At 40.1% G+C, this 57,671-nt stretch carries 59 protein-coding genes (1 of these 59 running past the window's edge); 5 read left to right on the top strand and 54 right to left on the bottom strand.

Annotated features, from left to right (window positions below):
- The 12 genes from EL097_RS04975 to EL097_RS04920 all read right to left on the bottom strand — a co-directional run.
- Nucleotides 1-822: the 5' portion of a FecCD family ABC transporter permease gene (locus EL097_RS04975; protein ID WP_129544986.1), read on the bottom strand. 201 nt of this gene lie to the left of the window's left edge; 822 of the gene's 1,023 nt are visible here — the first part of the coding sequence; it begins with the start codon at nt 820-822; the stop codon falls past the left edge of the window.
- A 1-nt stretch (nt 823) separates the two neighbouring features.
- Complete coding sequence (gene isdE, locus EL097_RS04970) at nt 824-1,708, bottom strand: heme ABC transporter substrate-binding protein IsdE (protein ID WP_003045133.1); 885 nt, start codon at nt 1,706-1,708, stop codon at nt 824-826.
- Nucleotides 1,692-2,606, bottom strand: a complete 915-nt coding sequence (locus EL097_RS04965; RefSeq protein WP_003045134.1) for a heme-binding Shp domain-containing protein — start codon at nt 2,604-2,606, stop codon at nt 1,692-1,694. The genes isdE and EL097_RS04965 overlap by 17 nt, the downstream gene beginning before the upstream one ends.
- A 211-nt stretch (nt 2,607-2,817) precedes the next feature.
- Nucleotides 2,818-6,645 carry an NEAT domain-containing protein gene (locus tag EL097_RS04960; protein WP_099982912.1) on the bottom strand — a complete coding sequence of 1,276 codons (3,828 nt, stop codon included), beginning with the start codon at nt 6,643-6,645 and terminating at the stop codon, nt 2,818-2,820.
- A gap of 201 nt (nt 6,646-6,846) precedes the next feature.
- Nucleotides 6,847-8,334: a CHAP domain-containing protein gene (locus EL097_RS04955; RefSeq protein WP_003045138.1), complete on the bottom strand. Its 1,488-nt coding sequence runs from the start codon at nt 8,332-8,334 to the stop codon at nt 6,847-6,849.
- Between the two features lie 87 nt (nt 8,335-8,421).
- Nucleotides 8,422-9,522, bottom strand: a complete 1,101-nt coding sequence (gene alr / locus EL097_RS04950; RefSeq protein ID WP_003045140.1) for an alanine racemase — start codon at nt 9,520-9,522, stop codon at nt 8,422-8,424.
- Nucleotides 9,519-9,875 (bottom strand): holo-ACP synthase, encoded by a 357-nt coding sequence (gene acpS / locus EL097_RS04945; RefSeq protein ID WP_003045142.1) that lies wholly within the window; start codon nt 9,873-9,875, stop codon nt 9,519-9,521. The genes alr and acpS overlap by 4 nt, the downstream gene beginning before the upstream one ends.
- Nucleotides 9,876-9,996: 121 nt before the next feature.
- Nucleotides 9,997-12,525: a preprotein translocase subunit SecA gene (secA, locus tag EL097_RS04940; RefSeq protein ID WP_003045144.1), complete on the bottom strand. Its 2,529-nt coding sequence runs from the start codon at nt 12,523-12,525 to the stop codon at nt 9,997-9,999.
- Nucleotides 12,526-12,657: 132 nt separating this feature from the next.
- Nucleotides 12,658-13,611, bottom strand: a complete 954-nt coding sequence (gene manA / locus EL097_RS04935) for a mannose-6-phosphate isomerase, class I (protein ID WP_003045146.1) — start codon at nt 13,609-13,611, stop codon at nt 12,658-12,660.
- Between the two features lie 94 nt (nt 13,612-13,705).
- Entirely contained in the window at nt 13,706-14,590 is an 885-nt protein-coding gene (scrK, locus tag EL097_RS04930) for a fructokinase ScrK (protein WP_003045148.1), read from the bottom strand.
- A gap of 289 nt (nt 14,591-14,879) precedes the next feature.
- Nucleotides 14,880-18,041, bottom strand: coding sequence for an endo-beta-N-acetylglucosaminidase EndoS (gene endoS / locus EL097_RS04925; protein WP_129544985.1), 3,162 nt, complete (start codon nt 18,039-18,041; stop codon nt 14,880-14,882).
- 231 nt (nt 18,042-18,272) lie between these two features.
- Nucleotides 18,273-20,156, bottom strand: a complete 1,884-nt coding sequence (locus EL097_RS04920) for a sucrose-specific PTS transporter subunit IIBC (RefSeq protein ID WP_003045152.1) — start codon at nt 20,154-20,156, stop codon at nt 18,273-18,275.
- A gap of 245 nt (nt 20,157-20,401) precedes the next feature.
- Here EL097_RS04920 and EL097_RS04915 point away from each other — a divergent pair, with 245 nt between their 5' ends.
- The gene (locus EL097_RS04915) at nt 20,402-21,841 is read left to right on the top strand and encodes a sucrose-6-phosphate hydrolase (protein WP_003045153.1); all 1,440 of its coding nucleotides are present in this window, start codon (nt 20,402-20,404) and stop codon (nt 21,839-21,841) included.
- A gap of 4 nt (nt 21,842-21,845) precedes the next feature.
- Nucleotides 21,846-22,811, top strand: a complete 966-nt coding sequence (locus EL097_RS04910) for a LacI family DNA-binding transcriptional regulator (RefSeq protein WP_003045155.1) — start codon at nt 21,846-21,848, stop codon at nt 22,809-22,811.
- A gap of 451 nt (nt 22,812-23,262) precedes the next feature.
- Here EL097_RS04910 and nusB read toward each other — a convergent pair whose 3' ends face one another.
- From nusB to EL097_RS04885, 5 genes are all read right to left on the bottom strand, one after another.
- Complete coding sequence (nusB, locus tag EL097_RS04905; RefSeq protein ID WP_003045159.1) at nt 23,263-23,712, bottom strand: transcription antitermination factor NusB; 450 nt, start codon at nt 23,710-23,712, stop codon at nt 23,263-23,265.
- Complete coding sequence (locus tag EL097_RS04900; protein ID WP_003045161.1) at nt 23,705-24,094, bottom strand: Asp23/Gls24 family envelope stress response protein; 390 nt, start codon at nt 24,092-24,094, stop codon at nt 23,705-23,707. Before EL097_RS04900 ends, nusB begins: the two co-directional genes overlap by 8 nt.
- 45 nt (nt 24,095-24,139) lie before the next feature.
- Nucleotides 24,140-24,697 carry an elongation factor P gene (gene efp / locus EL097_RS04895; RefSeq protein WP_003045163.1) on the bottom strand — a complete coding sequence of 186 codons (558 nt, stop codon included), beginning with the start codon at nt 24,695-24,697 and terminating at the stop codon, nt 24,140-24,142.
- Between the two features lie 94 nt (nt 24,698-24,791).
- Nucleotides 24,792-25,253, bottom strand: coding sequence for a deoxycytidylate deaminase (locus tag EL097_RS04890; RefSeq protein WP_003045165.1), 462 nt, complete (start codon nt 25,251-25,253; stop codon nt 24,792-24,794).
- Between the two features lie 32 nt (nt 25,254-25,285).
- The gene (locus EL097_RS04885; RefSeq protein WP_129544984.1) at nt 25,286-26,359 is read right to left on the bottom strand and encodes a M24 family metallopeptidase; all 1,074 of its coding nucleotides are present in this window, start codon (nt 26,357-26,359) and stop codon (nt 25,286-25,288) included.
- A 177-nt stretch (nt 26,360-26,536) separates the two neighbouring features.
- On the opposite strand from EL097_RS04885, the gene EL097_RS04880 reads away from it, so the two are divergent.
- Together EL097_RS04880 and EL097_RS04875 are read left to right on the top strand one after the other, a co-directional pair.
- Nucleotides 26,537-27,547, top strand: coding sequence for an excalibur calcium-binding domain-containing protein (locus EL097_RS04880; protein WP_003045169.1), 1,011 nt, complete (start codon nt 26,537-26,539; stop codon nt 27,545-27,547).
- Complete coding sequence (locus tag EL097_RS04875; RefSeq protein ID WP_003045170.1) at nt 27,544-28,008, top strand: thioredoxin domain-containing protein; 465 nt, start codon at nt 27,544-27,546, stop codon at nt 28,006-28,008. Before EL097_RS04880 ends, EL097_RS04875 begins: the two co-directional genes overlap by 4 nt.
- Nucleotides 28,009-28,214: 206 nt before the next feature.
- Here EL097_RS04875 and uvrA read toward each other — a convergent pair whose 3' ends face one another.
- Nucleotides 28,215-31,040, bottom strand: a complete 2,826-nt coding sequence (uvrA, locus tag EL097_RS04870; protein WP_003045172.1) for an excinuclease ABC subunit UvrA — start codon at nt 31,038-31,040, stop codon at nt 28,215-28,217.
- A 228-nt stretch (nt 31,041-31,268) separates the two neighbouring features.
- Nucleotides 31,269-31,451: a competence regulator inhibitor paratox gene (locus EL097_RS04865; RefSeq protein ID WP_129544983.1), complete on the bottom strand. Its 183-nt coding sequence runs from the start codon at nt 31,449-31,451 to the stop codon at nt 31,269-31,271.
- A gap of 237 nt (nt 31,452-31,688) precedes the next feature.
- Between EL097_RS04865 and EL097_RS04860 the strand changes: the two genes are divergently transcribed.
- Nucleotides 31,689-32,489, top strand: a complete 801-nt coding sequence (locus EL097_RS04860) for a DNA/RNA non-specific endonuclease (RefSeq protein WP_164993788.1) — start codon at nt 31,689-31,691, stop codon at nt 32,487-32,489.
- 62 nt (nt 32,490-32,551) lie between these two features.
- On the opposite strand, the gene EL097_RS04855 is transcribed toward EL097_RS04860, so the two are convergent.
- The 35 genes from EL097_RS04855 to EL097_RS04685 form a co-directional block, all read right to left on the bottom strand.
- Nucleotides 32,552-33,418, bottom strand: a complete 867-nt coding sequence (locus EL097_RS04855) for a DUF334 domain-containing protein (RefSeq protein WP_129544981.1) — start codon at nt 33,416-33,418, stop codon at nt 32,552-32,554.
- Nucleotides 33,406-33,930: a Panacea domain-containing protein gene (locus EL097_RS04850; RefSeq protein ID WP_129544980.1), complete on the bottom strand. Its 525-nt coding sequence runs from the start codon at nt 33,928-33,930 to the stop codon at nt 33,406-33,408. Before EL097_RS04850 ends, EL097_RS04855 begins: the two co-directional genes overlap by 13 nt.
- A gap of 137 nt (nt 33,931-34,067) precedes the next feature.
- Nucleotides 34,068-35,264, bottom strand: a complete 1,197-nt coding sequence (locus tag EL097_RS04845) for a glucosaminidase domain-containing protein (protein WP_129544979.1) — start codon at nt 35,262-35,264, stop codon at nt 34,068-34,070.
- Between the two features lie 3 nt (nt 35,265-35,267).
- Nucleotides 35,268-35,600 (bottom strand): phage holin, encoded by a 333-nt coding sequence (locus EL097_RS04840; protein ID WP_129544978.1) that lies wholly within the window; start codon nt 35,598-35,600, stop codon nt 35,268-35,270.
- 1 nt (nt 35,601) lies between these two features.
- Nucleotides 35,602-35,922, bottom strand: coding sequence for a hypothetical protein (locus tag EL097_RS04835; RefSeq protein ID WP_021733504.1), 321 nt, complete (start codon nt 35,920-35,922; stop codon nt 35,602-35,604).
- 10 nt (nt 35,923-35,932) lie between these two features.
- Nucleotides 35,933-36,547 (bottom strand): DUF1366 domain-containing protein, encoded by a 615-nt coding sequence (locus EL097_RS04830; protein ID WP_129544977.1) that lies wholly within the window; start codon nt 36,545-36,547, stop codon nt 35,933-35,935.
- Nucleotides 36,548-36,549: 2 nt separating this feature from the next.
- Nucleotides 36,550-36,978, bottom strand: a complete 429-nt coding sequence (locus EL097_RS04825; protein WP_129544976.1) for a DUF1617 family protein — start codon at nt 36,976-36,978, stop codon at nt 36,550-36,552.
- Nucleotides 36,979-36,983: 5 nt separating this feature from the next.
- Nucleotides 36,984-38,909: a gp58-like family protein gene (locus EL097_RS04820; protein WP_129544975.1), complete on the bottom strand. Its 1,926-nt coding sequence runs from the start codon at nt 38,907-38,909 to the stop codon at nt 36,984-36,986.
- 10 nt (nt 38,910-38,919) lie between these two features.
- Entirely contained in the window at nt 38,920-39,513 is a 594-nt protein-coding gene (locus EL097_RS04815) for a hypothetical protein (protein WP_129544974.1), read from the bottom strand.
- A 2-nt stretch (nt 39,514-39,515) separates the two neighbouring features.
- Nucleotides 39,516-40,973, bottom strand: coding sequence for a hyaluronate lyase N-terminal domain-containing protein (locus EL097_RS04810; protein ID WP_129544973.1), 1,458 nt, complete (start codon nt 40,971-40,973; stop codon nt 39,516-39,518).
- Nucleotides 40,970-42,928, bottom strand: a complete 1,959-nt coding sequence (locus EL097_RS04805) for a phage tail spike protein (RefSeq protein ID WP_129544972.1) — start codon at nt 42,926-42,928, stop codon at nt 40,970-40,972. Before EL097_RS04805 ends, EL097_RS04810 begins: the two co-directional genes overlap by 4 nt.
- Complete coding sequence (locus tag EL097_RS04800) at nt 42,925-43,620, bottom strand: hypothetical protein (protein WP_129544971.1); 696 nt, start codon at nt 43,618-43,620, stop codon at nt 42,925-42,927. Before EL097_RS04800 ends, EL097_RS04805 begins: the two co-directional genes overlap by 4 nt.
- Complete coding sequence (locus EL097_RS04795; protein WP_129544970.1) at nt 43,617-45,974, bottom strand: phage tail protein; 2,358 nt, start codon at nt 45,972-45,974, stop codon at nt 43,617-43,619. The genes EL097_RS04800 and EL097_RS04795 overlap by 4 nt, the downstream gene beginning before the upstream one ends.
- Nucleotides 45,974-46,345 carry a DUF5361 domain-containing protein gene (locus EL097_RS04790; RefSeq protein ID WP_129544969.1) on the bottom strand — a complete coding sequence of 124 codons (372 nt, stop codon included), beginning with the start codon at nt 46,343-46,345 and terminating at the stop codon, nt 45,974-45,976. Before EL097_RS04790 ends, EL097_RS04795 begins: the two co-directional genes overlap by 1 nt.
- A 14-nt stretch (nt 46,346-46,359) precedes the next feature.
- Nucleotides 46,360-46,623: a hypothetical protein gene (locus EL097_RS04785; protein ID WP_003051674.1), complete on the bottom strand. Its 264-nt coding sequence runs from the start codon at nt 46,621-46,623 to the stop codon at nt 46,360-46,362.
- Between the two features lie 10 nt (nt 46,624-46,633).
- Nucleotides 46,634-47,218 (bottom strand): phage tail tube protein, encoded by a 585-nt coding sequence (locus EL097_RS04780; protein WP_129544968.1) that lies wholly within the window; start codon nt 47,216-47,218, stop codon nt 46,634-46,636.
- A gap of 11 nt (nt 47,219-47,229) precedes the next feature.
- A complete protein-coding gene (locus EL097_RS04775) occupies nt 47,230-47,565 on the bottom strand; it encodes a hypothetical protein (protein WP_129544967.1) in 336 nt (111 codons plus the stop codon).
- Nucleotides 47,566-47,802: a hypothetical protein gene (locus tag EL097_RS04770; RefSeq protein ID WP_129544966.1), complete on the bottom strand. Its 237-nt coding sequence runs from the start codon at nt 47,800-47,802 to the stop codon at nt 47,566-47,568.
- Nucleotides 47,795-48,133, bottom strand: a complete 339-nt coding sequence (locus EL097_RS04765; RefSeq protein ID WP_129544965.1) for a hypothetical protein — start codon at nt 48,131-48,133, stop codon at nt 47,795-47,797. The genes EL097_RS04770 and EL097_RS04765 overlap by 8 nt, the downstream gene beginning before the upstream one ends.
- The gene (locus EL097_RS04760; protein ID WP_129544964.1) at nt 48,093-48,515 is read right to left on the bottom strand and encodes a phage Gp19/Gp15/Gp42 family protein; all 423 of its coding nucleotides are present in this window, start codon (nt 48,513-48,515) and stop codon (nt 48,093-48,095) included. Before EL097_RS04760 ends, EL097_RS04765 begins: the two co-directional genes overlap by 41 nt.
- Before the next feature lie 20 nt (nt 48,516-48,535).
- On the bottom strand, nt 48,536-48,664 hold the full coding sequence (locus EL097_RS11045) for a hypothetical protein (protein ID WP_269471206.1): 129 nt from the start codon (nt 48,662-48,664) through the stop codon (nt 48,536-48,538).
- 1 nt (nt 48,665) lies between these two features.
- A complete protein-coding gene (locus EL097_RS04755) occupies nt 48,666-49,559 on the bottom strand; it encodes a phage major capsid protein (protein ID WP_129544963.1) in 894 nt (297 codons plus the stop codon).
- 3 nt (nt 49,560-49,562) lie between these two features.
- Nucleotides 49,563-50,027, bottom strand: coding sequence for a capsid assembly scaffolding protein Gp46 family protein (locus EL097_RS04750; protein ID WP_129544962.1), 465 nt, complete (start codon nt 50,025-50,027; stop codon nt 49,563-49,565).
- 78 nt (nt 50,028-50,105) lie between these two features.
- Nucleotides 50,106-51,521 (bottom strand): terminase, encoded by a 1,416-nt coding sequence (locus tag EL097_RS04745; RefSeq protein ID WP_129544961.1) that lies wholly within the window; start codon nt 51,519-51,521, stop codon nt 50,106-50,108.
- 118 nt (nt 51,522-51,639) lie between these two features.
- The gene (locus EL097_RS04740) at nt 51,640-51,906 is read right to left on the bottom strand and encodes a hypothetical protein (protein ID WP_129544960.1); all 267 of its coding nucleotides are present in this window, start codon (nt 51,904-51,906) and stop codon (nt 51,640-51,642) included.
- Between the two features lie 58 nt (nt 51,907-51,964).
- Nucleotides 51,965-52,150 (bottom strand): hypothetical protein, encoded by a 186-nt coding sequence (locus EL097_RS04735; protein WP_000364419.1) that lies wholly within the window; start codon nt 52,148-52,150, stop codon nt 51,965-51,967.
- Complete coding sequence (locus EL097_RS04730; RefSeq protein WP_129544959.1) at nt 52,150-53,370, bottom strand: polymorphic toxin type 50 domain-containing protein; 1,221 nt, start codon at nt 53,368-53,370, stop codon at nt 52,150-52,152. The genes EL097_RS04735 and EL097_RS04730 overlap by 1 nt, the downstream gene beginning before the upstream one ends.
- The gene (locus EL097_RS04725) at nt 53,363-54,631 is read right to left on the bottom strand and encodes a phage portal protein (protein WP_129544958.1); all 1,269 of its coding nucleotides are present in this window, start codon (nt 54,629-54,631) and stop codon (nt 53,363-53,365) included. The genes EL097_RS04730 and EL097_RS04725 overlap by 8 nt, the downstream gene beginning before the upstream one ends.
- Complete coding sequence (locus tag EL097_RS04720; protein WP_129544957.1) at nt 54,628-54,984, bottom strand: hypothetical protein; 357 nt, start codon at nt 54,982-54,984, stop codon at nt 54,628-54,630. Before EL097_RS04720 ends, EL097_RS04725 begins: the two co-directional genes overlap by 4 nt.
- A gap of 147 nt (nt 54,985-55,131) precedes the next feature.
- On the bottom strand, nt 55,132-55,476 hold the full coding sequence (locus EL097_RS04715) for an HNH endonuclease (RefSeq protein WP_129544956.1): 345 nt from the start codon (nt 55,474-55,476) through the stop codon (nt 55,132-55,134).
- A 107-nt stretch (nt 55,477-55,583) separates the two neighbouring features.
- Nucleotides 55,584-56,003, bottom strand: coding sequence for a DUF1492 domain-containing protein (locus tag EL097_RS04710; RefSeq protein WP_129544955.1), 420 nt, complete (start codon nt 56,001-56,003; stop codon nt 55,584-55,586).
- 564 nt (nt 56,004-56,567) lie between these two features.
- Entirely contained in the window at nt 56,568-56,765 is a 198-nt protein-coding gene (locus tag EL097_RS04700) for a hypothetical protein (RefSeq protein WP_232013356.1), read from the bottom strand.
- Nucleotides 56,766-56,806: 41 nt separating this feature from the next.
- Nucleotides 56,807-57,154, bottom strand: coding sequence for a DUF1642 domain-containing protein (locus EL097_RS10875; protein WP_232013350.1), 348 nt, complete (start codon nt 57,152-57,154; stop codon nt 56,807-56,809).
- A 92-nt stretch (nt 57,155-57,246) separates the two neighbouring features.
- Nucleotides 57,247-57,474, bottom strand: a complete 228-nt coding sequence (locus EL097_RS04690) for a hypothetical protein (protein WP_129544953.1) — start codon at nt 57,472-57,474, stop codon at nt 57,247-57,249.
- The gene (locus EL097_RS04685) at nt 57,467-57,667 is read right to left on the bottom strand and encodes a hypothetical protein (protein ID WP_129544952.1); all 201 of its coding nucleotides are present in this window, start codon (nt 57,665-57,667) and stop codon (nt 57,467-57,469) included. The genes EL097_RS04690 and EL097_RS04685 overlap by 8 nt, the downstream gene beginning before the upstream one ends.
- Nucleotides 57,668-57,671: the final 4 nt, after the last annotated feature.

Genomic DNA, 57,671 nt, shown 5'->3' with positions numbered 1-57,671 from the left:
AGGGACAATCAAGCCTAGGAAAGAAACCACTCCAACGACCGAAGTGGCTACCGAAGCCAGTAAAACAGCAACCAAGGAAATTCCCAACCGTAACACCGTAGCATCAATTCCTAGATTACGAATCACCCGGTCATCTAAGAGAAGAAGGTCACAGGTTTTTGACAATAGCAGAGCTAGCAACAAGCCAATGAATGTACAAGGGAGCAATCCCCCTACATCAGACCATGTTTTCTGACTAATATGACCTGCTAAAAGAGCATTGACCACAGGACTAGCTGAGGCAGAAAAACTGGTTAAAGCAGTTGACAACCCCATAAATAAAGCATTAATGGCAATCCCTGTTAGCATAATCCGAATAGGATGAAGCCTCTTTTTCCACGCTAGACCATAAATCAGCAGGAAAGACACCCCGCCTCCTAAAAAAGATACGATTGACCCATAAAGAAGCAATTGCGGTAAAAGTAAACTAGAGACTAAAACCATAAAACTCGCTCCACTGGAAATACCGATAATAGCAGGATCCGAAATGGGATTTTTCAAAACCGCTTGAAAAAGAACTCCCGAAACAGCTATCCCTGCTCCTGCCAATAAAGCAATGACAATTCTTGGAAAGCGTAAGTCATAAATCAAGGCCACTTGGGGGTCATAAGCCACAAACAATCCCTTGACAATCGCTCCGTAAGAAACCGCCAAACCACCAAGGGATAAGGCAATAGTCGCCAAAAACACGAGGGCGAGAATCAAAAGAATCAGATAAAGACCACTTCTGAAACGTTTTTTAGCCAGTAGAGATTGATCCCTTTGTAAATCTGATGCTGTCATGTTACTGATGACCTCCCATCTGGTCAAAAAGCTGTGCTAAGGTGTCTAAGGCTTCTGGGTAGTTAAATTTAGCACTCATTCCAAAGAGAGTATTATCCAAGTCATAGACTTTCCCTTTCTTGACTGCCGTAAAATGTTTCCAAATATCATTCTCAGTAAATTCTTTGTCAAACATCACTTTTACCTTGTCTGGAATGGCATGAGCTGTCCGTAAAATCAAATCGGGCCTCTTAGCCAGCATGTCTTCAGGGTTAGCTGATAGAAATTCCTTATCAGCTGACTGATAAACATTCTCACCACCTGCCAAGTCCAAAAGATTCCCTACATAAGACTGGTTAGTCGCCACCAAATAACTGCCTGGCAAGCCCATAAGGATAAGCACTTTAGGTTTTTTCTTCCCTTTACGTTTCGCTTGGAAAGCATGATAATCATTCTGATATTGCTGGCGCAATTCTTTTGCTTCTTGTTGACGTTGGAAAAGGTTTCCTAAATCATCAATGGACTGGTACATCCCCTCAACACTTCGTAAGTTCAAAAAACCATACTCAGTATCCAATTTTTGATACTTGGGTTCCAAGTCTTCCTGTAAAGAATTAGGGCTTAAAATCCAAGTTGGTTTCAAAGAAGCCACCAATTCCATATCAGGATTCATGGGTAAACCCACACGCTTAACAGCGTCATAGCGTTTGGGTAGGGTATATAATTGACTATCACAAACCCCAACGAGGTCAAGATTTAAACGATTACAAATATCAACCACAGCCACCGAAGTGGCTACAATTCTCTGCTCTTTAGTCTCTTTAGCAGTTTTAGGATGCTGATTCACACAAGCTACCAAAAAGAAGGTCATTAAGGCCAGACCAATTCCTTTAACTTGTTTTATCATCTTTTCTTCTCTTTCTCCAAACCCATGCTGCAGCCCCTCCTAGTATTAGGAAAAGAGTTGGAAGATAGTAAATAATCACTGGTAAGGCCTTCTTACCCTTGGACTTTTCTTCTGTTTTCTGGTCTAAAGAAGTAGTCAAGCCCAACTTAGATGACTTTTTCTGATGAAGTTTCTTAGCCGTTAACGTTGAGGAACTTGCTGATTTAGGCACTACTTGTTCCTGTGACTTCTTAGTCTCTTGGTCAAGGGATTGGGATTTATCTACCACTTTTGGTGCAACGGCTTCCTTAACCACCTTATCTTGTCTGTCTTGATACTCATCTGTTTCGGTGACCAGCTGTGCTACCATATCGCCTGAATAACCAGCTTCAAGCCCAGCAGGAGAGAGGTAAAAGACCACTTCTCGTCCCATAGGCTCCACAAACATGCTTCCTCGAATAACACTATTAATATCAGGCAAGGTTATGGCAATGTCTTTGGTTGTTCCGTTTGAATCTGTCCCTTGGTGCGTTACCCTGTAATCAACTACCTGAAAGTCACCCCGTCCTCCAGACTGCACCCAAAAATGGTAATGACCTGAAAAATCAGCCAAACTCATGCGAAAGGTTAAAACGAGCTCCCCTGACTCCGAAGCTTCCAGCAGCCCATTGTTATATACAGTGCCCTCCACCATGCCTTGACCAATATCAAAGGCATTCTCACCACCACTGTCTTCGATCACTCCAGACACAGGATGGCGGTAATCTCTCTGAATCAGACAACTGTAAAGCTGGCCCTTATCCGCATAAACAGGACCTGTCATTGCAGACAAGCCTAGCATAAATACAATTATTCCTTGCAAAATACGGTTTGTTGCTGCCTTTGTCATATCTTCCTCTTTTTCTGTCTTTTTCGTCATTAGCTCGCTTTGTTCTTAGAACAATTATCAAAGCAGTTCTTTTGCCCTGCCCCACGCTGATTCTGCCTAAACCAAATAGGATTATCAAACGCTAAAAACACACCTATTCCCCGACTGCTCTCAATCAAACTCATACAGCTTATCGGAAATAGGCATGTTTTTAGCTCTTATTAGCTAGACTGCATTATTGTTTAGCCTGCTATTGAGCTTCTTATTTGAATAATTTTTTTCGACCGAGAACTAATCCTAGAGCTGCTATCACAAAAGTGGACAGGCCAGCAATCAAATGATAGTCATTGTTACTGCCCTTGAATTTTGATAGTTGTCCTAAATGTTCTCCTTTGTCAGCTGCTTTTGATGTCAAACCTTTTGAATCCTGACTAGCTGATGATTGATGATCAGAAATCAAACGCTTTAATTTATCTATTTTACTGGAATCAGCCTTTTGAGAAGTTGTTTCTTGCTTAGCTTGAGTTGCTGGTTTCTTAGCCAATAAATCAGTTAAGTTGGCAATTCCTGAACCAGATGACGATTGCTTAGGACTTGCTCCTCCTTGCTGGGTAGCTGGTACTCCTGTCGGCTGGCTTACTGTGGTAACTCCCCCATCTCCAGTTCGAGAAAGGGGCTCATCTCCTACTTTATTCTTATCTTTGGTGAGGCTCTGCCAATCCAGACGCATAAAGACCGTTTGGAAACCTGAACCCTTTGAAATAGAGTCCATGATAGGAACAAAGACCTGTAATGGCACAAGTCCATCTTTTTTAGCTTGTTCAATCAATTTAATGCGAAGTACCTTAGGATAGTTTTTGCCATAGGTGTCTTCAAGAGATATGCCAGTAGCATCGGTAAAGTAAGAAATCACCTCTGCTTTTTCTTTTTGACCAATCGGTTTACCAGCCAAATCTCTTTGGTAACCATCCACAAAATAGCTCAATTCCCCAAGATAACCCTGCATTTTACCAACTGTCATGCCTTTAAATTCAATTTCCAAATAAGGAAGACCTTTTTCCACAATCAAGGTCACTCGGTGATTAATAGCCTTATTGGACATAGATTCTGATGCCAAGTCTGTCTTCAACATATCGGCAGTCAGGTAATAAATACCGTCTACCAGTTGATCTTTAGTCAGTCCTATTTCTTCCTTGTTAGCAGTTGCTTCTTGTTTCAGTGCTTGCTCTTTCGTCACCGTAATATCATTTGAGACAAGGTAAACATACTCGCGTCTTTTGGCAAATTCCTTGATTAGCATAGCTTTACGAATGCGGTAAGTGCCCGCACCTTTTAAATCAAAACTGCCTTCCAGTTCATCTTTTGGGTCATTGACCATTTCTTTTTTGTCAACGGTCACATATTGTCCATTGGACGTTTTCTTTTGCAACTGAATCATAATATTCCAGTCGATTTGCAGATCATTAAGTAAAGAAGTGGTATCTGAACCTTTTTCTTGTAAAAATTGTTGATAGTCATCAATAGAAACTAGTTCTCTATTGATGACAGAATTTGTCTTTTGCTCCCAATAATACAAATCTAAAAGACTGAGCGCTTGATGATACTTAATTGTTGCTCCATCTAAAGAAGCTTCAAGTTTTGCAAGATGTTTTTGTGGAGTCAGTTTATGTTGCCCAATAAGAGCTCTTACTTTTGGACTGACACTTTTTAACTGGTTGAATGTCACATCTAAATTAAGCGTTTCAATATCTGGAAATACCGATTCTTCAACTTGAGTAAGTATGTTATTAAAAAAATCAAGTTTCGTTAATTGGCTATTATGTTTAAATATCTTATCTGGAAGGCTTGAGATTTCATTTGTTGATAAATTGAGTACAGATAATTTTGGAAGATCTTTAAATGAAATATTTTCAATGCTAGTAATATGATTCCTACTTGCCACGATAGTATTTAAGTGGTGTAATTTTCCAATCGCTTTTGGCAGTAGCGATAAATGGTTTTGAGAAAAATCAATAAAGCTGAGTGATACTAGAGGCTCTAGTGCCTTTTCAGATATATCTTCAAGATTATTTTCTGCAAATCCTAATGACGTGAGATGAGACAAGCCTTCAAATAGGTCGTCGTGAAGACTTTTAATACGATTTTTTGAGAGATCAAGTTGTTCTAGGTGATTAAGTGGTTTAAATAATCCCCCTTCAAGAGTGTGAATAAAGTTACTTGATAAGTAGAGTTCTTTTAATTGAGTATTATTCTTAAATATATTTTTGTCTAGGTAGGTTAAATAATTACTTCTTAAATTAAGAAACCGAAGTTGTTTCATTTGGCTAAACATCTCTTTTGGAATTTCCGTAATTTGGTTTCCTTCTAAGTGTAATTCGGTAACCTTTTTAAGGTGTTTTAAAAGGGAAATATCTGTCAAATCGTAGTGGTCTAAGCGTAATTCCCCTTGAATTTGACCTAACTCAGCCTCTGACAGCTTGCCATCACCATCTAAATCTTTGCCAAGTTTAATCAAAACTTTTTCAAGCCGTTCCGAACCAGCTCCCTTTTCTTTGTCATCAGTTTCTGCCTGATAACCCGTCCAACCTTTACTAATAGCTGTATCAAAGGTCATATCAAGCTTGGTGTATTTGTCATAGTGGTGTAAATCACTCTCTTGCCCACCCATAGCCGACACCAATACAGCACCCTTGTGCAATGCATTCAGATCTTCGATTGGCATGGTAAATTCACTGCGAATGTAGTTGTTGTTAATGTCTCGCTTACCAACTTGAGTCCGCACAGAGGTTGGATAAGTGCCTTTGCTTTCAATGGAAAAATCAATCAAAAATGCTCCCAAGGCAGTGTTAAGCAAGGAAATTTCCATTTTCCCATCTTCCTTCACCACCAATTTAGCCTTTTTATCAAAAGCTCCTTGAAGCATAGAAGACTCTTCTGTATTTTCCTTGTTGGCTCTAAAATTTAACGTATAAGTACCGGCAGTCAGGTTATTAATAGAAATATCAGCTGATTGATAAACTTTAATGGTATCTTTTAACAGTCGATAAGTATCAGCAAGTAGCTTACTATCTTTGATTTCCTTGTAAGAATCCTTGATGACTTGAAGTTTCTCAGCCAGATCTTTAACTGCGTCTTTGTTACTTTCTTTAGCAATAATAGCATCCGCCTCTTTCATTGCTTTTTCTAAAGAGGTGACATCCAACTCTGTTGACTGACTGTCTTTGGCAGACACACTCCGCTTTTGTTTGGCAGATACAAAATGGAAATGACCATCTTTCTTGGCAACAGTAATAGTGACATCTTCAAATCCTTTGGAAGATATCACAATAGTATTTTCCCCATCTTTAAAAGCTTTTGTTCCAAGATGAAGTCCTTTCATATTGGAGACCCAACCAAGAGTATCTTTCACAGAATCAGAAATCAAATCCTTATAAAGAGAACCATTCACTTTGATGTCTGTAATTTGTTGCGTTAACGATTTGACTTGTTTGTTAGTAGAATAACGGTCAATCTCTGGGAATACAATAGCGCCATCTTCTTCGACCAGTTTTGTAATCAGCGATAATTCGTCACTAGTTGTTTCTGGCTGCTTGCTAGCTTTAGCAACTTCTTTTTCAGTAATGTCTTTATTAGAACCAGTGTATTCATCGACTTGTTCAAGGCTAGCAGTAGCATCCAAAGTTTTAGCTGTTATAAAAGTGACCTTATTGCCCTCTTTTTCAAAGGTCACAAGAATACCGCCATCCTTTTTATTGACAATAACCAAGTCATGTTTGCCATCTTTAATAAGCTTAGCGTTTATTTTAACCCCTTGGTAATTGATGTCAAAACTGCGATCACCTGCCATGCTTTTTTCATAGGTTTCCTTATCAAGGATAATCTTTTCAATGTTTTTATAATATTGTTTTCCAGCTGACTTATCAGCATAAGGGCCAATCTCTTCAAACAAGAGAATATTGTCCTGTGTTAGTTTAACCGTTGTAACCAACTGTGACTGAACCAAATAGCCTTCTGATTTGACCGTTTGCGCAGCCTGAGCCAGAACAAATGCTGACATTGCCACAAGGGCGTACTTGCTGATTTTTTTCATTTCAATCAACTTTCTAAAAATTTTTATAAAATTATTAACTTTTTTATTAACTGCCCCTAATTTATCACTTTGTGATTACTTTGTCAAGCGGATTTTAAGAGCGCTTTCTAAGGCTCTATAGGTTTTTATAGGCCATAAAAAGAACAAAAAAGACCCAACTCTCGACAAGGAGAGCTGAGTCTGGAGAAAAGTGATTAACCTTTATTTTTTCCCGATAACATAGGTTAATTGTTCTGCTTGCTGGGCAGTGAAGGTACGGTAAGATACCTTACCTAAACCAAGACAGTTAGATTCGGAAATGAGGATAGACCCATCTTTTCTGACATCTTCAACAATGGAGACATGACCATACATGCCATCGGCACCTGCTTGTCCTGGCGCAAAAGAAACGGCATAACCAACTTTTGGTGTCTTAGACAGAGCATAACCGGCTTTGTATTTCCAGTCACCACCATTTCCCATGAAAGGATCAAACTGGTAACCCAATTCTTTAGCACGGTTATACACATACCAAGTACATTGTCCCCAAGCATAGCTTGACGCTTGATAGCTCAAGACATCATAACTCTTAGAGAGCTTGTAACCTGTTGGAACGGTCGCAAAACTAGAAGAGGATTGAATCTTCAATTCTGCTGGGATAGCCGGTGTGCCACCGTGGGTGTCAATCCATTTATCCATGTCTTCCATGATTTGAGCACGGCGTTTACCACTGCCTGTGGTATCTGTAAAGTAAACCCCACCATCAGTGGCAAAATTTAATCGCCCTTTTGAAAGCTTAGCAGCTTTGGCATCCTGCAAAGCAAAATTAATATTTTTATTCTTGATGATGGTTTCTTGGGTCAGTCTAACAATAGCCACATCATCATTAAATTTACTGGCATGCGTTGGGTCCAGATCAAAAGCGGCATAGCCAAACATATTGGCACCAAGCAAGGTAGCAACGCCTTTAGTTCCCAAAGAACTTTCAGACATCGCAATGGCAACAATAGCACGGACATCTAAACCACTTTTCTTTTCCCATTGTAAGAGTTTTTCACCGTTGATACGCGTGCTATCGTAAGCAATACCTGTTGACTTCAAATAACCATCAATTTGCTCTGCCTTGATGCCATAGCGACGTGATAAAAGGTTGTGCGTGTAGGCATCCTTGCCACTCCAATGCTCTACATAAGCTGCATACGTATTGACAGATGGTACCACTGGCATGTCTACTCTTACATCTAAATCCAAAGGAGAGCCAGGAAGATGACTAGCTGGTGCTTGCGGCACTTGGGGTGCGGGGGCAACAGGTGCCGTATCTGATTTTGGTGGCTGGGGTTTTGATTGGTCAGCAGGCTGCTTCTCTGACGGCTCTTCTTTGGATTTTTCAGAAGAATCTTTAGAATCTTGGCTAGCGTCAGACTTGGTCTGCTCATCTGGCTGTTCAGGTACAACTGGACTAGCAGGGTCAGGCTTAGCAGAAGTCTCGTTTCCAGTTTGGTCTGCTTTATCTACTTGACCAGTTTCTATTTTGGTATCACTTCCTGTTTCCTCTTGAGAGGAAGAGGCATTGCTTGTGACATCAGTAGTAGTTGCTGTCAATTGATTAGCATCAAGCAAAGCATCCTGAGCCAGAACGGTCATGTTTCCAGCGGTCGGTGCTAAGAGAGCTAATAGCATGACAACCCTTAATAATTTATTTTTATTCATGAATTCATTAGTACTTCTTTCTAATATTATCCACTTCATTATAACACTAAGTAGAAATAAAATGCAATCCTTTTCTGTACTATTATTCTAATACACCCTTGGAATGCGATCACTTAGTAGGCATAAGACCTCATAATTAATAGTGTTGCGGTAGGTCGCCACATCTGTCACAGAAATGACTGCCCCTTGATTTTGACCAATTAAGGTCACTTTGGTTCCCAGAGGATAAGCTTTAGGGAGGCGTATCGTCACTTGGTCCATGGATACTCGACCAATGATGTCACAAAATTGCCCTTCAACAAGAACTGAAAATCCCTGCATCTCTCTCGTCCAGCCATCAGCATACCCAATTGGAATGGTCCCCACATATTCTGACTGTGTCGCCACATACGTCGCCCCATAGCCAACGGTATCACCAGCTGTAATTTCCTTCACATGAACCAAAACAGTTTCGAGGGACAAGGCTTCTGTAAGAGGGAATGGCAATGCTAGCTCAGTCCCGCTTGGGTTTAAGCCATAGATAACAATCCCCAAACGAACCGCATTAAAAATGGTTTCACTATGCCAGAGACTTGTCGCTGAATTGCTGGCATGCACCAAACTAGGCTTGTAAGTAAGCTGACCAAGCAAGTCTTTAAAGAAGTTTAGTTGCTGATTAAATTGACGCGTATCAGCCTCATCTGCCGTGGCAAAATGTGTGAAAACACCTTCGACATTAGCTCCCATAGCCAGCAAGCCAGCAATCAGAGCATCTGTTTCTTCGACTGAGCGAAGTCCAATACGCCCCATACCTGAGTCAATTTTGATATGAACTGTCAAACCTTGCAGGTCTTCTCTTTGTATCTTTGCAACTTCCAGCCATTCTAAGCTGGCCACCGTAACTGTAATTCGGTGAGCAATCGCCAAATCCAATTCATTGGGAACAAGCACCCCTAGGATTAAAATGTCTTTGTCAATACCAGCCTGACGCAGTTCCAAAGCTTCGTCAAGATTCGACACACAGTAGGCATCTACTTGATCTAACAGAGCCTTTGATACCTCAACAGCACCGTGACCATACGCATCAGCCTTAACCACTGCATAAGTCTTGGTTCCCACAGGAATATATTTTTTGACACTCGCGAGATTGGCCTTTATCGCTGATAAATCTATCCTAGCAATGGTTGGGCGGTGTAAACTTGAAATCATTTGCCATCCTCCAAAATAACACTGGCTTGGACGTAGTCTCCACTATGTGAAATGCTGATAAAACTCTTTCCTTCAAAAGGGGACTTGGTTAGAACAGGGCGACCTTTCGTATCATTTAATATTTCAATGTCCTGAAAAGTTAACTGGCCAATGCCTGTTCCCATAGCTTTAGCAAAGGCTTCCTTACCTGACCAGCGACCTGCCAAATAACTAATCTGACGCTTATAGGGATAAGTCTCAAAAACAGCTAATTCCTGCTTCGTCAGTACTTTCTGCGCTAAACGGGGATTCCTTTGGTAAGCTTTATCAATGGCTGAAACCTCTTGTAAATCTATTCCATGTCCAACAATCATTTTCTTTTACCAGCCCTTATCTCATTTTGAAATTAGAAAGACTTAAATAGTGAGAAGCCAAGAACAATTCCCAGCTTCTTACTTTATGTCATCATCTTATCATGATGCCTGTTGATTACCACTAGAAGGCTTGACGTCCATGACAGTTTTTGAATTTTTTCCCTGAACCACATGGGCAAACATCGTTACGGCCAACCGTTGAAAAATCAATACTACCAGTCATATCATCGTTAAATCCTTGGGATTGGATATTTTGAGGCGCAGTTGTTGTCGCATGTTGACTTGCTCGTTCACGTTCTTGCTCGTGAATTTGCGCTTTCATCATGGTACGTGTCACATCAAACTCGATAGCACCAATCATGTCTTGGAACATTTTGAAGCCTTCTGCTTGGTATTCCACCACAGGGTTATTTTGAGCATAGCCACGAAGGCCAACTGCGTTACGTAACTGATCCAAGGCATCAATGTGCTCAGTCCATTTATTGTCCACAATCATCAAAATCAATACTTTTTGGAATTCAATAATCGCTTCTTGATCACGAAGTTTGGATAACTGTTGGTCATAAATAGCCAGTGCTCTTTGATAAAGATTCTCTTTGATTTGATCCTCTTTCAAGCCACGCAATTCTTTAGCGCTGATAGATTCTTCGGGAACAAGTGATGTACGCGCAAAGGTCACGATAGCATCAACAGCATCTTTGCGATTGCTGCGTGAGTGAGCATCCACGGCACGGTCAATAGTTCGTTTCATCATGCCTTTAATTTCTGGGCCAAGATCACGATTAGCAGTAATGACATCACGACGGTTAGCATAGATAATTTCACGTTGCTCACGCATCACATCATCATACTGCAAGACTTGTTTACGGGTATCGTAGTTATTTCCTTCAACCCGTTTTTGAGCCGATTCCACTTGACGTGCCAACATGCCTGACTTAATCACAGTATCTTCTTCGTTCAATTTCATACGGTCCAAGAAAGCCTTAATCCGGTCTGAACCGAAACGTCTCATCAAATCGTCTTCCAATGATAGGTAGAATTGAGATTCACCAGGGTCTCCTTGACGTCCTGAACGACCACGAAGCTGATTATCAATACGACGGCTTTCATGACGCTCTGTACCAATGACACAGAGGCCACCAAGTTCACGAACGCCTTCACCGAGTTTAATATCAGTACCACGACCTGCCATGTTGGTCGCAATGGTAACAGCACCGCGCTGGCCGGCATTCATAATAATTTGGGCTTCTTTGAAGTGGTTCTTAGCATTTAAGACTTCATGAGGAATACCTGCTTCCACCAACTTACGAGAAATCAAATCACTGGTCTCAACAGCAACAGTACCAACAAGAATCGGTTGTCCTTTGTCGTGACGCGCTTTAACGTCTGCTACCACCGCTCTAAATTTAGAATCCAGAGTTGGGTAGAGTAGGTCTGTATGGTCAATACGGGCAATAGGACGGTTGGTTGGAATCGGAATAATACGCATGTTGTAAACTTCGCGGAATTCTTCTTCCTCAGTTTTCGCAGTACCAGTCATCCCTGCCAATTTTTTATACATACGGAACATGTTTTGGTAGGTGATTGAGGCACTGGTTTTTGATTCTTCTTGGATACGAACGCCTTCTTTGGCTTCAATAGCTTGGTGCAAACCGTCAGAAAAACGGCGACCTTCCATCGTACGACCAGTAAATTGATCGACAATCAGAATCTCACCATCTTCACTGACCACATAGTCAATATCTAATAACATGATGTAGTTAGCACGAAGAGCATTGTCAATGAAGTGGGTTAAGGCAACATTTTCAATATCGTACAGGTTAGCTAAGTTGAAATAACTTTCCGCCTTGTCAATTCCTGAATCACTCAGACCAATGGTCTTAGTTGGGACATCAATAATGTAATCAACGGAGGTCAAGGTCTTAACGAACATGTCTGCACGAATATATAATTGATTGGTTTCTGAGCTGACAGCACCTGACACAATCAGAGGGGTTCTTGCTTCATCAATCAAGACTGAGTCAACTTCGTCGACTAGGGCAAAATTGAGTGGGCGTTGAACCATGTCCTCTTGGCGGACAACCATGTTATCACGAAGGTAGTCAAAACCGACCTCAGAGTTGGTTGAATAAGTAATATCGCAATTGTAGGCTTCGCGTTTTTCAGCAGGAGATTTTGCAGCTAGGTTAATCCCAACTGAAAGTCCTAACCAGCTGTAAACCTCACCCATTTCTGTCGCATCACGTGTTGACAAGTACTCATTGACGGTGATAACGTGAACCCCTTCGCCAGCAAGGGCATTGAGGTAAACAGGCATCGTAGCTGTTAGGGTTTTCCCTTCACCGGTTCGCATTTCAGGAACATCCCCATTATGAAGGACAATTCCCCCCATGATTTGGACGCGGTAAGGATACAAACCAAGCACACGTTTTGAAGCTTCACGGACAACCGCAAAAGCCTCTGGTAATAATTGTTCAAGGGTTTCCCCTTTTTGGTATCGTTCTTTAAATTCTGGTGTTTTTGCTTGTAGCTCTCTATCTGACAAGGACGCCATGTGGTCTGCGTAGGATTCTACTTTTTTTGCAATTTTTTCTAATTTTCTTAGTTCGCCTTTGTCATTTTCGATGACTTTGCGTAGAATATTGGCCATTCTCTTTCCTTTCGATCGTCTAATCAGTTCATTCTAACATAAATAGGCAGGCAGTTCAAGAAATGATGGCAAAGATGTCGGAGAAAAAGGAAGCTACAAGTGCCTCCTTCTTCTCATTTTAATGCCATGATATTACATATGATGGTTAGGATGACTCACAATCATTTCCAATTGACCATCAAAAGACCATGATTTAACATCGTTAGGCAAGATAAAATGCATGCCTTTTTCTAGCTCATAAGCCTTCTGGTCAACATAGAGTTTCCCTTGACCATTTAAGACACTGACTAGCAAGTAAGGAGCAGCTTGTTTCATATCAACCATTTGGCTAGTTACCCATTTGTAAACGGTGAAAAATGGCGTTGAGACTAAAGTTGTTGCTGTAATATTATCCAAAACCATAATGGCTGGCACACTATTTTCAGGCTTACCGATAGTTAAGACATCAATGGATTTTTCAATATGAAGGTCACGAAGATTACCATTAGCATCTTTACGATTAAAATCATAAACCCGATAAGTGGTATCAGATGACTGCTGAGTTTCTAAAATAAGGATTCCCTTACCAATCGCATGCATGGTGCCACTTGGAACATAGAAAAAATCTCCTGCCTTGACTGGTATGCGAGTCAGTAAATCATCCCAATCGCCTGCTTCAATCATCGCACGAAGGTCTTCTTTAGACTTGGCTTGGTGACCATAAACGATTTCGGAACCTTCTTCGGCAGAAATAATATACCAGCATTCTGTCTTGCCCAGTTCTCCTTCATGCTCAAGTCCATAAGCATCATCTGGGTGAACTTGAACACTTAGCCAGTCATTGGCGTCTAAAATCTTGGTTAACAACGGAAAGACTTCTTCTTTGGGATTTCCAAACAAAGCCGGCTCTTCCACATATAATTTGTTTAAAGGTTGCCCTTGATAACGCCCATTGGTAACTGTCGAAACACCATTAGGATGAGCAGAAATAGCCCAATACTCACCTGTGGTTTCGCTTGGAATGTCGTAAGCAAAGACATCTCTCAACTTGGTGCCACCCCAAATTCTGTCGTGCATGGTTGATTTTAGAAATAATGGTTCTGACATAATATTCCTCACTTCTGATGTTAATCTCTGTTTATTATAGCATGTTCTGGCTGACTGCGCTTTCTTTTACTAGACAAACAGGCAAAACCAGACCTTATTTTGCTTCCGCAGCCAACTTGGCCAAGGCAAAATTTCCCAGAGTAGCAGAGCCATTGTCCGCAACAGCAGGAGTAACAATGTAGTTTGGTAAAGCGGGAACTGGCAAGTAATCCGTTAAAAGGCTTTCAAAGTGCTTGTGAACACGCACAAGCATGTGTTCTTGCGCCATCACCCCTCCTCCCAAAACAATCACTTGGGGACGGTAAAGCATGGTTGCTTGCAGTGCTGCTTGGGCAATATAGAAAGCTTGAATGTCCCAAACATCAGCTTCCTGATCAAGCCGTTCACCTCGCACTCCTGTCCTTGCTTCAAGACTTGGACCTGCCGCCATTCCTTCCAAGCACCCCTTATGGAAAGGACATACCCCTAAAAAACCATTTGCCACATCTTCTGGATGAGGCATCACATAGGTATGGCCAGCTTCTGTATGACCTAATCCCCCAATAAAGTGGCCATGTTGAACAGCTCCCGCCCCGATGCCTGTACCGATCGTATAATAAACCAAATGCTCCACACCAGGACGAGCAAGGGCTTCGCCATAAGCAGAACTATTAACATCTGTGGTCACATCAAAAGGAATCTCAAAAGCAGCAGATAGTTGGCCCAATAAGTCTACATTGCCCCAACCTGGTTTTGGAGTGGTTGTGATATAGCCGTAAGTTTCTGACGACGGATCAATATCAATCGGTCCAAAAGAACCAATAGCAATACCAGCTAAATCGGCCTCAAAGATTTTAAAATATGCGATGGTTTGCGCAATCGTTTCCTCTGGTGTCGTTGTCGGAAACTGTGTCTTGTCTAGAACCGTAAAACTCTCATCACCAACCGCACAGACAAACTTTGTTCCACCAGCTTCAATACTTCCGTATAATTTTCCCATTTTTTCTCTCCTTTTTCCTATTCCTTTTTATTTTTATGATAACACAAGCTCTTATCAAGACAGCCATTTTCCCACGAACAAGCGCCGCTTTCTGGTCATCTGACGCTTATTCCGTTTTATCTTTTCAAAACCTATAAAAGACTAAAAATCTGGGACTATTCATCTCAGATTTTTAGTCGTCCGTTAAAAACTGACGTGAGCAAAAAGCAGTTTTAGGACCTTCTCATTATGGCTAAAGAGTCTTAAAAATGCTACCGTTCTTTGTTTTTGGAAAGGACAGCATCTCTCACTACTTAGCAAAGAGCTTTAATGCTTCCGTGATATGGGTCAGTTTGTCAACTAATCCCATTAAGTCTTCATCATATCCACGATCAGACAATTTTGCTTCAATCTTACTATTAAGCGAAGTCGCTTTTTCTGTTAAATCTTTGAATTGTGCCATTTCTTCAACAGTCACACGTTCTGCTTTTATCCTATTTACAGCTGCCTGATAATCTTCAGTGACTTTAAAGGCAGTTTCTTTATTTTTGTCATAAGCTAAGCATTCATCAACAACGTTTTTCAGGGCTTCCACATTCGTATTGATAACTGCTGTATCAAACAACTTGCTATTTAAAGAAGCTTCTACAACTGCTTCTTTTGCTGTTAATTCATCGAGAACCTGTTGGGGAAACTTCTCCTTCTGTTGAGACAACTCTTTAGCAGCAGTTACTGTTTTCATGATAGCATCAGCGTTAGGTAACGGATAACCTAGAATTTGCAGTTCAGGGAGGGATGGCCAACTATAATTCCCGCCCTTAGTATCTACGGTTACTCTCCAGTACTTGGCACTAATATTATCCAGCGAATGGCTAAATACCTTTTCTTCTCCTGAATAGGTTGAAACGGTTACCCAATCACCTGACTTTTCCAAGCTCGTTTTCACATCTGCCTCAGCATTCAGCTGGCCTGTAAAGACTTCCAGTTTTGCTTCCTTGATGTAGTCGTCTTTACCTTTACTACTATCATTGAAAAGGCGCCAGTATTTCGCTAGACTAGGGTCTTTAATTTCAAAGATAATCGAAGATTTATTGTTAAACGATAAAGGATTATATTCCATGATGCCATTAAAAACTTTTTTGGCATTTTCATCATTTTCACTCTTAATAACTGTTGCGCCTTCTGCCAAATTAACCATCATGGTTTTTTCGTCACCAACAATCACTTTAGCAGTATGAACAGCTTTTGTTTTATCTGCTGGGCTAAAGAAGTCAACGTTATAGGTCTCTTCTTTATCAGTTGCTAGCCTTTTGTCAGTAGTGGTTCCCAAGGTGGAATCTGTTACTTTAACGGTATAATTATCATAAGATACTTTAAAGTTATTGTAATGATAGTCTGGATCAACAAAGTTATGTCCAGCAATTTTCTGATTTTGGTAAGCCTTATAGTCTGCTTCGCTATTAATTAGAGTTCCTTGATTCGTAACAGTTCCAAACAACAACCGACTTTGCAAATCAATGTTTCCCTCTGCTACTGGTAAGCGCAAACTAGTTGTGCTATAGGTAGTTGGGTAATGCCCAGTTGGTTTTTGCTTGTCAAACCTCACGGTTTGTTCATTGCTTCCAACATGATTGCTGACAGTTGATCGCATCACATCAAAAATTTGTCGATTTTCTGTTCCTGGAGCCAAATCAAGTTTGTTGCCAGAAATATCAACTTTTTCTAAAGACATTAAAGTAGCGGCATCAAGACCAGCCAAGGTTTCACGGTCAAAACCTGACAAATCTAATTCTTTCAGACCAGTTAAACCAGAAATAGTGAGAGATACTGGTGGAATAGTAGCAGGTTCTTCTTTGCTATTCTTTTTATAGGTTTCAAGAACTGTTTCCAAAGTGTCTTTGCCTGATTTCATATTAGCTGGTAAAACAGAACGGTCGAGTTTTGTAATGCGAGATAACCCAATCAAGTCTAATTGAGATAATTTTTTAAACTTATTTAGACCTTCTAAGCTTTGAATAGCTGGATTATCCAATCGTAAAGTGCCATTGAAACGTTCCAAATCACCTTTTCTGGTTCCAACTTGCGCGATCACCGCTTCTCGCAAAGCCTTATCTGGGAAATCCTTCTCATCAATCAGATTATACGATTTATCTTTCAGCATAACCTGCTTTAATGCCTTGGAGACACTATAATCTGATGTTACTATACTGTCCAATTTTGAATTTTTATGACCATTCTTTTTAGGATGTGCTACACCATCACGATCCACAGCATAGGAGAAGATTCCTCCCTTAACCCCACCTGTTTTAGGTTGCCACCTTGCATACCGTTCCGCACGAGTTCCTTTAATTTCTTTACCAATAGTTGGATTAGACTCATCTTCTACATTAATATCATACCAAAGGTTGCCACTGCCTGCTCTTTCTTCATAGAAAGAAAAACCAATCATGTATTGTTCAGGACGTATGTATTTACTATAACCTTGCCACCGTTCTTCCATTGCTTTTTCAGGTCGATTAGAAACAGGATCCCAACTACCTTTCTCTCCTTGTGAACCATAGACTTGTACCAATAACAAATCAATATAAGGAGCTCCTCGCTCAATCAATGGGTTTTTATCAGCCATGTAGGTGCTGTCCATGATAAACAGCCGCGATTTATCAGCACCTTTTGGTCCAATTAATTTTCCAATTTCTTCAAAGACGTGAATAGAACGTTTGAGATTTTCGTCACTAACTTCTCCATTAACCTTTGGAATACTATCCCGCTCAATATCCACATCTAAGCCATCAAGATTGTATTTATAAACATATTCATCAACAATAGCTTTGGCTAAAGCTTTATTTCCCTCGGGTGTATTTGGGTATTTACTAGCATCTTCTGCAATGCCGCTGTTATCACCCCCAGCTAGGAAACGCCATGGAATGGTACGAATGACACGTGTGCCTTGCTTGTTTAACTTTGGCACATGTTTGGTGGCTAATTCTTTCCAAAAAAGGCTATAATCTTTTGTCCAGTCATGGAAAACAAAGGCTAGATCTACTTCTTTAGGAAGTTCTCCCATTGAATTGACCTTATCTTTTTCTGATGGATCTGATGTTTTATCATGCCAACTTCTAAAATAACCACCATAGAGAGGTCCATGTAACGGTTTCATCGGTATTTTCTCAGGAATTTTCATTTCAGCAAGAGCTTGGGCTTGTTTATCTGCCTGCTGAGCTTTTGCTAAAATCTCCTTAACTTTTTGAGATGCTTGCCCCGCTTTTGAGAGCTCTTCTTTAAATTCCTTTTTGCTATTCTCTGATAGATAATGCAAGCTGTCGATAGAAGGTAATTCTTTCTGAACCTGAATAGTTTTCTCCTCCGCTGTTACAGTATTGAGTGAAGCATGGTGGGTCGCTAAAATAGCTCCCATCACTGTTGCAGCACAAACACATCCCAGTGTTCTTTTAACCAACAAACGTTTATCCATTTGGACACTCCTTATTTTTGATACCAAGTTAGGGCTTATTAGTTGCTACACCAACTTTTGTAAGCGCACTCTCTTGGCTCGCCTTTAGTATAACAACACCTCTTCAAAAAAAACAAGGAACAAAGTATAGGTAAAATAACACAAATTTAAGGTTTTTAGGTTACTATCATTTTTTTGACATCTTTTCATCATTAACATGAAAAAAGAGCTGACTATTCAACTCTTCTCCTGTTATTCCACAAGTACCACCTGTTGACCGACACGAACTTGTCCTTGAACAAGAATGTCCACGTTCCGATAATCAGCACTATTGGTTACAATCATCATCGTGGTGTCATCCAATCCTGCTTGCGCAATCTTGGCAGAATCAAAATGTCCAAGAAGGTCACCTTTTTTAACCACCTGTCCTGCTGTCACAAGAGCGTTAAAACCATCTCCTGCCATTGAAACAGTGTCAATGCCGATATGGAGTAATATTTCTGCTCCTTTTGTTGACGTCATGGCGTAAGCATGTCCCGTTTCAAAAACAATTTCGACTTTCCCATCAACTGGTGAGTAGAGGGCGTTGCCTTCTGGCTTAATTGCAAGACCTTGTCCCATAGCGCCTGATGAAAAAACAGGGTCGGAAACCGCGGATAACTCTACAACTGTTCCCTCTAAAGGACTATATAAGGTTTCTTCTATTAAATCTGGTTGATCAGTCCTTTGATCAGCTTCGACAGCTGGAAAGGGAAGAGTATCCTTGTCTTGATACCCCCAAGCATAAGCAATCGCAAAAGCAACTCCTAGACCGACAAGCATGGTCACAAGGTATTGTAATAATTGGCCGTTCAAGTAAAGGAGAGTCCCTGGCAAAACAGTAATCCCAAAACCAGTTCCTGCAATGCCAAAGAGTCCAGCAACCCAACCACCTAAGGCACCACCAATAAGACCTGAAACAAAGACTTTCGGATAACGGAGATTGACCCCGAAGATAGCTGGTTCAGTAATCCCTAAAAGAGCAGATAAAGTTGATGGAAAGGCTAACCCTTTTAATTTCGTTGACTTGGTTTTAACAGCAACAGCTAAGGTAGCTCCAGCCTGGGCAGCTGTTGCCGCTGTTAAGTAAGCATTGAAAGGATCTTTCCCAGTATTGGCAATCAGCTGCGCTTCCAAAAAGTTAAAGATATGGTGAATACCAGTCACTACGATTAACTGTTGGATTCCCCCAACAATCAAGCCTGCGATACCAAGTGGCAAACGCAAGACGGCCTGTGTTCCAGCAAGAACAAGATTTTCAAGAGAGTGGAAAATTGGTCCAATCACAAATAAACCCAAGGTGCTCATGATAGCAAAGGTTAGAAAAGGTGTCACCAATAAATCCAAAGCTTCTGGAACTTTTTTATGCAACCATTTTTCTAATTTAGCCCCTACCAGACCTACAAAGAAGGCTGGCAAAACAGTTCCCTGATAACCAACAACGGGAACAAAGCCAAAGAAAGTAAGTGGTTTAACATCCCCACCAGAAGCAACTACCCAGGCGTTTGGCAATTCATTGGACACCAACATCAGCCCCAAAACAATACCGATAATAGGGTTACCCCCAAATACCCTAAAGGCTGACCAAGCAACCAAGGCTGGCAAATAGACAAAGGCAGTATCCGTTAGGATACGGGTGTACATCAGAAAATTTTCTCCATAGGCCTGAATTCCAAATAAATCCATGATAGCTGGCTGCGTAAGCAAGCCACGTACCCCCATAAAGAGACCTGTTGCCACAATAGCTGGAATAATAGGAACAAAGACATCGCCAAACGTACGAATCGCCCGTTGAAAGACATTGCCTTGCTTGGCTGCCTCGGCCTTTTGCTCACTGCTAGATGACGTTGGCAAACCAAGAGCAACCACTTCATCATAAATTTTATTGACAGTACCTGTCCCAAAAATCATCTGATATTGACCAGAGTTAAAGAACGCTCCTTTAACCTTATCAATAGCTTCTGCTTTTTCCTTGTCAATCTTTCCTTCATCATGAACCATCACGCGAAGGCGGGTTGCACAGTGGGCAACACTTCTTACATTTTCTTGGCCACCTAAAGCCTTAATCACTTCAGTAGCAATCTGACGATTATCCATGCCTACAACATCTCCTTTTTTATTCGGTGTCAGTCTTTCAGTAATTCTGCCAGCTCCGCTAATGAGAAGCAGGCTTGACTAACAGTTGTGAATCCGCTTCACTTCTTGACTATCATTTTATCACTAATATTTTTTATGTCAAGCGTTTGACACATTTTTATTTTATTTGGTTTAAAATGTTGATTTTTAGAAAGAAAACGTTTAGTATATTCTTAAAGATGAATGTAGATACAAGGAGCTTTCTGATGGATTTACCACAAGCGGTTCGTTATCGTCCTTACAAGGAATGGAACCAAACAGATTACCAAGCTATCATTGACAAGATGGCTAAATCTCCCTGGCGGAGTCAATATCATGTTGAAGCCAAGACTGGTCTACTCAATGACCCTAATGGTTTTTCTTATTTCAATGGGGGCTACCACCTCTTTTATCAAAATTGGCCTTATGGCGCTGCTCATGGTTTGAAGCAATGGGTACACATGACCTCCACAGATCTGGTCCATTTCACGGAAACAGGGAGCCGTCTCTTGCCAGATCATCCTCATGATAGCCATGGAGCTTACTCGGGCTCTGCCTATGCTATTGATGATAAACTTTTTCTGTTTTACACTGGTAATGTCCGCGATGACAACTGGGTCAGAACACCATTACAGGTGGGAGCTTGGATGGATAAACAAGGAAATATCTCCAAAATCCCACATGTTTTGATTGAACAGCCCGATGATGTTACGGAGCATTTTCGAGACCCCCAGCTTTTTTCTTATCAAGGTCAGTTTTATACTATTATTGGCGCCCAAGGTTTAGACGGCAAAGGAAAAATCAAACTTTACAAAGCTGTGGACAATCATGTGGACAACTGGCAATTTATAGCCGATTTGGACTTTGATGATTCTGGCACCGAGTACATGATTGAGTGCCCCAACCTCGTCTTTGTCGATGACAAACCCGTTCTCATTTTCAGTCCACAAGGACTTGCCAAAACTGATCTAGATTACCAAAATATTTATCCTAACACCTATAAAATTTTTGAAAGCTTCAATCCAGAAACTGGACAATTACTTGGTGGCGGCTCTCTTCAAAATCTAGATTTTGGTTTTGAAGCTTATGCGACTCAAGCCTTTAATAGTCCAGACGGTAGCGTGCTAGCCGTGTCTTGGATTGGTCTTCCAGATATTGATTATCCGACAGATAACTATGACTATCAAGGGGCCCTTAGTCTGGTCAAAAAATTGTCTCTTCAAAATGGACAACTCTATCAACGCCCCGTTGCCGCTTTAAGAAACCTTCGGGGGCAGACAGAACCCTTTCAAAATAAGGAGACAACGAGCAACTGCTATGAACTAGAACTAGCTATTCCAAGCCAAGAGAAGCTTGAACTACACCTATTTGCTGATCAAGAGGGTAATGGCCTAAAACTGAAAGTAGACACCGACCACGGACAGGTAAGCATTGACCGTAGCAAGGCAGGAGTTCAGTATGCCCAAGACTATGGTAGGGTGCGCTCTTGCCAAATCCCCCAAGACCGTGTTACACTTAACATCTATGTGGATAATTCCATCCTTGAAATTTTTATCAATCAGGGACAAAAAGTCCTCACCAGTCGTGTTTTCCCAACTCAGGGGCAAACAGGTATCCAATTAGTAGAAGGGCAAGCTTCTGGCTATTATTATGAAATGAGGTATTAGGCAAATGGTCGCAAAATTAACAGACGTGGCAGCTTTGGCAGGCGTCAGCCCAACAACCGTTTCACGTGTTATCAACAAAAAAGGCTACCTTTCCCAGAAAACTGTGGATAAGGTGAATAGAGCCATGCGCGAATTGGGATACAAACCCAATAATCTCGCTAGAAGTTTGCAAGGCAAATCAGCCCAACTCATTGGCCTTATCTTCCCCAACATCAGCAATATCTTTTACGCCGAATTAATTGAACACTTGGAAATTGACTTGTTTAAACAGGGCTACAAAACCATTATTTGCAATAGTGAGCATAACCCTGTCAAAGAACGCGAATACTTAGAAATGCTTGCGGCCAATCAAGTTGACGGCATTATATCTTCCAGTCACAACCTAGGGATTGATGATTACGAGCGTGTCGAAGCCCCTATTGTAGCCTTTGACCGTAATCTAGCACCAAATATTCCAATTATTTCTTCAGATAATTTTGAAGGTGGTAAATTAGCTGCGCAGACCCTTCAAAAACACGGCTGTCAAAAGATTATTATGATTACGGGCAATGATAATTCTGATTCGCCCACAGGGCTGCGCCAGCTAGGTTTCAACTACCAACTGAAACGGAGCGCTGAAATCATTAAATTGCCAAACGATCTTTCTCCCATCCGCCGTGAAATGGAAATCAAGTCTATTTTGGCAACCCGAAAGCCTGATGGACTCTTCGTTTCCGATGACCTGACGGCTATTCTCATCATGAAAGTGGCCAAGCAACTTGATATTGCTATTCCACAAGACATGAAAATAATTGGTTACGACGGCACTGCTTTTGTCGAACAATACGTTCCTCAGTTAGCAACAATTAAGCAGCCCATTAAAGAAATTGCCAAGCTTAGCGTCGAAGTCCTCCTCAAAAAAATCAAAGGAGAAAAGACTAGCAAGGACTATATTTTACCTATTACTCTTTTACCAGGAACAAGCATTTGAGCAGCGCCCAACCAATCAATGACTATTGGCGACAACAAACAGGAGCACTCTTTTCTTCGGAAAAGAAACTTTCTGCAGAACGTAGACAAACTCTATTTTTAAGAAGGTGTCTATGAAAATGATTTAATGATCATGACTTCAACCAACTCTTGAAACACTTATGTTATCGTGTTTCAGGAGTTTTTCTTTTTTAGAAGAGTGAAAAAAGATTGAAGAAACATTGTCCTAAATGGACTTTTTCTTCAATCTGACTTTCTGTTTGTTTTTTCTTTTCTTTAAGCCCCCGTCGTTTATAGGAAACCTTTTCCACAGTCTCTCCTTTTACTAGCTTTGCTCTCTGCTTTATCTAGAAAAATCGTGGGCAAACCACACCTCCGCTAGTTATTGCAACTGTCCTAATCATCATACTGACAAAAAAACGGACACTATCCTAAGATTGGTCCGATTGGTCTTATTCACTTGCTGAAGATGCTTCTGAAACAAATTGGCTAAGCAAGCCATTAATAAATTTAGCAGAGGTCTCATCAGAATATTTTTTAGCCACTTCGATGATTTCATTTAAGGCCACACGATCAGGTGTTTCATCGAAATACTTGATTTCAAAAAGACCTAAACGCAGTAAGGCTTTATCTGTTACAGTCAAGCGTTCTAGTGACCAGCCTGTCTTCAAATGCTCTGAAATAATGCCATCAAGTTCTTCTTTGTGATCATTGACCCCGTTGACAAGATTTAACAGGAAAATCGGTAATTCCAAGGCTTGATCTTCTTTGTCCACAGCCTTGTCATAATCATAGGCAAACCGAGAAGCAAGTAAGAAATCACCACCCATTTCCATCGTAAACAAGGCTTGAAAGGCACGTTCACGTAAGTCTCTTCTTGAATTTTGAAAACTTTTAGTCATTCAAGAAATCCTCATCAAAAAGCGACTTCAACTCTGGTTTTGGTGTCTTTTCAGGAACAATTCCTTCAACATGAATATTAACCGCTGAAATAGTCACTTCTGCCATGTCATAGACAGCAGATTTAACAGCTTTTTGAATAGCCATGGAAACAGCAGGAACTTTAACACCGTATTGCAAATAGACATAAATATCTGCTGTTACGCTGCCATCTTCTTGTGTCTGGAGATAGACCCCTTTCCCAAGGCTCGCTTTATTAAAGCTATCTGCCATTTTTTTATTATGAAGGGAATGAACGCCCTCAACTTGTGTGGTAGCAATCCCAGTAATAACTTCAAGTACTCGTGGTGAAATGACGATTTCACCGATATGTTCAGTTGTCATAGCATTTCCTTTCTCTTCTTTAGACTAATCTGTTCTGACAAAGGATTAAGCACGAGAAACGTAAGTACCTTCTGCAGTATTGATGATTAGTTTTTGGCCAGCTTCGATAAAATCTGGAACGTTAACCACAAGTCCTGTTTCAAGGGTTGCAGGTTTACCAGAACCTGTTACAGTTGCTCCTTTGATAGAAGGTTGTGTTTCAGCAACAGTCAATTCAACAGTTGTTGGAACAGTTACCCCAATCACTTCGCTTCCATAAAATTGGATTTTCACGTCTGAATTTTCAAGAATGTAAAGCAATTCTTGCTCAACGTTAGCAACTGGAATTTCGTACTGATCGTAAGTTTCAGTATTCATGAAGTAAGCAGTATCATCCATTTTGTATAGGTATTGTGCTGGAACAGTTTCAATGATAGCTTGCTCAAATTTTTCATCTGGGCGGTAAGTTGTGTCGAAGGTAGAACCTGTACGCACATCACGCAATTTCATACGCATGATTGTGTTTCCTTTACCTGGCTTGTGGTGGCTAGCCTCAAGGACACGGATTAATTTTCCTTCTGTTTCAAATGTCATACCTGCTTTAAGCTTACTTGCTTCGATCATTGTTATTACCTCTTACTAAAATATTTATCACTTCATTTTACCATAAAAGTGCCCTAGGCTCAAATCTTTTATGACCATTGCCACAGGCTTCTTCTTAACTCTCTTCATCACCACCCAAAATAATTTGGGGCACATCATGTTGCACATAAGCAACCCCTTTTTTCTCCATCAGTTCAATGGCAAAAGGATGTGGACGATAGTGAGCCTTGTAAGTAATCTTTTTAATCCCCGCCTGCAAAAGCGCCTTGGTGCAGTTGATACAAGGAAAATGAGTCACGTAAATTTCCGTTCCATCAGTTGAAATACCGTCTTTCGCACATTGAATCAAGGCATTCATTTCAGCATGAACCGTTCTGATACAATGCCCGTCTTCCATATAGTGACCAGTTTCGTTGCAGTTGTCTGTGGCAGAAACGCCGCCATTGTAACCTGTGGCAATAATCCGATTGTCCTTTACTAAAACAGCTCCTACAAAGGCGCGGTCACAGGTAGAGCGCTTAGAAATAAGCTCTGCATTGGCCATAAAATAGTCTTGCCATGATAAACGATTTGTCATTGCTTCTCTCCTAATTTTTCTACACCATTCTTTTACAATACAATCAATTCTTTTGGTGCCAAGGTTAAGACTTGGCAGCCAGTTTCTGTGATGACCAAGTCATCTTCGATACGAACACCATACTTGTTATCCAAATAGATTCCTGGCTCGTCTGTTACTACCATACCTGCTCGGAGGGTCTGCTCAGATTTCCCGAAAAATGGATTCTCATGGGTGTCAAGCCCGATACCATGACCAATGCCATGTGTGAAGTGACTACCATAACCAGCCTCAGTGATTAACTGACGTGGAATACCATCAAAGTCACTATAAGTCATGCCAGCGCTAGCTTTAGCAATCAAAGCCTTATTAGCCGCCAGAACAAAAGCATAAATCTCGCGCTCTTCATCCGTAACCTGTCCGATATGAATGGTCCTCGTCATGTCACTAACATAATGGTTGTAGTAGCAACCAAAATCCATGGTCAAGCTGTCTCCATTCTGAATAACCTTATCACTAGCACGGCCATGAGGCATGGCAGAGCGATAGCCTGATGCTGCAATGGTCTCAAATGATGTTCCGCTAGCACCATACTGACGCATGCGAAAATCTAAAAAATTAGCCAGGTCACGTTCGGTGGTTGTTCCTGCTTTAATAAAATCAAGAGCGTCTTCAAATGCCTTGTCCGAGATGGAACAAGCTTTAGCAATGGTCTCAATTTCAGAGGCGTCCTTAATAAGACGCAAGTTCTCCACAAAACCTGACTGGGCAAGCAAGGTTATCCCTGACAATTCTGTTTGCATGGCCTGATAAAAAGAGAAGGCAACTTGATCTTCAAAACCAAGGCAATCTATGTGGTCAGCTTCTAACAATTCTGCCACAACCTTGAGTGGTGTACGGCTTTCAATAATATCAAAGCCTTGCACACTAGCCTTGGCAATCAAGGTATAACGTGAGTCTGTAATAAAAACACGGCGATTGGGCATTATCAGGACCGTTGCTGCAGTCCCCGAAAAACCTGTCAGGTAGTAAATATTGGTTAAATGGGTAATGAGCAGCGCTTCTAGCCCTCGCTCCTTCATTTGCTCTTGACATTGCCTTAGTCGTTGCTCTAAAAATCCTGACATAGCAAACTCCTTTGATAACTTTTGAGAATATTGTAGCATGAAAAACTACTTGATCGTTAGAAATTAAATGAAAAAATATATAGATTTTAAAAAAGTGATTATTTTCTAAAAATAAGCGTTTACATCGAGAGATAAAAAATGTAAAATTAACATAAAAATTAAGGAATGGATTAAATAATGAAACACAAAAGTTGTCTCACAATTATTTTCTACTTTACACTGGGAATCATCGTTCTTAGCATCCTTTTAATGCTAATGCCATTTATTTTAATTGCAGGAATTATTGGATTATGGTTCTACAGTAAAAAGAAACCTGATACGAAGCGAAAAAATGTTGCTATTGTAGCAACCGTTATCGGATTAATCGGCACCATCATTCTGGGAGTAGGACTTACCAACAATTCTAACAAAGCTAAAACCATAACTCAAACTTCTTCTAAAACAGTCATGAAGCCTGTATCTAAGAAACTAGCTCAACAGCCAAAAGATAGCAGCTCTCGTGAGGAAGACAGAAGAATTCAAGAAGCTAAACAGGCTCTGATTCTTTTAGAACAAAATACTAATCGAACAAATCTAGAAAAAGCAAGAGAACCTCTTAGACGAATCAAAAACTCAAAGCACAAAGAGGGGCTACAGAAGCAGTTTAACAACCTAGAGCAAACTCTTTACTTTACAGAAGCTGAAGCTGTCATTAAAGAGTTAGAAGTCAGTAAAACGAAACAATTAGTTGAAAGTGCCAAACAAAAAGTAAATCTTATTTCTAATGCTAATCAGAGAAGTTCACTTATTGGTCGTATTGATTCAGTAGCTAGAGTGATTGAAGAACAAGAAATTGCTGTAAACGACGCCGAGATAGCTATTCAACAACTCGAAAATAATCAAATTCGTGATAATATTGCTAATGCCCAAACTAAGGTTAACTTTCTGTCAGATGGTGAAAAGAAAAGTGCCTTTACTAACCGCATAAACAATGTGATCTCCTCAATAGAGACTCGCGAAGCTCAGGAACGCGAAGCTCAAACAGCTGCAGCAACACAACAACAGTTTGCTCAATCACCACAAGCACCTCGTACTTACTACGCTAATTGTACAGAAATGCGTAATGCCGGGGTAGCACCCATTCAACAGGGACAACCTGGTTATGCAACATATTTAGACCGTGATCATGATGGCTGGGCTTGCGAATGATTAAAAAACAATTACTTTTGAAAGTCATATTGTTACTGATATTTTTACAGCCTACTATCGGTCATGCTAGCGCTAAAGACTATTTATTAGATAATGAAGCTAAAGCTATTTCGTCTTATCAAAAAAGCAGTCATTTCTTAAAATCTGTTTCTATTAGTGAGATACAAATCATGATGGGAAACAAAAAAGCTTTTTATCTCTACATAGGACGCGCAACATGCCCCCATTGTAGAAACTTCTTGCCTCGTTTACTAAAAGCAACGAAACAGTGCAACATTCCTATTTACTATTTAGATTCTGAAAATTCCTCTCTTAATTTAGAATTAAAAACTTTCAGAAACCATTATCACATAGCTACTGTACCTAATCTGTCACAGTTCCAATCTAATCGTCTTACTAAAACACTTGAAAGGCCTAGCCTAGCAAGTAAAGAGGATATAACCCTTTTCCTTAGCCAGTAAAAAATCCGTTTTAACACCGAATCAGATTGAAGAAAAAGTCCATTTAAGACCATTTTTCTTCAATCTTTTTTGCTCTTCTAAAAACGAAAAACTCCTGAAACACGATAACATAAGCGTTTCAAGAGTTAATTGACATCATGATTATTAAATCATTGTCATTGACACCTTCTTAAAAATAGAGTTTGTCTATGTTCTAAATCCATTTTTTACTGTAATTTCATTTTCAAGTAGTGACCGGTATAACTTTCTTTAACTTGGGCTACCTCTTCTGGTGTCCCCGTAGCAACAATCTGACCACCTCCGACACCGCCTTCTGGGCCTAAGTCAATAATATGGTCAGCAGATTTGATGACGTCCAAATTATGCTCAATCACAAGAACTGTATTACCATCGTCCACAAAGCGTTCCAAAACTTTTAATAGTCTTGCGATGTCGTCCGTATGTAAACCGGTCGTTGGCTCATCTAGGATATACAAGCTCTTACCTGTCGACCGTTTGTGTAACTCACTAGCTAATTTCATCCGCTGGGCTTCTCCTCCAGAAAGGGTGGTAGCTGGTTGACCCAAGGTCACATAACCTAGACCAACATCCTTAATGGTTTGAATTTTTCGGGCAATTTTAGGGATAGCCGAGAAAAATACCAAGGCATCATCCACAGTCATGTCGAGCACTTCAGCAATATTTTTTTCTTTATAATGCACTTCAAGCGTCTCAGAATTGTAACGTCTGCCATGGCAAACCTCACAAGGAACATAGACATCTGGTAAGAAGTGCATTTCGATTTTGATAATCCCATCACCTGAACAAGCCTCACAACGTCCACCCTTAACATTAAAAGAGAAACGGCCCTTTTTATAGCCACGAATCTTAGCTTCGTTGGTTTGGGCAAACAAGTCTCGAATATCATCAAAGACTCCTGTATAGGTTGCCGGATTTGACCGTGGCGTTCTTCCAATTGGACTTTGATCGATGTCAATCAAGCGTTCAATACGGTCAATGCCAGAAATAGACTGGTATTTCCCAGGCTTATCAGCATTGCGGTTTAGTTTCTGGGCAACAGCCTTTTTCAAAATACTATTAACCAAGGTTGACTTCCCTGAGCCCGATACACCTGTGACAGCAATAAATTTACCCAGCGGGAATCTCACGTCAAGGTTCTGAAGATTATTCTGCGCTGCTCCTTTTATTTCAATGAATCTACCGTTACCAGAACGGCGCTCTAGAGGAACTGGAATGAATTTTTTACCAGACAAATATTGACCAGTGATGGATTTTTTGTTCTTGGCCACTTGTTTCGGCGTTCCAGAGGCAATAATTTTTCCACCGAACTCGCCTGCACCTGGCCCCACATCAATCAGCCAATCTGCCTGCATCATGGTGTCTTCATCGTGTTCTACCACAATTAAGGTATTCCCCAAATCACGCATTTTTTTCAGGCTTTCAATCAAACGGTCATTATCTCTTTGGTGCAATCCAATAGAAGGCTCATCCAGAATATAAAGGACACCTGATAGGTTGGAACCAATTTGTGTCGCCAGCCTAATCCGCTGACTTTCACCACCTGATAAAGTTCCAGCAGCCCGTGACAAGGTCAAGTAATTGAGTCCCACATTATTTAGAAAAGTCAGACGGTCATGAATTTCTTTGACAATCGGCTTAGCAATAGTGGTTTCATTTTCTGAAAGTTCCAATCCTTCTAACAGCTGCAAGTGGTCGGCAATAGATAATTCTGAAATCTGACCAATATTAGGTCCTTGTTCCCCTCCCACATGCACACACAAGGCTTGGTCATTCAAACGGTAACCATGACAGGTTGCACAGGTCAATTCGTTCATATAGCCACGCATCACATTGCGTGTATAGTCGCTGTTAGTTTCGTGATAGCGGCGATTGACATTGGTCACAACCCCCTCAAAAGGAATGTCAATGTTACGCTCACCACCAAAATCATTCACATAGTGAAAATGAAATTCTCGATCCCCTGAACCATAAAGAACTAAATCTCTTTCTTCCTCGGTCAAGGCTCCAAAAGGCGTATCCATATCCACCCCAAAACTTGCCATAGCTTGCTCAAGCATGGTTGGGTAATAATTAGAGGAAATAGGATTCCAAGGCGCCAAAGCTCCCTCTCTCAAAGTCTTGCTTGGATCAGGAACAACCAAGTCCAAATCCACTTCCAACTTGATGCCTAGTCCATCACAGGTTGGACAAGAGCCAAACGGTGCATTAAAGGAGAAGAGCCTTGGCTCCAATTCAGGAACTGTAAACCCACAAACCGGACAAGAATAATGCTCGGAAAACAACAGTTCATTGCCATCCATGGTGTCAATAACGAGATAACCATCTCCCAGCCTTAAAGCTGCTTCAATAGAATCAAATAATCGACTGCGAATACCATCTTTATTGACAAGACGATCAATAACAACCTCAATGTTGTGCATCTTGCTTTTTGACAACTCTGGCACTTCTGTGACATCAAAAATATCCCCATCAACTCGCACACGGACATAACCATCCTTTTGGATTTTCTCAAAAATGGTTTTGTGCTGACCTTTTTTTCGGCGAACAATAGGGGCTAAAATTTGCATTCGTGTTCGCTCAGGGAGGACTAACACCTGCTCTACAATTTGTTCTACAGAAGATGCTGTAATGGCTCCATGCCCATTAACACAGTAAGGTGTCCCTACACGTGCATAAAGCAAACGCAAATAGTCATTGATTTCAGTCACCGTACCAACTGTTGAACGAGGATTTTTACTGGTGGTTTTTTGGTCAATGGAAATAGCAGGGCTAAGACCATCAATGGAATCCACATCAGGTTTTTCCATATTGCCCAAGAACTGTCTTGCATAGGCAGACAGACTCTCCACATAGCGGCGTTGCCCTTCAGCATAAATGGTGTCAAAGGCTAGACTGGACTTTCCCGAACCTGACAAACCTGTCACCACAACTAGCTTGTCCCGTGGAATTTCCACATCAATATTTTTTAAATTGTGGGCTCTCGCTCCACGAATAATTAATTTATCTTGCATCTTGAATGTGCCAAACGGCACCCTCCTAATCGAGATTTCTTATATTATAACAGAAAAGAACCTTAATATGGTATCATTTGCTATCATTGCCCAATCACTTGATAAATCAACATTTTACAACCTTACATTATCTGGTCAATTACACTGATTTTAAAAACAACGTAGTAAATAACGTAGTAATTTTTGCGCTGGGGAGCATCTGATTTTTGGACTTGGAAAAGTCTTTTTTTATTTGTCTAATTCCATCAGCACCTCTTCCACTTTCTCCTCAGCCACAACCTCCCATGGTCTTACTTTCTCACCAGGCAACGCATAATCAAAAATCTGTCCGTTTTTGCGCACGATCATAACTGTGTCTCCTACGATATACCCGTCATTAATAGCCTGTTTAAATTCGTCGTATGTTAGCATAAATACCTCCTTATCTTATTATTCGTATTTTACAGGAAATAACATAATTAAATTTAAAGCTTATTTAAAATTTAATAACATCTACTTTATTACAAATAAAACCACTTCTTATTAACGAATATTAAATAAAAAGAAATTTTAGTACAATATTGGCAACAAATTAATTTTATTAATTTTAAGTTTTTTTAATTTAAAGTGGTATACTTAACCTGTAAATAATTAAAGGAGGACATGGATATGTCTAAAGCAAATCGTCGTATTTGGCAAGGTTTAGCTGTCATTTTAATAGCTATACTAACCACTTTCACAACAAGTACTGCCACGGCAGCCAAAAAAATTAGAAATTTCCCTACTACCACGGAGATTTTGTCAGGAACGAAGGCGACTGAAGCACCTGGAATCTTGCCATTTACTGGTAGCTACAAATTAGTTTTGGGCGACCTTGATAATCTGCGAAGACCAACCTTCGCACACATACAGCTTAAAGATCAGGATGAGCCTAAAATTCAGCGAAAAGGACTTAAATTCAATCCTCCTGGCTGGCATAACTACAAGCTGACTGATGCTAATGGAAAAACAACTTGGTTAATGGATCGCGGCCATCTGGTTGGCTATCAATTTAGTGGTTTAAATGACGAACCTAAAAATCTAGTTACAATGACAAAATACCTTAATACTGGTTTTAGTGACAGAAATCCTTTAGGAATGCTCTATTACGAAAACAGATTAGACAGTTGGTTAGCTTTACATCCTAACTTCTGGCTAGACTATAAAGTTACTCCCATTTATCATGAAAATGAGTTAGTCCCTCGCCAAGTAATTCTACAATATGTTGGAATTGATGAAGATGGAAATCTACTTCAAATTAAGTTAGGTGGTGAAAAAGAAAGTGTAGATAACTACGGCGTAACATCAGTTACACTAGACAACGTATCTCCTTTAGCTGAATTGGATTACCAAACAGGAATGATGCTAGATTCAACTCAAAACGAAGAAGATAGTAACGTAGAAACCGAAGAGTTTGAAGAAGCCGCTTAACATAAATTGACTGCACTATAAAAAACAACCGCCCAGAAATTAATCTGAGCGGTTTTGTTTTTTTATTTAAACACATAATGACTAAAAAAAATTACAATAATTAGTAATGCCATCAAAGAAAAATAAAATGAATGTCTCATGAGAAAATGACGCCATTTATGCTGACACCCATTATTACATTTTGACGAATAGCAGTTACCAAAATTTTTACCTGTAATTCTAGCTACCCACAGCAATAAAGAATACATCAATGTCAATACACCGATTAGCATTAGACTTGAGACAGTAATCATCCTTGATAAATCAAGAGTCTGAAGATCATTACCAATGTCAAATATCGCCCTTGCTACATCTATACCACCAAACATAACAAAAACAAAAGCTGAAAACACTCCTAAGATAGCAATAAAGTCTGTGTAGATTGAAGATTTTGTATTCCGAACGTCATCCACTTCTTGCTTAACTTTTTGCAAAACACCGTTAGTCTCTGCTGATTGTTTTTTTAATTCGTCATTTGTATCTGCAATGTTAAAAGTTTCTTTTGCTAATGTTTTTAGCTCAGGGATAATCTTCTCCAGAACATCTTTAGCTTCTTGAGAGTTTTTAAGTATAAATTTTTTCTGAGTTTGAGCTAATGAATAATTGCTTTTTATTTTATCGAGGTTTTTTATCAAAATATCTTTTTGTGTATCAGTCCCTGAAAATTCCGAAATAATAAAGTCGATATTTGAGTTTAATTTCTCATTTTCTTCAACGCTATCTTCGTGACTATACACATATTCAGCAATTATTTCATAAGGAATTGTGACATTATCTTTAGCCATTTCCCTATGATAAACCTTTAATAAAGTGTCTTGATTATTTACTGGTGCTTTGCAAAAATTAGCATCTAGTAATAATTCCATAAACGCTGGAGCTATTGTACCCATATTTTAGCCCCTGGATTATGTCCAAAAAAGTCTTTTATTTCTTCGATTGTATATTTAATTCCTTGGACACCGTCCATTATTCTATCCTCATACTTTTTCCAAGGTGTATGGTCATGAGTAATATCAACAAGGTCGAACGGACCGAACCCATGCAGAGCATCAACTGTATTCTCAATCAATTGAGTATTCTCTACTTTTTGTGAGTCATATTCAGTTATCTCTAGGTCAGATAACTCCCCGAATGGGCTGACGCTGAATTCAACATATTCCATAATCATCTCGTCTGTAGAAATGGAAAAAGCTCCAAAACGTTTATATTCATGATAGACATCAGGAACAACAGGTCCATACTTCCACTTTTCCATACTCTCTTCAAAAAGCGGAGCTCCATTTTCAAGAATGTTCCTTACATTAACGAAGTATAATAATTTTTGCAATTTAAGGTTATTGATTTTGTAGCCTTTTTTATTTGAATACTCAATTATATAATTTGCAACAAATAATGCATGCATCTCAATTACACCTCCTTTTTCTTAATTATAACATATTTGTCAAGTACTATATTTTGTTAGCTAACTTTTTAGCTAACACTACATATTGATTTTGATAACAAAAACAGCCCCCGCAAAAGCGAGGGCGTTTGTCTTATCTAATTTAATTTACCCCAAAGGCTGATGATATTACCATCTTTATCAGTTATCCCAATAGCCATGTAGCTTCGTTTGCCTGAGCCGCCAACATAGCTAATCCAGTAGTAGCCATTAGCGTAGCCCTTGCTATCAAAGTTAACGGTGTCACCTTGCTTATAGCTGCCTACTACTTCGCTTGCCAGACTTGGCCAGCGTCTGATATTGATTTCTGCAACATCTAGCGTAAAGGTACCTGTTTTTGGTGTCTCCACGATAGTGTCAGAGGTTTGCGGTGCTGTATCTACTGTCTGGTTAGTATGGCCAACAGGTAACCTAATCCACCCGACAACGCCAGTAAAATCACGAGTGTTAAAGCGAGCGGGGCCACCTACTTGTAAACTGTCCCAGTTGCCGTCAATGTTTTGCTCAACAGTTTTAATGGTATAGCCATCACTGTCCTCAATAACAGCTCCTGTGTGTCCATAAGGACTGCCAGCTACCTCCATGACAAATAAGTCACTAGCTTTTGGATTAACTCCAGGTGCGTTATAGATAACCTCTAGCCCTTGCGCAGATGCGCTATTTAACAGGTCAATCGCATTACCCCATAAATCAATGCCGAACCAGTTTTTGACGATAAAACATGGCAAGTCACAGCACTGCGTCCCATAAGCACCGTCTTTGTCAACACCCATGCCTGAATTGGCTAGGTCGACACAGTATTGTACAATCTCATTTGCGGTTGTCATCGTTACCTCCTTATTAGTTTTTAAGGCTTCCTTATCCCATTTTTGCAAGTTGTTTTCCTCAATCAACTTTATCAACAGATCTGCATAGCCGCAAGCTGTGGCGTAACCTGCATTTTTTATAGCATGACAGGCCTTTTTGTAGTCGGTCTCGCCGACAACAGCCTTGTAACGTGGATTATCGTTTAAAAACTTACCGTGATCAATAATGCTATCAGTCCAACTGTCATAAGCCCTAAAACGGTCTACAATGTCAGTAACAACGCCTGGTTGATACTCCTCTTGGGTTTTAGTATTAAATGACTTACCTGCCCAAGAGTTATCAGCCTTAATCCCAAACAAAGCGTTATGCGGGGCATGTTTGCCCCACCCGCTCTCTAAGATTGCTTGTGCTGCGGTTAACGATGGCAAGATTTTGTACTTAGTCCAGCCATCTAAGCAGCCTTGTTTGATTTTATCTAAAAAGGTCATCTGTCACTGATCTTTCCAGTTATCATTCATGCGTTTAACAGCTGCTTCGATAAAAACTTCCATTTGTTTCTCGGACAAATAGACGTTATGTTTAGACAACTCATCACGAACCGCAACCTTAGCTTCTGTTAGTTTTTCGATACCTTTGATGTCCTTGTCATAAGCAATTTGTTCAACGGCTTCAACAGCATTACGAGCGACAATTTCAGCGATTTTAACCGCTTTTTCGCCACCTTTTTTTAGTAGATAGTCTTTAACAAGCTTAACCACAATACCTGCCAAAATAGTCAAAATTGATAGTGATGATCCTGTAATAATATTAGTAATTTCTTGCATTTTATTTCTCCTTTGTCTCTAAAACAGTTAGTCGGATGTCGTGAGCATCTAGTCTTCCTTCATGCACTTCAATGTCCTTACGCATCTCCGCTCTCTCTTTTGTGGCAGTGTTGAGATTATAATTTAGATCTTTGATGGCATCAGTCAGAGGATTTACCGTGTCCGTCAGCAACTTATTATTTTCCACCTGCAATCTTTCTGCTAGTCTGCTATCTGGCTCAATAACAAGCTTTTTGTAAATCCAAATCATAGCACCACCAATGAGGGCAAGGGCACTTACTGCCCCCGCTAACTCTTTGATTTGTATTAAGATTTCGTGCATCTAACCACCTCTAATCCTGCTTAACCAAATCTGCATATTTGATAACTGTGACTTTTTCCTCTTCCTCTAGCTCTTCCAGCGTTTGTTTGTCATACTCAAATGGCTCGTTAACGTGCACAAAGACAAGATTACCTTCACCTGCCTGCTCCTCATGCAACTCGTCTACAACTGTAAAGACATCATAAGCTTTGTACTCACCTTTTTTGACAGGCTCAATAAGCTCAAGCATGCCTTTGTAAATATCAGGCTCTACTTTATCGCTAGTAGTCAATACGTGGATAGTTTGCAAGTTAATCATCCGCTGTGTACGCTCTGCGGACACTTTAGCTAGTCCAGCGGCTGTTTGAGCAGTCTTGGCAGTCTTGGCAGTTTCCTGTGACAGTTTTTCCAAATCATCAACCTTTTGGACGGCTTCGCCCATAGCGATTTCGACATATTCGGATTTTTTAAACTCTTCCAAGGCAGCTTTGATGATCTCTGTGTCATTAGTTGAGGTTAAGTCCTGCTTGATTGGTTGAGAGATGACTGAGCCATCCTCTGCTGTAATAATAACGTGAGTGCTTGCGACTGCTCCTGTGCCGTCAAATTGTGGGTATTTTCCTGTTACTTTCCAATTGCGTGCCATAGTTATTCTCCTTTACTTTCTTCAAATTGTTCTAAAACGTTGTCAATTAAGACAATTTCTTCTGATGTAAACTCATCTTCCGATTCTGCCAAGTATTCCAAAAAATCGATAAATCGCTTAGAATATTCACCACCTTTGATGATGATAGGCTCACTTGCCAACTCGTCTAAAAAGTCGTTAAGCTCAGCTAGTTTTGACGTGTCATCGATTTTTGGATTGCCTTTGTCATCTGTAATCCACTTGCCATCATCATTTTTAGAGACATACTGGTCAATAATATCAACCTGATCTTTAGCATACTCGCTTAGCTTAGCCTCTACTTTTGCAAGTAGCTTGGCACGTCCACGATTGGCACGCATGTTGGTTACTTTGATTTTATCAAGCACATTATGTAGCGTGTTTAAATCTTTGTTTTTAATAGTTAATTGCATGTTTTTTACCATCCTCCTATGAGATTTCTGATTGTGTTTGCCTGTGGTCTTCCCATATCTCGCAAGGCCCGACCGCATTCGACAACTGCCTCGAATAGATTATTCATATCCAAAAGGCCTGGCATTTTATCTGGCCTGAATTTAAAGCCACGGTTAATACTAAAGTCGTCTACTAGCAATATGTTATCACCGTAAACCTCAGCCTGGTCAACGTTTGCCGTGTGATTATAGCTATTTGCTTGCCTAAAAAATCTTGCTCCACAAAAGCGACCAGATGATGCGCTATTAATACCATCACCTGATGAAGTGATTCCGATTGACGCATACAATGCTGAGCCTGTAAAGTTTTTTGGTGTAGCATTACTAAAATGCACAAAAGCAGTGTGAGTGCCATCCTTCCGCACTAAAGCGTTATTACTACTATTAAAGTTAATAGTTGCATCTCTATTAAAGGTCATATTGGCATTATTTAGGTCCCACTGACTTGCCCCATTTGTAGCAGCTAATACACCACCGGTAACTTTACTTGCCGATAACGTAACAGATTGAACTGATGTTGCAAAGATATCCTTGGCAAACAATGTCCTAAAGTATCCCTCGTTAGCAGTGAGTTTATTAAAAAAGGCATAGTCCATCTTAATTTTCTCACCAGTGATAGCTTCTGCCGCAATCCTATTACCACTGAGATAGCCGGTATTAATCTTGCCAGCGTCCATGTTAGCAATATGAGCATCTTTAATGACGGCATTGCTGATGTAGCTGTTGCCATCAAGAGTGATATTTTTTCCAGTGATTTTAACCCCAGACCTATCAAGATTGATTGCCGAGATAATCTCACTGCCAGTCATCTTGCTTGCCGGGAGTTTATCCCTGATTGCTAAAGCTATCTTGTCGTAACTCTGAGCAATAGTTGTCTCAACATCACCTTTTGATACCTTGGTGCTGATTAGGTCACTTAACTGGGTGAGTCGTGACTTAAGTCCATTGCGAGGGTCGCTAACAGTTGACTGCAGACCAGTAACTGTCTGGGTTAAGCTACTGTAATTATCCTCTGCGGACTGCAATCGCCGCTGATAGCTAGCTAAGTCCTGTTGCACACGACTGACAGCTCCTGTCCTGTCTTTAATCTCTTGTGAGATTTGGCTAGCTGTGGATTGCTGCACGGCTCTTAATCCGCTGATTTGCGACTCGAGCTCTGTCCGCATGCCTTGATTACTACGAGTAAACTCAGCACGTAAGCCGTCTAATTTACTCTCGTAGGCCTCGGTCGTGCCTGATGAGGTAGTGGTAATCTTAGCAGATAGCTTGCGCAGCTCGTCATCATACTTTTGTGATAGCCCTTGGGCTGCCAGCTTAATCTCAGCTTGCAAACCGATTTTATCATTGGCTAGTTGAGCTTTTAAGCCGTTAATACCTGCCTGATAGCTTGACGATAGCTGTCTATCAGCGTCTTGATACTCACGTCTGATGCCTGATACTGTCTCATTAATAAGTGCAAGTTTTTGGTCAGTCTCATCGTTAATACGTGTAGCGATACCATCAGCTTTTTCAATAATTTCCGTTGTGATGTTATCACGATGATACTCGCGTAACATACCGTTTGTCGTCAGCTTGATTTTTGACCAAAGGTTAGAGTTTTTGGTGTCTGTCAGCTCTAAATTAATAGACTGTAGGCCACTAAGCATCTCCTCAAGGCTTTTAAAGACACCCGTTGACTCACCACTGCCCTCAACTACCACAGGCGCAACATAGCTAGTGGCTTTATCCCCTCGCTCAATCATCACCTGATTAAAGTGCGCTGTCCCTAGACAGTTGCTGGCTAATCTGACTTTTTGGTTATCGTCATCTGCGGTAAATGTGTAATGCACACGTCCATCTTGACCGATGACAAGGTTTGACTCGTCTAGTGTTATTGTTGGGTCTCTGCTCAATTGTTACCTCCTAATTTTTACCATAAACCGTGACTAGATTTTGACCAAATCCGCTGATGAGCAATTGGTTGTTACTGTGGTCGTATCGGGCAATTAAAGTATTACCATTAATTGACTCGTACAAACCTATCAATTCGTTGGCATTTTTAATCATTTCCTCTGCTCCAGATCTAAACTTATAGGTCTTGTAAGCGAGTAATTTGACATCGTCTAAAGATAAGGTCCCTTGCCATAATTGTGACCAGCCCTTATTATTTGCATTTTGAGCTTGCCTTTGCCAAATCGTTCGGTTATTGCAGATAACGCGACCAATTGCTTTACCGTCAATCGTAATCGACTGATATAAACTGTCGTTTTTTGGGGCTGGCGGCGAAGATGTTGCTACAGACTGATAGTTATACTTATTAGCTTTATACACATCAGCTTGTGTACTGGATATAATTTTATAGATATCAACATCTCTGCCTACATCAAAATTATATCGATCAGAGATTGTAATATAAAATTGCCCAAGAGATAAGCTAGATTTTGGGAGCAAGCTGTAGCCTATGGTTCGACCATCGAGTTTATAAAAAGCAGTATCTTTAATCTCTTGTATTGCCATCGCTAAGCCCTCTCAAAAACAATCATGCCACTTGTGTCTCTTGGTACTTGACCGTTATCGACCACACGAACAGACAGATACTGTCCTGTCACCTCGTCTTTGATTTTGCCGATATTATTAAGCTGATGCTGTAGCTCGCCTTGTCTGACGTAGCTAGACAAATATCCCTCAATCTCGTGTTTAGCAAGATAAAGACTGTCAGCTGTTGATTGCTCTAAGTACTCGCTATGACTATGTTGAGCATTGGCTTTATGACTTAAAGCACTCTGTAAGCCGTTGACATCGTTAATCTCGTGCTTATGTTGTTTAGTAGCATAGATTTTATCTGCGTCTTTTTGAGTCAAAAACGTTGTGCCTTCTGGCTTATCCTTAGATAGCTCTCGACTGATTGACGTGATGCTTGACCTCGACGATGACACAACAGACACGATAAGGTAGTTTTTGGCTCTCTCGCTCGTATTGGTTATTTCGAGCGCCACAATATCACCAGCCAGCAACTTGCTTGCATCCTCATTGACTGACCAAGTGGCTCGATAGCTGTCACTATAGTACTTGAGGTAGCCACTGTCGTACTGGTAGCTAGTGGTAAAAACAGGTATAGCTTGACCAACCGATATCTTTTTAAGCTCGTCTTTTGTTGCGTAAGCTGTTAAATCTGGCTTACGGACAACATCTGCAATATCACCGGTTTTAACTAAGTCTCTTGGCAACTCAACCTTGTCTGATTTTTTTAGATAGGTCTTGTCCGCTTCGGTTTTTTGTAGGTAATCAGTTAGCTGTTTGCTTACGTCAATCTCTTTAAGTTCTGCTTTTGTAGCATAAACTGACAAGTCAATGTTTTTAGCATCACCAGTGTCACCTTTTTCACCTTTTGGGATGACTACTTTAGTTTCATCACTAAACGTAAGCTGTACGCCCTCAGAGACACGCTGTTGGTCTGTGATAGTGATACTATCACCTTTATCCCCTTTAACATTACCAAGGTCTTTTTCTTGCTCTTCCTCGATTTTTAGCCTTAAGTGACCTGACTCATCAACTCTGGCGCTCTCTACACTCTTACCTCTATCCCCTTTTTGGCCATTGGGGATATTAAAGGTTTTTTGAGTGTCGTCTGATAGTTTGATAGTGAGCGTCTCACCATCTTTTGTGATGTCGGTAATACTTGTCCCTTTATCACCTTTTTGACCTTTGATGTTGCCGAGCTTAGTCTCTTTATCCCCAATCCATACAGATAAGTCTCCATTTTCGGATAGCTGTACTTTGGTGACCGATTCCCCTTGCGGACCTTCGTAGTAAGGCAGGTCGTTGTAGTTCAATTTGCCATCACCGACCTTCAATTTATGAGTGTCTAGCTCTACGACCATCTCCCCTGCATCAATGACAGGGTTAGTAGACTGCCATTCTGAGGCATCTTTGCGGTCAAAGACGATTTTTATTGGTATTGTTTCAACTGATGTCATCTGTCCCTCCTTCCATCTAAAATAATTTTTGGTTTATCAGACTGCTTACCGATAATAGTTGCACCTTTAGCATCTGCGACCTCTTTATAAGACATCTCAAGCGCTAATTCTTGCGCCTCTGACGCATTTAAATCTACTTGCTTAGATTTATACCAATCGCCAGTTAAAACAGCCGTGTAGCTTAAAGGATAGACCTCTATAGACTGTTTATCCTTAGTGACCTCGAACGTCTGCGCATCCATTTTGGCTTTGGTTGGTTTCAGCGTTAATTTAATGCCTTTATTATTAGTCTGAGTAAGCGTGATAGCCACTTTTTTGAGTAGTTCGCACGTTTGACTAAAGCTAATCGTGTAAGTCTCGCCACGTTTAAAGCCACCGTCATTGGCTTCAACCTCGATAAAATCCTCATCATATTTTTTTACACGGTTAGGATCGCCAACCAATAAATTTTTGTTGTAGCGTGTCTTACCGTCTGTCCCGATAATCTCAGCATTTAGCCGTGCAGTCTCGGTCGTCTCGCTGACCTTGTTTTTTAAGTCATCAAAGCTTTGTTTAATCGACGGGATGTCATCGACCTTGATAGCATCTGTGATTTTTTTGATGGCTTCCTCTGGGAGTGATAAGTTTCGCAAAGTTTCTTCAAATTCTTTTTGCTTGATTTCTGCATCGTTTAAAAACTCTTTTAGTCGCTCATCAACTTCCTTGGCTATCTTCTCAGCTTCCAGCACCTTAGCATTAACCTCGGCAACTTTGACCTCGGCATTAGCTTCAGCTTTTTTGATGCTGTCTTCAATTTCTTGGCGGATTTGAGTCTCTTTTGAATCAAAGACACGATTAGCATTGTCAATTTGCTTTTGTAATTTTGCTTCAAAGACTGCATCATGTTGAGCAGTTGCTTCAGCCACCTTATTATCAATTTGATTGCTAATTTGTTTTGCTAAATTAGTTTTAATCTCTCCGAAGCTGATAGATTTTAGCCTGTCAGCCATCGGGGCAAATTTATATCCAGTAATTTGCATCCGCAAGTCTCGGTCATAGACCTCGTGGAAGACAATTGCTGTATCAAATAGCCTAACAGTGCCCTCGTAGTTATTAGTAACATCAATTTTTAAACTATTACCTGGTATATCGCAAAGAGTTTTTTCAAAGTATTTCTTACCATATGCAAGCAAGTCCTCTTCTGATTTGACATCTTGATCCTGCACCTTGATAGTCTTTTCAACAATTATCGGATGAGTGTCTTTGAGCTTGCTCTCAACAGTTACTCTAATCGTTTTCTTTTTGCTAACTTCATTGCGACCAACGTCCGCATCAGAAACTTCTCTAGGTTCCTCTTCCTGCTGCTCCTCAACTTCTGCTACAAGATGCAGTATCGAGATGAGACCTTTTATGGTATCTGTCTCCTCATAGGATTTGAGGTTTTTCTTGTACATAAACAAAGTCTCAGTATCTTTGCCGGCTTTTTTAAGCAAGTTAACTTGATACTTATCTCGTACAAGTTCACCACCCCACTGGCCCATGATTGAGTGCTTGCCATTAGCTAAAGCGTCCATAACAGATACGTCTGATTGATTAAATGTGTGACAGCCGTCAATATCACTAAAAAAGCTAAAAGGATGCTTACGCTTGATACTACCCGCCAGCTCTGACATAACTTTCATACCTTGCACTCTATCAACACTAATAGTGTCAATTGCATAGCCATTTAAGTCATCAGCGATCTGATTAGCATAAACGTTAATATAGCCATGCCGCTTAGTAATTTCAAAAATCCTAAAAAGCTGAGGACCATGCAGATCATCAGCTTCTAAGATTATTCCTTTTTTTATTAAAGGGCGATACTCGTGTTTAGCAGGATATTTAAAACTTAGTTTGTATTCACCATTGGCCTCCTGTGTAATCTCATCTTCAAAGGCTGCTACGAGAGGTGTATTATCATCTTTAATCGATATCAAACCTTATACCTCCACCTTGGACTAATTATTGTTCTGGTAATGCCTCCACTGACGGCAATACCTTGTGTGCCAGGTTGTATTTCAAAAAAACTTCCTCTTATTCGGATTGAGTTTTTCACATTACCTTCAGCATCATAGACGCATTGTTGGCCATGTTTGCACTCAATCGTTGCTTTACCTGACAAATTTAATTCCATGACCTGTTTGCCAATGGTTAGCGTTCCTTTACCAGTACCCTCAACAACTATCTTAGGTTCGCTGAAAACATTTCCTGTATTGTTAATGTTTCCGTTGCCTGCAATTACTACATCTGAGACACCTTTTGCGTATCTAAATGGATAAAGAGCAAGTTTGAGAGTCACGCGCCATGATGACATGGTTACCGCATTGATTTTGACAGATAAGCAATCATAGTAATAAATAGAGTTAGGTATGTGCCAAAATTCGATTTTTTTACTAAGGCCGTCTAAATGATTAACTAGATTAACTGCATCATCAAAAGTACTCAAATGCCACATCATGGTTGGTTTAGATTCATTATATGACTCCAATTCCCTACTAGTTACATTCATGCCATAAGCTTCATTTTCGACAAAACTAGGGGATAGAATATCCCCCACATCGTAGCTGGTCAAAACACAATTAGGGATTGAAGATGTGTCAAAATCATCAATAATAACTTTAGGTATCATACAATCCCCTCTCTAGCCATAATTTTGGCAAATTCTTCGTATAAAATAGCGCTGACTTTTTCTTTGTCTAGATAGACATCCGTATTTTTATCAAGGATATCTTGCAACAGAGCAAGGACCTTAACAAAGAATAATGACAAGTCACTTGTAGCAGAACCGACTGTAGTTTTAGTACTAATATTGCTTGATAGCAAGTCATCAGCTGTGACGCTTGGTTTAGCATCGATGTCGAGGGATAGACTTTTACCTGTCATGGTGCCTGCAAGATCATCAGCCATGCCAGAGACATTTGATTTAACCTCCTTGAATCCATCCATCAAGCTATTGTTAAACCCTTGCATGATTACTTTACCTGCGGGTTTTAGCAAAACCCTATCGTATGAGATAGGCCCTTTGTGCTTACGAATCCAGTCAGCAATACCGCCAACGAAGCCGGTGATTGCCCCCCACATCGATTTTAGTCCGTTTAGGAAACCTTGCATGATAGCACGTCCTGCACCAACTAAGTCAATGCTTGCTAAACTATAAAAAACATTTTTTAAACTGCCGATAACAGCTTTTATCGTGCCACTTACGCTAGATACAAGATTACCAAAGCTGCTAAATGCTGTTTTTATAGCGCTTATCGCACCGTTGATAACACCCTTAGCTATCACTACTGCATTTTGCATAGCTGACCACGCTGCCGAAAGTAATCCTTTTAAAATATTTCCAGCATTCCCTAGATTGCTAAATACCAATTTAATACCATCAATCGCCAAAGTTATCATATTTTTAGCTGTCGAAACTACTGTTTGGATGTTCCCCCAAGCACTGCTTAGCATGCTACTTAAACCTTGCCCAGATGCACCTAAGCTAGTAAATATACCGATGACATTACCTACCCACTGGGCAACGGTTTGTAATGCTGGGGCAATTGCATTAAATCCCTGAACAAGCCAATCAATGACAGGTGTTAAAAACTCAATAACAACTTTTAAAGCATCAAATGCAAAGCTAATACTACCAAGGATTCCTTGTAAGACTCCGCCGAGAAAAGCTCCTAAAATTTGAAAAGCTGGCATCAATGCGCCGCTTAATATTGTTACTAGAGGTTGGCAAGCATTCCAAAGATTAACAAAGCTATTTACAAGCTGACTAATCGCTGGACCTACAATAGACATGAATGTTTGAAATCCTGCTTGAATTGCTGGTAAGATTGCTGAAATTAAAGCCTCAAAACCACTAAAATCTAATCTAGCTAATCCGCTGACAATAGTGTCTATTACTGGTGCAATTGCACTGCCAACACTTGTAAAAAATGATGGCAACTGACTAAAAGCCGTTTTTAAACCGTTAAAAACATGTTGTAAATTTTGGCCAATCTGTGCGAATTTAGCAGTAATAGGACTTAAATCAATACTAATCCCGAGGCTACTCATTAGACCTTGGAATTGGCTTGCGATAATAGGAGCTGCAGCTCCAATAAAAGTACCAATTGCCGATGGTAATCCTTTAAAGATATTTGCCACCATCGGAATAAAGTTACCAAATAAGAAATTAGAAGTTGTCTCAGCTAGTCCTCGTAAAGCCGGTCTTATATCATCTCCCAGTGATAAACCTGCCAGTACATTTGTAAAAGAGGACTTCATAGCAGCTAATGAGCCTGAAAAGGTAGTTTTTGCTTCTTCCGCAGCTACTCCAGCGATACCCATGTTATCTTGTACCAAGTGTATAGCCTCAACCACATCAGCATAATTACTCAAATCAAACTTCTTGCCCATAGCGGCAGGTAACTTTTCAGCGTCTGATAAAAGACGCTTCATCTCTTCTTTTGTACCACCGTATCCCAATTTGAGGTTATCCAGCATGGTGTAGTTTTGCTTAGCAAATCCCTGGTAGGCCATTTGGATTGATGCGATATCAGTACCCATCTTAGCCGAGTTGTCGGCCATATCCATGATTGCCATGTTAGCAGCCTTGGCAGCCGCAACGGCATCACCTCCAAGGGATTGTTTAAGAGATGCACCCATAGATACCGCTTGTTCCGCATAGGTATTTGCTGATATACCAGCTTTGTAGGCCTCTTTAGCAAACCCTTTGACAGCAGTCTCAGCGCCCTTATACAAGGTATCAATACCACCAAAAGATTGCTGTAAGTCAGCACCAGCGGACAAGGCAGACGAAATCATCTTACCGATTCCAGCAGCTGCAATGGCACTACCAATCATTTTAACGAGATTACCACCAATGAGCGAACCAGCGCTCAAACCAGCCGACCTTGCTTCGGGATCAAGTTGCTTCGAGATTGCTCCACTTATTCCACGAGCGGATGGCATAATTTGCACATACGCTTGACCAAGTTCTGTTGCCATTAGCCATTACCTCCTAGTAATTGTTTACGTGCATTTGCAAAATCCTCGCCAGACGCAAAAGAAATGACATCATTAGCTTTTTGTGATTTAGATCCAGATATAGCTTCCACCATGGATTTAGGTTTGTTTTGACCAGATTGACCATCCTTAGTTTTAGACCAAAACAGCAAGTTAGTATTATCGTAAATACCAGCTAACAAAACAGTATCCAAAGCCTCTGTCTCTCCAGATAATGCCATTTTTATCCTAGAGTTGGACCTCAAACCGACAGCAAAAACAGCCACCTGATAAGCAGGTAGCTGTTTGTAATCATATATGCCGTAGGTTTCAGCTAAATCACAAGTTAACGCATCATCATCTTTTACTATCATCTGAGCGAGGATTGCTAGTTTTTTAAATCTTTTTGACTTTCAAAAATTTCTTTGATTTCTACTCCGATAGCTTCAATATCTACGATACCATCTGCATCTCGTACATGTTCTTTTAGAGACTTAGCAGCATCACCAAGTAACAAATTAACGATTTTAACTACTGCTGTTGGATCTGTTTCCTCTTCTGCAATAGCTTCAACAAGTTCAAAGTTTTTTAATCGTTTTTTAGGGATTTCGTATTCAAATCCCGATGTTGTTTTTCCTTTTAAAATTTCCATTTACTACCTCTTACATTTCAAAGTTCTCACCTTTTGAGCTTGGTTTCACAATATATTCGTGATGAGTGTCCCCATTTTCATCTGGGAAACATTTTAGGATTGTTTCGTATCCGACAACTTCCCCGTCGACATACTTAATTTCACCTACCTCATCAACTTTTGCATTTGGCAAGACAATTCGTTTAAGAATGCCACCATTCATAATCATGTCAACAACAATTGCATGGGCTTCTAACTCTTTTGAGTTTGACTTGATATGGATACCTTTATCTAAATCTCCAGTAACGTTAGAAGAACCATAAACTTCTTTGAGTACCTCCACATTTAGCGACTCAATCAGCTTATAAGTAAACTTATCTTCTTTTTCCGTCTGAACAGCTCCAACAATATCTCCGCCCCAAGCTTTAATATTTTCGGATGAACGTGTATCTTCATTGACCACACCATCCTCGGATACATAACCCAAATTCTTAAATTTAGTATCTAATTCTGATTTTGCATCCTCGGGCAATTTAGTACCAAGCGGTGCCGAATAAATCGCCCCACCGGTCTTGGGCTTTGCAGATGTTACATTTTTATTATCATTCTTATTCATCAATATCTCCTTTAATAATGATTAATATCAAATACAGCTTGATAGCGATAACGCTTAGTTGCTATATCTGTAAAATTGTAGTCAGCGTTAAGATGTACACCAGAAACTTGTGGCAAGACATCAAGCTGCTCAATTACTTGCTTTACTTTGTCATTAAGTAAAGCCGCCTCATACAACGATTCGGCATAACTTTGAAAAGCAAATGTGGAACTTAGCAAATGATTTTGCTTAGCCCCACTAGTCTTTTCTAAGATGATAAATCGTGCAGGTTCATCTTTTTGATGTTCAAAAAAAGACGGCACATCTAAGTGCTCGTCTAAATATTTTTTGATAATTACTTCAATCAATTAGCGCACCGCCTTTAACAGTGTGTTATTTTTTGAGTTATCTTTCTTGGCTTTTATGGTTTTAGCGCTGACCATGGCGTTGGCCCTATTTTTCCCGACATGGATATCTTGTGTATATCCATCACCACAACGTTCTCTGATGGCTGTGGCCTTAGCGGTTAATACCTGCTGCATTTCTGATGATTTCATCAATTCGGCAACACCAGCTCTATTAAGCTTAAACTTAAACTTACTCATAGCGTTCCACCATCACTTTCTTATTCCAGTCTAGTGGTATAAGCTCTTCAATTCCTTTAAGAGGTAAGCCAACTGTGCGCCATTTTTTACCAAAGAATCTAACCTCCTTGTTTTCCCAATCGTGTTCATCTCCTTTGGGTATAGCCAAGACATATTCAACTTTTTTTCCGGTCAATGATAACTGATTTGTGATATCTTCGGTCGTTGCCGGTGCAACAAGTACATTTTCCACCTCAATATCAAAATCAACTGTTACAGGATTTCCAAAAGGGTCTTTTCCGCTAATAGTCTTATCGACTAAAGTAACTGTTATCCCTTTTAATTTCGCCATAAAGCTCAATCCCTCCATATCTTTGTTTTTTTAGTCCGAGACGCTTCAACTCACTATCCTTAATAAAAAGACCACCTCCAGGGACTAGGTAGGTTCCAGACCATGTGTACCCGAGTGCTGATTGGCTCTCTTGGGCCATTGGTTCGCCTTGAGTAGATGTCATGAGTGTTCTAGCTACAATGTCAACCGTAACCGATTTAATAACATTAACAAAATAAGGTTTATCAACCATCGTTTTATCTAAGTCTTTGCCAACTTTGTCAGCTTCCATCCTCAACGTATCTGATACGACTTTCAAGAGCGCATTTGCACGTTTCAATTCATCAACAGATAAAGGACGCCATAATAAAATGACGTCATCTGTTGTTGCGAAATTTGCCATAACAACCCCTTTCCAAGAGGCTATTCGGCCTCATCTTTCTTCTTTGTAGTTTTTTTCTTTTTTTCAGGCTCAACAAGTTCCCAGTCTCCACCAAGAACACTATCTGTCACTAAGATAGCACCTGTTTTAGAATCTTTATAGATTGCCATACTAGTCCTCCTTCACGATAGCGAATGAATCCTTATCCAAAATTCCCCAACCAATGAATGCCTCGGCACGAAGGCATACTTCGTTATAGGCTTTAAGGTCGCGTCCTGCCCCATCTGGATCACCATACTCGATAACTTCCATAGGGATATTTTCAGCATAGCCCCATTTAAACATGTTCTCGAAGTCACCAACGATAGCATGATCCTTTTTAGCAGTTCCGCCCGCCTGGACCAAAGTTTTGTTAATATCTGATTTCATACCGTAGAATGAGTCAGGATTTTGTCCAAAACGGAATTCTGGGAAGATATGAGATTTATTTGCATCTTTGAGTTTGCCAAGAGCGCCTCCTGCTGTTGGCGAAAGAGCGAGTCCTGTTACATCTCCACCCTTTGCACGAACTGCTTGGACAGCGGCTTCAATATTATCATCAATGTTTTCGGCAACATAATCGACTAAATTACCGTCAACGACCCCATCAAATGAGTTTGTCGCACGGAATGATGCGTCTGTCAATGCCTTTGGCTCCAGTCCATGAATAGCTGCAATATCAAAAGCTTCAGCAATTTTTTTGGCAAATCCATCGGCGAATGCTTGAAGATAATTGATTTTCTTTTCATCGGAAGCATACATAAATTCATTAGTAATGCGAGCTTGATATACGAATTTCAAAGGCTTAATGACCTTAGAAGTCAAAGTAGCATCTCCTGCTTTCTTTTGATCTCCTTCGCCAACAATTTGAGCATTACCGTTTAAATTAAAGATGAACTGTTCTGTTCCATTGAACGGAATTGGAGTTTGAGTAGATAATTTAGCAAGCACAGAGTGACCTTGCACTTTTGAGATAAGTTCTGGAATAAGTGTTGCTGGAAAGAGTGTTCCTTGTTTAAGTGTCATTTTCTATTCTCCTTTTGTAGTTAAATTGTTTACGACTTGTTTTAGAGCAGCAGTTTTTTCATCAATTTCTGCTGGTTCGTTTGATTTTACAGGCGGAGTAGGTTGTTTAGGTGCCATATATGAAGCCAATCGCTCTGCATCAGCTTTGAAACCTTCCTCATCCTCACCTTGTAATCTATCCGCTAAATCAAGTGGAAGTCCGAATTCTGTCGCAATACGCTGTTTAGCTGTTTGCAACTTAGTTTGAGTAAGTTCCCCGTTAACTGATTCCAACTGAGTTGATAATTCAGTTTCACGGTCTTTAAGCTTCTCAATAATAGCTTGATAATTTGTTTCTTTTTCTTCTAGTTCTTCAACACGAGTTTTCAGTTGGTCGTAATCTTGATACTTCTCACGTTCTCGAGCAATGCGAGCTTTAACAATCGTGTCCAACTCTTCTTGTGTTTCAATAACTTTAAATTCTGACATATTAACGTCCTTTCTCCTGCTTTCCCGGCAGTTCGGTAGATTTTTTAGCAGTAAAAAACATCCTTTCGGATGTCGTTTTTAACAGCTGGTTCTTTGCTTTCTTTTTGGCTTCGTTGTGTAACAAATCCAGTGCGCAAGCAATGCACTGTCCATTAAGCTGATGTCTCTATCGTCATAAAGCGACTTATACCCGAAACCACCATTAGAGCCAATTTGTCTCTTTTCACAGTTTGTAACTACCGCTGTCAAAGATGGCTGATCACTATGACAAATGGTTTCCTGCATGATCCCCTGCTCCCACATCATGTTAGCTGTGATAATTTCAGCGACCTTAGGCAATTCTGGTTTCTTTAGACCTTGCTCTTTCATCTCCCGAGCAAGCAATTCTTGGCCACTAGCGCCATCAATGACAACCTTAGCAATATCAGCTGATTTCAGGAAGTTAATAATCCATTGAGTACCATTCCTAACTGATAAACAGTCAATAGTCTCAATAAATACCTTATTTTCTGATGTTCTTGCTGCGATTGATAGTGATACGTTGTTGCCATCTTGACCAAACTTGATACCGACAAAAAGCTTGCTTTTGAGTTCTGGCGCTTGCTCAACTTTGAGTTTTGCCCATTCTTTTTCGGATATAACTGATTTTTGGTTAAAGGATGGCCAATATCCTAAACGCTGGATATTGTGGTCGATTTCATCTTCGCCTAATTCAGCTTCGATTTTCCTCTCGTTGAGGTGGAATCCCATAGATGGATTAGCAATATACCAAGATGATACATCATTGATTTTAACCATCTCAGGAACTGACCATTCTGCCCATCCAGAGTACCGCTTATTGCCTTTCAAGCAATCTTTACGATAAGCTTCAAAGACTGTACCGGTCGAGACCATTGTTGGTGGTGTTCCACACATGATAGTCATAGGATTATCTGAGTCGGTAACAGTATATTTAAGTGCTGACTCCTGCTCAGATGTGTATTCTTGTGCCTCGTCAATGATAAGTAAGTCAAATCCCTCACCAAGCCCGCCGTTTGATGTCCTAGTCCGGAACTGGATAACAGCGCCGCTGGCTTTGAACTCAATACGTTCTTGGCCTTTTGCCTTGTTTGATATAAAGTCTTCTCCATCAACATAGCCTGACATTTCAAGGTACTTTTTTACTTTTTCAAATGAGGCGTGAGACGTACTGATTCTATGGGCAGTATGTAGGATTTTTAAACCTTTATGCAAAGCCCACAGCTCAACAATATAGACCACTTCCGTCTTACCATTACGCCGTGGGATAGCATATCCATACTTTTGATGCACCCATAAACCATCTTCATCGATGGCCATAATTGGGATAAGCATATTTTCTTGCCACGGATAGCAACTTAGCCCTGTTTTTCTGTAGTACTTAATAGCTTCATGCGCTAGAGATTTAGCAAAATGTAAATTTACCGATTGAGTAGGTCGCTGATTGCCAAGCTTTGTTTTCGTCTTAGTAACCATACTTATTCCTTTCAATCGTACTGCCTAGTTTTTAGCCATGCGACAGGGCACAATAAAAAGCTGTATTGCTACGACTTAGTTTGATTATTAAAGGGGTCGAATTCGACACGGTTAAACTTTATTTGCCCCACTTACGCTTATAATTTTTCTTAATGTAGTTAACGTCAGTTGCAATGTTTGTAATAGCTGCTTGATTATCTAAAGTAGCAGCTTTAACAGACGCAAACTCTTCATTGGTAGCTTGGGCGTTTTGTTGTATAATCGATCTCAGCTCTGCAATTTGTCTGTTTTGATTCTTAATTGCTTCTGCTTGCATAGCGTTTTCTGCAACAAGCATCACAACCGCTGTTTCTAGTTTACGTTTCTTTTTGATTCGTTTATTCATTGTTTTCTCCTATTTTTAAGCATAAGAAAAGCACCTAACTATGACAGCTAAGCGCTTATTAAATAATTTCAATTGATTTGATTTCTAGTTCCAAAACATTGCTCCAGCCAATGTCTGTTTTAATAGATAAAGAATCAAATTCTTCTTCAAAATCATCCTTATCATTAAACACAGCAACGCCTTCATAGATTTCTTCATCCGTTCGAACTCGGACACTCTTGTTGTGATATTTTTTTAAGTCCACTATGTTCTCCTTTCGTAGTAAGCCGGAACAAGATGAACTCCCGTCTTACCATAATGTATAGTCATTGCGTTAATTTTATTACCTGAAAAAGTATCTATTCCCAGAGAATCTTGTTCATCAAGGTCAATTTTTTCAAATTGAGTACGAATCCCTTTACGCTTTTCGATATATCCTGACATCTTATATTTGTTGTACAGCATATCGACATCCACATCATCAAAGAAATAACTCTTACCTTCTCCAGCGGTTGATTTGATGTGACGAGCTTGTTTTTCAGGATTTACCTTATCTAGCCACCTTCCATTTTTAAAGTTCCTTTGGATGTGTGCTTGGTCTTTTAATCGCTCATATCTTACACCATCATTATACTTCAAGTCTTGGAATTTAGCCAGTGAAACAGGGGCTTTTGTACCTAAAATAGATACTATTTCCTTATATTCTTTGATATCAGACTTACGGTTATTATCTCTGATGTCAATATTCATCTGTTTGCGTCGTTCAAGTACATCAGTAGTTTCTTTTGACCATTTTTTAGACCATGAATTCTGACGCTTACCATTTTTAGGGTGATAGTCAATAATACATTGACAGTGCTGGTGCCTACGATAAAAATTTGGCGGTTCTTCGTGGTAAATATACTTACCAGCGAGGCGATCGCACCAATCACAACACTTACCAGTTGATATGCGTTCAATGGTCGGCTTCATTCCAGCCTTAGCGTGAAAATCAGCATTGACTCTAATGCAATCATCAGCGATAGACTGACTAAAATTAACAATCGGCTCACCAAATAGCCACTTAACATCATCAAAGACAGGCTCGCTACCCAAACGATTTACTAACCCGTCAATTTTATCATGATTTAGCGGTGGACGCTGAACCTTTAAACTAATTTTAGCCTGCTCATTCAAAATCTGCTGAACATTTTCAGCATATCCAGAAATCAACTCGTAATTGCGGACTAGCGTTTCATCTAAGAGACGTTTAGCGATATTGTAATACATTTTACCGTCTGGTAATTTATCCGAGCTCACAGAGCCTGTCAGAGCCAAAGATAAAAGTTGTCCGACGTCAATAGCAAACTCATTGACTGTTTTGTAAGTCGCTTTTTTAGACTTCAATTCTGCAAAAGCCTTAGCAACTACCTCGCTTTTGCCAAAATGTTTTTCAAAATCCTGTTGAACCGATTTTAAAATCTTAGGTAAGACATCATCAACCATCAGTTGTCGCCTCCGTTGCTTTTGAAGTTGGATTTTCAGACCCTTTGACACCAGTTAAATCACGAATAACATCCGCATCCATAAAGCCAGGAATGGCTTGATTAAGCTTAATAGCACCATCACCAATCATGGTCAGCATATTTGCATCAGCTTCAAAAAGAGGTTCCCATTTAATTTCAGTATCCATGAACTGATTGCGTAAATAAGGAAACTCATCCCTTAAACAAACAGCAATATACGCCACATTTAGAAATCCAGAAGAAAAAGAGCGTTGAGCTTTGCGCCCTGCTGCTCTTAAATTCTCATGCGCTGCTTTAATAGCTTCTACTGATGATGGATTATCTGAAGGGAAGCCGAGGTCATCAAGAGTGAGACCGGAACCACCAGCAAATAGCGAAGCATACATTTTTAAGTGTTCCATGAAAGGAGCCATGCTTGCTGTTGTGAATTGCCCAACTGTTGGCTTATCACCATCCTCGTCTTTTGAGATTTCGAGTAACGTTGACACCGTAGCACGCCACTTTTCCATCGGTTCAGCGTCTGGGTCCATGCCTAAAACATATTTTTGTGGGAATGAGTAAAACTCGGCCGTAACCTCTGCTCTCTCAAGCGTTCTCTTCGCTGCCTTTTGATGGTACATCCCAGCCTTAGTAATGCGACTGCGGCCGAATGGTCTTACGGCATCTGGTCTGTGAATGATAGGAACTAACAACGGATGACCTGTTGGGTTGTCAATGCTGTATGCTTTCCCATCTTTAGGATAATACCAGGTGTTTTTGTCAGTAAAATAGGCTTCTAATGTAGGATTTCCGTTTGAGTCAGACTCTAACACTGCATAACCCTCTGTTAGTAAAAATGTAGTTGGGTCAAGTATTCCTGTTGCTTTACTGGCTTCTATCACTTGCATTTTGGGAAGGCCATCTTCCGTCCCTGGCATGATGTACACAAAGCAACAAGATGCAATTAGCGCTGATTGGATAGCAGTATCAAAAAAGATATCAGGGTTATTCGCTTTAAAAATTTCCCAAGCATTAAAATCATCGTTAGCAAATTCCCTGAAAATAATCCGGTCTGCCAGACTATCAACTCCTTTAGCTGTCCATTCAATCACAGACCTGTACATATCACGCACATTGTCAGGCATGACAATACTTCGTGTGTTGTCTCTGTCGTCCATTGCATAATATCGATACCTTTTATCGACTCCGGTTTTAAAAAGAGCTAACTTCCTACGAAGATAGCCCATACCCATATAATTCATTTCTGCTCCTTCATTTTTTGCATGACTAAATCTACAAAGTTTTCTTCATGTACATCTATTCCTTCAATAAGTGTTATTCCAGTAAAACCAAATTCAGCTTCATTGGCCAAAATCTCCTTTTTTAGTTTTTTATAGTGTTGCGCTAAATTACGTATTTTTTTAGGCTTTTCTGTCACATCTGTGTTAGGATTTAGAACTTTCTTTTTTTCTTTCCTCTGTTCAGCCCGTTTTTGCTTCATCAATTTACGTTGTTTCTCACGATTGCCTTTCTTACGGCATTCTTCAGAACAATATAAGGTTCTATTTGTTTTAGCTTGGAAGTTTTTTTTACAAATTAAGCATTTCTTTTTCAATGAAATTCAACCTCTAAAATTTTCTAAATCCTAACGTGAGAAAAAATGTACAGTGACGGCGTGAAGCTCGGCCGACCGACCGGGGAGGGTCATACCCCCCATTTAGCTTCTGGCCGGTTTTAGCATAAATCAATAATTTGCACAAATTCACTTTTTTAATGTAAAAGATGACCAGTCTCTGCTTTGAGGAAGGTTCCTGTTCCCTAGTGTCTTCGGCTCACGACTTTCCTGAATGACAAACAACTTATCAGACTTCTGCCTATTGCATTGCCAATGAGTCAACTGTAAGTTTTCTAGCGCTGACGGATGACCACCTTTTGCAATCGGAACTATATGATCTATCGCTGGACTAAGTGGATGAGGATACTTCAGCATCTTATCGACTGGTTTGCCACAGATTCCACATGTATTAGCTGTCTTCAGCAACTTCTTCTTATTCCTGTCAAATGCAACCCTGTGTGGGCCTTTCTTATCTGCCCTTAATTGAGACATAGGGGGGCCTTTCTAAATTTAAAAGAGGGGGTATTTTCGTACCCTCCCCTCATTTCTTGATAATACTATATTATCACTTTAAAACTGTCATGCACTGTTATTCACTGTCAATCGCTGTCATTTACTGTCAGATTGTTCAGCTCCTTCGTTGCAACTCTTAACAATCTGAAATATGTGCTTTCACTGCAATTTAGCTCATCGATCACTTGCCATCTAGTCATCTTATCAATATAGACCATGCTTAAAATTGTTTGACTGTCTGTATTTTCAAGGCTATCAATCATGTTTTGAAGCTCTCTTTGTTTTCTTATAGCTTCAGCAGTCTTCTTCTCGATATCTTCAGCAGTTGCAATCAATTCTACGTAAACATCATCTTGTCGTCTTTTGTTACCCCCGGAGACTTTATCTGCTGTCCATTTAGGGCTAGAAAGCAACGAAGCCTCAATCTTATCTCGACGTCTGATTAAACTAGCGATATATAAATCTAAATTGCGTAAGTCTTTTAAAATTGCCTTAGCTTTGCTCACTGACTAGCTCCTTTTTGATATAATAGATTTGTCGAATTATTAACTAAGGAGTCAGCTGTGAGCTGGCTTTTTTGTGGAGAAAAGTTCCTCTCTTTCGTTTTTTATTTTGACACAGGCGCAGGATGTCAGTGTTAAAGCATTAGTAGCGCCTTGAATAATAGCAGATGACCGATAATCTGCGTTAGATTTCGTTTTTTTGGTCAAGGAGATTCTTATCACATCCTTCTGTATTTAATTTCGGTCTACACCTTGCGGACCTCTGACAATCCACAAGGCTGATAAAAGATTGAAGGTTTCTAGGGTAAGTTTAAGGACGATTCCAGGTCCTAACCCCACAGAGCCATTGCAGGCTCTTATGCGCTTGCGTGGGGTTATAAATCAATTAAATACTCTATGATTTTTACTACTAGACAACATCCAGCGAATATTAATAAAGCTAGAATAAAACAGAATAGTAGTAATAAGATTGCAGCTAAAAAAATCATTCAGTCATTCCTTTTGATCACCACTATTTCCAAATAATAAATAAATCATCATTTCTGATTGTGCTAGGCTTAACAAATCTCATTCCGTCACCTCAATAACTTCGTAGTTATCGTCATCAAATACATTAAAACCTGATTCTTCTAAAGCTTTTCTAGTGTGTCCAGCATTAAAAGATAAAGTATCAATTCCGTTAGAAAAGAACCAACATTCGCTACACTTATCAAAATTTAAGTAATTTTGGTTAGGGCTTAGTCGTTTATCTCTGACTTTGTACAGTTTTTCTTTCTCGACTGTGTATCCGTAAATAAGAGCGTTAACTAAATCTTTCTTAGTTTTCCCCCGCAGTTATAAAGAGTTTTCATTTCTTCGGTGTTACTAGCTTCATATTCCAATCCAAAACCCCAACCTTGCCTTGTAACATGGTAGAGTTGGTTAGGTAAGTTGTCGGGAAATTCTTTCTTCAATCCTTCCAACCACTCAGCCACAAACTGCGGAATTTCTGGTTTTTGCTGGTCTAGCAACTCTTCTTTTGATTTAGCTTTAACTGATGATGCTACCTCATCGCCATCAAGCGTTATGTAACAATGTTTGCAATCAAACTCATCTCGACCTATGCTAAAACCTCCTCGTTTAACTGGTAAGTATAATTCTTCGTTAATGTTCATTTTGTACCTCGCTTAATCTCTAAAACTACTAATAATAAAAGGTAAAAATAGTATTAGCAGTGTCAAAACAACTGCTGTGTTATCGTCCATCCTTATCTCCCATTCCCTGTCAACTCAGCAATCCGCTTTGTCTGTCTAGCTCTATCCTCGCTAGCACGCTTAAGCTGCTTTTGTGTTCTGCTTAGTTGTGTCCGCAGTCCGTTTATTTGCGGTTCGTAATGCTCACTGCTACAGTCGGATCCAAACACAAATCCCACTGCAAAAATGCAAGCAGCTAAAAGTATAAGTACAAAACCTGTTAAAAAGTCGTCTTTAGTCATGATCAGCCTCCGAATCCATTATTTGTTCGATAGATTTTAATATAGTATCACCTATCAAATTAGCGCCATCACATAGGCCTTTTTTATAATCATCACTTTTGTTTATAGATGCCTCTTTAATCATACTGATTATTTTTGGCATGGATAGCTGCAAAGCCTCATGTACTGCTGCAAGTGTATCAGTGTCTATCATTTTG

Origin of the sequence: Streptococcus canis, from assembly GCF_900636575.1 — a bacterium.
Lineage (GTDB): Bacteria > Bacillota > Bacilli > Lactobacillales > Streptococcaceae > Streptococcus > Streptococcus canis.
Note: the sequence above shows the minus strand (reverse complement) of the source record. Positions and strands in the feature narration are given on the sequence as shown.

Coding starts and splice junctions, on each gene's coding strand:
- EL097_RS04830 (WP_129544977.1), bottom strand. CDS start 36,547: ATGGCACGCAATTGGAAAGTAACAGGAAAATACCCACAATTTGACGGC.
- manA (WP_003045146.1), bottom strand. CDS start 13,611: ATGTCAGAACCATTATTTCTAAAATCAACCATGCACGACAGAATTTGG.
- EL097_RS04850 (WP_129544980.1), bottom strand. CDS start 33,930: ATGCATGCATTATTTGTTGCAAATTATATAATTGAGTATTCAAATAAA.
- acpS (WP_003045142.1), bottom strand. CDS start 9,875: ATGATTGTTGGACATGGAATAGATTTACAAGAGGTTTCAGCCATTGAT.
- endoS (WP_129544985.1), bottom strand. CDS start 18,041: ATGGATAAACGTTTGTTGGTTAAAAGAACACTGGGATGTGTTTGTGCT.
- EL097_RS04785 (WP_003051674.1), bottom strand. CDS start 46,623: ATGGAAATTTTAAAAGGAAAAACAACATCGGGATTTGAATACGAAATC.
- isdE (WP_003045133.1), bottom strand. CDS start 1,708: ATGATAAAACAAGTTAAAGGAATTGGTCTGGCCTTAATGACCTTCTTT.
- EL097_RS04955 (WP_003045138.1), bottom strand. CDS start 8,334: ATGAATAAAAATAAATTATTAAGGGTTGTCATGCTATTAGCTCTCTTA.
- EL097_RS04765 (WP_129544965.1), bottom strand. CDS start 48,133: ATGGCGAAATTAAAAGGGATAACAGTTACTTTAGTCGATAAGACTATT.
- EL097_RS04865 (WP_129544983.1), bottom strand. CDS start 31,451: ATGCTAACATACGACGAATTTAAACAGGCTATTAATGACGGGTATATC.
- EL097_RS04780 (WP_129544968.1), bottom strand. CDS start 47,218: ATGAATAAGAATGATAATAAAAATGTAACATCTGCAAAGCCCAAGACC.
- EL097_RS04855 (WP_129544981.1), bottom strand. CDS start 33,418: ATGGGTACAATAGCTCCAGCGTTTATGGAATTATTACTAGATGCTAAT.
- scrK (WP_003045148.1), bottom strand. CDS start 14,590: ATGGGAAAATTATACGGAAGTATTGAAGCTGGTGGAACAAAGTTTGTC.
- EL097_RS04815 (WP_129544974.1), bottom strand. CDS start 39,513: ATGGCAATACAAGAGATTAAAGATACTGCTTTTTATAAACTCGATGGT.
- EL097_RS04810 (WP_129544973.1), bottom strand. CDS start 40,973: ATGACATCAGTTGAAACAATACCAATAAAAATCGTCTTTGACCGCAAA.
- EL097_RS04845 (WP_129544979.1), bottom strand. CDS start 35,264: ATGACCTTTTTAGATAAAATCAAACAAGGCTGCTTAGATGGCTGGACT.
- EL097_RS04880 (WP_003045169.1), top strand. CDS start 26,537: ATGAAACACAAAAGTTGTCTCACAATTATTTTCTACTTTACACTGGGA.
- EL097_RS04920 (WP_003045152.1), bottom strand. CDS start 20,156: ATGGATAATCGTCAGATTGCTACTGAAGTGATTAAGGCTTTAGGTGGC.
- EL097_RS04800 (WP_129544971.1), bottom strand. CDS start 43,620: ATGATACCTAAAGTTATTATTGATGATTTTGACACATCTTCAATCCCT.
- alr (WP_003045140.1), bottom strand. CDS start 9,522: ATGATTTCAAGTTTACACCGCCCAACCATTGCTAGGATAGATTTATCA.
- EL097_RS04875 (WP_003045170.1), top strand. CDS start 27,544: ATGATTAAAAAACAATTACTTTTGAAAGTCATATTGTTACTGATATTT.
- EL097_RS04770 (WP_129544966.1), bottom strand. CDS start 47,802: ATGAGTAAGTTTAAGTTTAAGCTTAATAGAGCTGGTGTTGCCGAATTG.
- EL097_RS04900 (WP_003045161.1), bottom strand. CDS start 24,094: ATGACAACTGAACATATCGGTGAAATCGTCATTTCACCACGAGTACTT.
- uvrA (WP_003045172.1), bottom strand. CDS start 31,040: ATGCAAGATAAATTAATTATTCGTGGAGCGAGAGCCCACAATTTAAAA.
- EL097_RS04885 (WP_129544984.1), bottom strand. CDS start 26,359: ATGTCAGGATTTTTAGAGCAACGACTAAGGCAATGTCAAGAGCAAATG.
- EL097_RS04750 (WP_129544962.1), bottom strand. CDS start 50,027: ATGTCAGAATTTAAAGTTATTGAAACACAAGAAGAGTTGGACACGATT.
- EL097_RS04685 (WP_129544952.1), bottom strand. CDS start 57,667: ATGATAGACACTGATACACTTGCAGCAGTACATGAGGCTTTGCAGCTA.
- EL097_RS04745 (WP_129544961.1), bottom strand. CDS start 51,521: ATGGTTACTAAGACGAAAACAAAGCTTGGCAATCAGCGACCTACTCAA.
- EL097_RS11045 (WP_269471206.1), bottom strand. CDS start 48,664: ATGGCAATCTATAAAGATTCTAAAACAGGTGCTATCTTAGTGACAGAT.
- EL097_RS04915 (WP_003045153.1), top strand. CDS start 20,402: ATGGATTTACCACAAGCGGTTCGTTATCGTCCTTACAAGGAATGGAAC.
- EL097_RS04725 (WP_129544958.1), bottom strand. CDS start 54,631: ATGAATTATATGGGTATGGGCTATCTTCGTAGGAAGTTAGCTCTTTTT.
- EL097_RS04960 (WP_099982912.1), bottom strand. CDS start 6,645: ATGAAAAAAATCAGCAAGTACGCCCTTGTGGCAATGTCAGCATTTGTT.
- EL097_RS04790 (WP_129544969.1), bottom strand. CDS start 46,345: ATGATAGTAAAAGATGATGATGCGTTAACTTGTGATTTAGCTGAAACC.
- EL097_RS04690 (WP_129544953.1), bottom strand. CDS start 57,474: ATGACTAAAGACGACTTTTTAACAGGTTTTGTACTTATACTTTTAGCT.
- EL097_RS10875 (WP_232013350.1), bottom strand. CDS start 57,154: ATGAACATTAACGAAGAATTATACTTACCAGTTAAACGAGGAGGTTTT.
- EL097_RS04730 (WP_129544959.1), bottom strand. CDS start 53,370: ATGGTTGATGATGTCTTACCTAAGATTTTAAAATCGGTTCAACAGGAT.
- EL097_RS04715 (WP_129544956.1), bottom strand. CDS start 55,476: ATGTCTCAATTAAGGGCAGATAAGAAAGGCCCACACAGGGTTGCATTT.
- EL097_RS04795 (WP_129544970.1), bottom strand. CDS start 45,974: ATGGCAACAGAACTTGGTCAAGCGTATGTGCAAATTATGCCATCCGCT.
- EL097_RS04760 (WP_129544964.1), bottom strand. CDS start 48,515: ATGGCAAATTTCGCAACAACAGATGACGTCATTTTATTATGGCGTCCT.
- EL097_RS04965 (WP_003045134.1), bottom strand. CDS start 2,606: ATGACGAAAAAGACAGAAAAAGAGGAAGATATGACAAAGGCAGCAACA.
- EL097_RS04825 (WP_129544976.1), bottom strand. CDS start 36,978: ATGCAATTAACTATTAAAAACAAAGATTTAAACACGCTACATAATGTG.
- EL097_RS04755 (WP_129544963.1), bottom strand. CDS start 49,559: ATGACACTTAAACAAGGAACACTCTTTCCAGCAACACTTATTCCAGAA.
- secA (WP_003045144.1), bottom strand. CDS start 12,525: ATGGCCAATATTCTACGCAAAGTCATCGAAAATGACAAAGGCGAACTA.
- EL097_RS04840 (WP_129544978.1), bottom strand. CDS start 35,600: ATGCAAGAAATTACTAATATTATTACAGGATCATCACTATCAATTTTG.
- nusB (WP_003045159.1), bottom strand. CDS start 23,712: ATGACTAAAAGTTTTCAAAATTCAAGAAGAGACTTACGTGAACGTGCC.
- EL097_RS04835 (WP_021733504.1), bottom strand. CDS start 35,922: ATGCACGAAATCTTAATACAAATCAAAGAGTTAGCGGGGGCAGTAAGT.
- EL097_RS04910 (WP_003045155.1), top strand. CDS start 21,846: ATGGTCGCAAAATTAACAGACGTGGCAGCTTTGGCAGGCGTCAGCCCA.
- EL097_RS04740 (WP_129544960.1), bottom strand. CDS start 51,906: ATGAATAAACGAATCAAAAAGAAACGTAAACTAGAAACAGCGGTTGTG.
- EL097_RS04890 (WP_003045165.1), bottom strand. CDS start 25,253: ATGACAAATCGTTTATCATGGCAAGACTATTTTATGGCCAATGCAGAG.
- EL097_RS04860 (WP_164993788.1), top strand. CDS start 31,689: ATGTCTAAAGCAAATCGTCGTATTTGGCAAGGTTTAGCTGTCATTTTA.
- efp (WP_003045163.1), bottom strand. CDS start 24,697: ATGATCGAAGCAAGTAAGCTTAAAGCAGGTATGACATTTGAAACAGAA.